The organism is Hydrogenophaga intermedia, from assembly GCF_000723405.1.
In the GTDB taxonomy this organism is placed as follows: Bacteria; Pseudomonadota; Gammaproteobacteria; order Burkholderiales; family Burkholderiaceae_C; genus Hydrogenophaga; species Hydrogenophaga intermedia.
On the sequence record NZ_CCAE010000005.1, the window covers coordinates 57,672 to 112,714 of the forward strand.

Here is a 55,043-nt window from a genome sequence, read left to right on the forward strand (position 1 = left end):
CGCCGTCGACGTAGCGACGGATCTGCGTGGGCGTGAGCGCGTCGAACACCACGCTGGAGGCCGACAAGGCCTGCCAGCGGCGCGCGCCCTTGCCCACCGCCACGGCCGTGAGCACCCGGTGCGCACGCCCCGACAGGTCGGCCAACATCCGCCGCGCATCGGCCGCGTCGGCTGGCTTGCCCAGGATGCGGCGGCCCAGCGCGACGGTGGTGTCGGCGCACAGCACGGGCGCGGCCGGCAGACCACGTCGCTTCAGGCGCGCCATGGCGGCCTCGAGCTTGAGCGCGGTGACGCGCTGCACGTAGCGCGCGGGCGCCTCGTTCAGGTGGGCGGCCTCCAGCGACTCGGCGTCTTCGTCGGCGTCCGGCAGCAGCAACTCGAGGCGCACGCCCCACTGGGTGAGCAGTTCGCGGCGGCGCGGGCTTTGCGACGCGAGATAGACGAAGGGGCCCTGATGCTTCATTCGCGGTGATAGGGGTGATTCGCGTTGATGGACCACGCGCGATAGAGCTGCTCGATCAGCAGCACGCGCACCATGGCGTGCGGCAGCGTCAGGTCGGACAGGCGGATGCGCTGATGCGCACCCTCGCGAAAGGCCGGGTCCAGGCCGTCCGGTCCGCCGATGACCAGGGCCACATCGTCACCGCCGAGTTGCCATTGCCGAAGCTGCTGCGCGAGCGCCTGCGTCGTCAGCGTGGTGCCGCGCTCGTCCAGCGCCACCACACGCGCGCCGCGCGGAATGGCCGCCTCGATGCGCTGGCGCTCCGCGGCCCAGAGGGTTTCGGTGGTCTTGGAACCGCGCGGCTCGGTCTTGACGGCCTTGAGCTCGACGCGCAGTTCCGGGGGAAAGCGTTTGGCGTAATCGTCGTAGGCGGTCTGGGCCCAGTCGGGCACCTTCTGCCCGACCGCGACGATCACGAGCTTCATGCCTTCTTCTTGGTGGCGGGCCTGGCCGGCTTGCGGGTGGCGGCGGGTGCGGCCTTGGGAGAGGCCTTCTTCTTCGCGCTGGCCTGCCCGACCACCACCTTGGCCATGCCGGCGCGGGGTTTGGCGGGTGCCGCCTTCTTGGTGGCCGGTTTGCCGCCGGGCGCGGCCTTCTTGGCGGGGGCGCCCTTCTTCGCGGGCGCGGGCGCTTTGGCGGCTTTCGCGGCGGCCTTGCGCACCACCGCCTTGGCCGACACCGGCTTGGCCTCGGCCACCTTGTCGGCAGCGGACTTGGCCTTCTCCTTCTTCTTCGCGGCCTCGGCCTTCTTGGCCGTGGCCGTGGTCAGGCGCACGGGCTTGGCGCCCCAGATTTCCTCGAGGCGGTAGTACTGGCGGATGGCGGGCTGCATCACGTGTGCCACGGCCGGGCCGCAGTCCACGATGATCCACTCGCCGTTCTCCTCGCCTTCGATGCGCGGCTTGTCGAAGCCGGCCTCGCGCACCGCGTCGCGCACGCTGGCCGCCAGCGCCTTCGTCTGGCGGTTGGAGGTGCCGCTGGCGACGATCACGCGCTCGAACAGCGGTGACAGCTCCTCGGTGTTGAAGACCACGATGTCCTGGCCCTTGACGTCCTCCAGGCCATCGACGATGGCCCGTTGCAGTTTCTGGATGTCTTTTTTCGCGGCGGATTCGCTGGTCATGTAGGGGTCTGGTAGAGGTGGTTCTGTGAAATATAGCTTGCGACCGCATCCGGGACCAGCAGGTCCAGTGACGGGTCGTCGGCCGGCTCGGTGGCCAGTTTGGCGCGCAGGGCGGTTGCGCTGATGTGTTGCAAGGGCATGCACAGCGGTACGAAGGGCAGGTCCACACCGCTGAGATCGGTGAGCGGCGCGTCCCCGCGCAGGGCCTGCGCGCCGATGTTGGTGGGCCGGTTGGCCACCGCCAGTGTGGCCAGCGAGAGCACCTCTTCCCAGCGCACCCAGGACTTGAACGCGAGCAACTGGTCCGCGCCCAGCACCAGGTACAAAGTGGCCTGCGGGTACTCGGCGCGCAGTTCGGCCAGGGTGTCGGCGGTGTAGCTGGGTCCGTGGCGCCCGGTTTCGCGGCGGTCGATGCGCACGCGCGGCAGGTCACCGAAGGCAGCCTCGCACATGGCGATGCGGTGGCGCGCGGCCGAGAGCGTGCGCGCCTTGTGCCAGGCCTGCCCGGTGGGCATCACGTGCAGCACGTCCAGCCCGAGCTGCTCCAGCGCCGCCTGCGCGAGCGCGCGGTGCGCGGTGTGCGGCGGATCGAACGCGCCGCCGAACATGCCGACGCGCTGGATGGGCCGGGTGGCGCTGGCCATCAGACCCAGTCCCGGCGCACCAGGAAGTTGCGGTAGAGCTGGTCCTCGGGCGTGCCTTTTTTCGTCTGGCGGTTGTAGGCCCAGCTCACGAGCGGCGGCATGGACAGCAGGATGGATTCGCTGCGCCCACCCGACTGCAGGCCGAAGTGCGTCCCCCGGTCCCACACGAGGTTGAACTCGACGTAGCGGCCGCGGCGGTAGAGCTGGAAGCTGCGCTCGCGCTCGCCGTAGGCGGTGTTCTTGCGGCGGTCGACGATGGGCAGGTAGGCGTCCAGGAAGGCGTCGCCCACGGAGCTCATCATGGCGAAACTGCCGTTGAAACCCAGCTCGGAGAAGTCATCGAAGAACACGCCACCCACGCCGCGCTGCTCGTCGCGGTGCTTGAGGTAGAAGTACTCGTCGCACCACCGCTTGAAGCGGGGGTACTTGTCGACGCCGAAGGGGTCGAGTGCGGCCTTGCAGGCGCGATGAAAGTGCTTCGCGTCGTCCTCGAAGCCGTAGTACGGCGTGAGGTCCATGCCGCCGCCGAACCAGCACACCGGCGCCTTGCCCTTGGGCGTGGCGGCGATCATGCGCACGTTCATGTGCACCGTGGGCACGTACGGGTTGCGCGGGTGGAACACCAGCGACACGCCCATGGCCTCGAACGGGGCGCCGGCCAGTTCGGGCCGGTGCTGCGTGGCCGAGGGCGGCAATTGCGGTCCGCGCACGTGAGAGAAGCCGCAGCCCGCGCGCTCGAACACGGGGCCGTCTTCCAGGATCTGCGTGATGCCGCTGCCCTGCAGCTTCTCGCCGGGGCGCTTCTTCCAGCGGTCGACCACGAACTGGCCGCCGTCGACCATCGCCACGGTGGACGTGATCCGCTCCTGCAGATCGACCAGGTACTCGCGGACGTTCGCGATCGGGTTGTCAAGGGCCATGCTCAGACCCTAGCAGGCTTCAGGCCCGCCGGCATCGGGCGCAACGATCACAGCGCGCGAAAGCCGATGTCGCGGCGGCACTGCATGCCATCGAAAGCGATGCCGTCGACCACCTCGTAGGCGCGGCGCTGCGCCTGCGCCACCGAGTCGGCCAGCGCGGTCACACACAGCACGCGCCCGCCCGAGACGCGCACGGCCTCGCCGTCCGCCGCCGTACCCGCGTGGAACACCATGCGATCGGCCTCGTCGGCGGGCAGGCCGGTGATGGTGTCGCCCTTGCGCGGATCGAACGGGTAGCCGGCGGCGGCCATCACCACGCCCAGCGCCACGCGCGGGTCCCAGTCGAGCTGCACGCGGTCGAGCTCGCCGCGCGTGGCGGCCAGCAGCACCTGCGCCAGGTTGCTGCGCAGCCGCATCATGATGGGCTGGGTCTCGGGGTCGCCCATGCGGCAATTGAACTCGAGCGTCTTGACCGCGCCGTCGGGCGTGATCATGAGGCCCGCGTAGAGGAAGCCGGTGTAGGGAATGCCGTCGGCCTTCATGCCGCGCAGCGTGGGCAGGATCACCTCGTCCATGGCGCGCTGGTGCACGGCGGGCGTCACCACCGGCGCGGGCGAGTAGGCGCCCATGCCACCCGTGTTGGGGCCCTGGTCGGCGTCTTTCAGGCGCTTGTGGTCCTGGCTGGTGGCCAGGGCCAGGGCGTGCTCGCCGTCGCACAGCACGATGAAGCTGGCCTCTTCGCCCTGCAGGAACTCCTCGATGACGACGCGCGCGCCGCCTTCGTTGTGCGCCACGCCGAGCTTGTTGTCCAGCAGCATGAAGTCGATGGCCTCGTGCGCCTCGGCCGCCGTCATGGCCACCACCACGCCCTTGCCGGCCGCCAGGCCATCGGCCTTGACGACGATGGGCGCGCCCTTGGCGTCCACGTAGGCGTGGGCTTGGGCCGGGTCGGTGAAAGCCTGGTACTCAGCCGTGGGAATGCCGTGGCGTTGCATGAAGGCCTTGCTGAAGGCCTTGGAGCTTTCCAGCTGCGCGGCCTTCTGCGTGGGCCCGAAGATGGCCAGGCCGTGGGCGCGGAACTCGTCCACCACGCCGGCCGCCAGCGGCGCCTCGGGGCCCACCACGGTGAGCGCGACGCCATTGGCCTGCACCCATTCGCGCAACGCCAGCTTGTCGGTGATGGGCAGGTTGGTGAGTTGCGGATCGCGCGCCGTGCCGGCGTTGCCCGGGGCCACGAAGACCTCGCTCACACCCTCGGATTGTTTCAGGCGCCAGGCCAGCGCGTGTTCGCGGCCACCGCCGCCAATGACGAGAACCTTCATTCCGAGATTTCAGCGTTGTGGAAAACGTTCTGCACGTCGTCCAGGTCTTCCAGGATGTCGAGCAGCTTCTGCATGCGGGCGCCGTCTTCGCCGCTCAGGGCGATGGTGTTCTCCGCGCGCATGGTCACTTCGGCGAACTCGGCCTTCAGGCCCTTGGCCTCCAGCGCGTCCTTCACCGCCTCGAAGTCGGCGGGCGGGGTCAGCACCTCGATGGCGCCCTCGTCGTCGGTGATCACGTCCTCGGCGCCGGCTTCCAGCGCCGCCTCCATCACCGCGTCTTCCGACGTGCCCGGCGCGAAGATGAGCTGGCCGCAGTGCTTGAACTGGAAGGCCACCGAGCCTTCGGTGCCCAGGTTGCCACCGTACTTGCTGAAGGCGTGGCGCACCTCGGCCACGGTGCGCACGCGGTTGTCGGTCATGGTGTCCAGGATGACCGCCGCCCCGCCGATGCCATAACCCTCGTAGCGGATTTCTTCCAGCGACAGGCCTTCCAGCGTGCCCGAGGCCTTGTCCACGTTGTACTTGATGCGGTCGGCCGGCATGTTGGCCGCCTTGGCCTTCTCGATCGCCAGGCGAAGGCGCGGGTTCATGGCCGGGTCGCCGCCGCCGCTGCGCGCGGCCACCGTGATTTCACGGATCACACGGGTCCAGATCTTCCCCCGCTTCTCGTCCTGGCGCCCCTTGCGGTGCTGGATGTTCGCCCACTTGCTGTGTCCGGCCATGGGAAGTCCTCGAAATGCCTGCTGGCTTTGATCTAATGAGCCCGCGATTTTACGATCGTGCCCAACCTGCCCCGCCCCCCCCCACCAGGACCCGACCATGGCCGAACCCCTGCTGATCGCCAAGAACGCCCAGACCACCTGCCAGGTGCTGCCCGGCCTGGCCAACCGCCACGGCCTCATCACCGGCGCCACCGGCACCGGCAAGACCGTGACCCTGCAGGCCATGGCCGAGGGTTTCTCGCGCATCGGTGTGCCGGTGTTCATGGCCGACGTGAAAGGCGATCTTTGCGGCATCAGCCAGACCGGCAGGATCGGCGAGAAGATGGCCGCAGTGCTGGCCGAGCGCGGCATCGAGTTGCCGCAGCCCACCGAATGCCCCACCACCCTGTGGGACGTGTTCGGCGAACAGGGCCACCCCGTGCGTGCCACCGTCAGCGACATGGGCCCGCTGCTGCTGGCGCGCATGCTCAACCTGAACGACACGCAGACCGGCGTGCTCAACCTGATCTTCAAGATCGCGGATGACAACGGCCTGCTGCTGCTCGACATGAAGGACCTGAGGGCCATGCTGCAGCACGTGGGCGACAACGCCAAGCAGTTCACCACCGAGTACGGCAACATCAGCGCGGCCTCCATCGGCGCCATCCAGCGCGGGCTGATGCAGGTCGAATCGCAGGGCGGCGACAAGTTCTTCGGCGAACCCATGCTGGACATCGCCGATTTCATGCAGACGGTGGACGGCAAGGGCGTCATCAACATCCTGGCGGCCGACAAGCTGCTCAACGCGCCGCGCCTGTACGCCACCTTCCTGCTGTGGATGCTGTCGGAGCTGTTCGAGACCCTGCCCGAGATCGGCGACCCCGACAAGCCGAAGCTGGTGTTCTTCTTCGACGAGGCCCACCTGCTGTTCGACGAGGCGCCCAAGGTGCTGGTCGAGCGCATCGAGCTTGTGGTGCGCCTGGTGCGCTCCAAGGGCGTGGGCGTGTACTTCGTGACGCAGAACCCGCTGGACATCCCCGACAGCGTGCTCGGCCAGCTCGGCAACCGCGTGCAGCACGCGCTGCGCGCCTTCACCCCGCGCGACCAGAAGGCGGTGAAGTCCACCGCGCAGACCATGCGGCCCAAGGCGGGGCTGGACATCGAGGCCGCCATCACCGAACTCGCCGTGGGCGAGGCCCTGGTGAGCTTCCTGGACGCCAAGGGTCGCCCCTGCGAGACCGAGCGCGCCTACGTGGTGCCGCCGGGCAGCCAGATCGGCCCCATCACGCCCGAGCAGCGACAGGCCTTGATCAAGGGCTCGCTGGTGGCCGGCACCTACGAAAAGCTGGTGGACCGCGAGAGCGCCTACGAGATGTTCCGTGCCCACGCCGGAGCGCGCGTGGAGGAAGCCGCCGAGGCCGCTGAAGGCAAGCCCGCCGCCAAGGCCCCGCGCATCCCCGGCGCGGCCAAGGGCGCCCCGGCTGCGGAGGAAAAGAGCGTCATCAACGAGGTGCTGTTCGGCCGCACCGGCCCGCGCGGCGGCCAGTACGACGGCCTGGTGCAGACCATGGCCAAGACAGCCGCGCGCACCGTGGCCAGCGGCCTGGGCCGGCAGATCCTGCGTGGGGTGCTGGGCGGCTTGCTGGGCGGCAAGCGCTGAGCCACCCCGCGCCACGGGAGCGGCGGGCGGCGCTCAGTCGAGCCCGAGCGCCTTGGCCGTCCGGATCACCGTGGCCTCGAAGGCCGCCACCACCGGCGACGGTTCGATGTCGCCGCGCACCATCAGGCTGATGGGCGCGACGTTGGCCGCCTGTTTCGGCCGCAGGATGGCCAGATCACCGTTCGCCTGCGCGGTCTGCGCAATCGAGTGCGGCAGCACGCCCAGCAGCGACCCCGCGCCGATCACGTAGCGCATCTGGTGAAAGCTGCTGGACGCGACGGCCACCTCCGGGCGGAGGGTCCCCCGCACCGTGAACATGCTTTCGGCGATCTCCCGCAGAGGCGTGCCGACGGCCGGCAACACCCACCGCGCTTTGGCGAGGTCCTTCCACTTCACGTCCACCTGCTTGGCCAGGGGGTGATGCGGGCCGCAGACGATGTCGAACGCTTCCGTGTAGACCTTCGTCACACGCAGATGGCGCGGCTGATCGGCGTGCAGCACGCGCCCGAAGATGATGTCCAGTTCGTTGCGGGCCATTTGCTGCATGAGCCCGTCGGTGGCCCCCTCCTGCAAGGCGAAGCGCGTCCCCGGGTGCGCCTGCAGCAGCCCGTTGATGCATTGCGCCAGCAAGGTCGACGACAGCGAGGGAATGATGCCGAGGCGGATCGTGCCGCCCCCCCCCAGCGTGAAGCGGTCCAGATCTTCCGCGATGTGGCCGATGTCCGTCATCACGACACCGATGTGCCGCCGCAGGATCTCGCCATGCGGCGTCATCTGCATGCCGCGCCGTGTGCGCTGGAACAGCATCACCTGGAACATGTCCTCCAGCTCGTGGATGAGCTTGGTCGCGGCAGGCTGGGTCATGTTCGACGCCACCGCGGCCTTGCGGATCGTGTGGAGTTCGCAGACGTGCCGGAACACCTCGAAGTGCTTGAGCCTCAGTCGCGACCGGATGACGGAGCGGACGGGATCTGCCGGTGCGTTCGCAAGCATGGTGCGGCCTCTTTCTGTGATAACCAGATCGCTGCATTAACTACGAAATTGTGATTATCCAAGAATGTAAAAACGGCGCACAGTGCGTTGCGCCGACCAACAAGGAGACATTCATGCACGGCAGACGCACCATCCTCACGGCCCTCGCCGCCGCTTGCCTGGCGGCGGGCGCCCCCTCCGCTTTCGCCGCCTTTCCCGACAAACCCATCCGACTGATCGTGCCCTTTCCCGCGGGCGGCGCGACCGATGTCGTGGCGCGCCTGCTCAGCGCACACCTGAGCCAGACTCTGCAGCAGCCGGTGGTGGTCGAGAACAGGACGGGAGCCGGGGGCAACATCGGCGCGGGCATCGTGGCGAAATCGGCGCCGGACGGCTACACGGTGCTGGTCGCCTCGCCCGCCGAGGTCGCCATCAACGAGTTCCTCTACGCGAAGATGAGCTACGAGCCGGCCAAGGACCTCGTGCCCGTCGCCAAGCTGGCGTCCGCGCCGCTGGTCCTGGTCGTGAACAGCCAGTCGCCCGCCGACTCCGTCCAGGGGCTCGTGCGCCGCGTCAAGTCGCAGCCCGACGGCATGAACTTCGCGTCCTCCGGCACCGGCGGGCCACAACACCTCGCGGGCGAGCTGTTTCGCCTGCTGTCCGGCACGCGGTTGACGCACGTGCCCTACAAGGGCGGCGCGCCCGCCATGACCGACCTGCTGGGCGGGCGGGTCGATCTGTTCTTCTCCGGCCTGCCGCCCGCGCTGCCGCACATCCAGGCGGGCAAGCTGCGCGTCCTGGGCGTCAGCACGGCGCAGCGCTCCCCACTGCTCCACGAGGCGCCCACCGTGGCCGAACAAGGCCTGGCCGGCTTCGACATCGAGAACTGGCAGGGTGTTTTCGTCCCCGCCGGCACGCCCGCCCCCGTCGTGGAATTGCTGGCGCGCAGCATCGGTGAGATCGCGGCGAACAAGTCGTTCGCGGACCAGCTTCAGGCGCAAGGCGCGGCCCCCGCGTTCATGGAGCCGAAAGCGTTTGCCGCCTTCGTCGCCGCGGAGCGGACGAAGTACGCCAAGCTGGTGAAGGATTCCGGCGCCAAGGCCGATTGACGAGCAAAGGACAGTCATCATGAACGACACCATCGAGGTGGTGGACCTGCACACGGGCACCCTGCAACTGACACCCGAGGAACACGCCATGCTCCGGGGAGACAAGGGGCCGGCCGTGCAGGAAGCCATCCGGTTCCAGATCGAAGTGGGCAGCTTCTTCGGCGCACGGCGCTTTGTTCCGATCACCCACGCGCACGTCATGGGCGACATCGAGGTGATGGGCGACGGCGGTTTGCAGCACCTGCGGTCCATGGGCGATCAGCACGCGCGCTGCGTCGTGCCGACGTCCAGCAACGCGCAGTGCATGCACTTCCACGACGACGCGCGCTTGCGCCAGGATGTGGACGAAGGCGCCAAGGAGCGCGAGATCCTCGCCCGGTACAAGACGATGCGCATCGCGCCAACGGACTCCTGCATTCCCTACCAGCAGGTGTACCAGCCCAAGCTGGGTGAACACGTGGCCTGGGGCGACACCGGCACGGTGATCTACGCCAACTCCGTGCTGGGCGCGCGCACCAACTTCGAGGCAGGCAAGGCCAGCTTTGCCGCCGCGCTCACCGGCCGCACGCCCGCGTACGGCTTTCACCTCGACGAGGCGCGCGCCGGCTCGCTGCTGGTCGACCTTCGGGCGCCGATGCGCGACCCGGCCGACTGGGGCGCCCTGGGCAAGCTCGTCGGCCACCCCCACCAGGACTACTTCGCCGTGCCGGTCTTCGACGGCCTGGGCCGCATGCCCTCATCGGACGAGTTGAAGCACCTCGGCGCGTCGCTGGCGAGCTACGGGTCGATGGCCATGTTCCACATGGTCGGCGTGACCCCCGAGGCGAAGACGCGAGAGGCCGCCTTCCAGGGGCGTGCGCCCCGCGAGACCATGGTCATCACCGGGGCCGACATCCAGGCCGTCTACGACAGCTACCGCTACGTCGAGGGCGGCGCCAACATCGTGGTCTTCTCCGGGCCGCAGCTCTCCCTGTTCGAGATGCAGGACCTCGCCGAGCGGTTCGAAGGCCGCCGGGTGGCACCCGGCATGGCCGCGGTGGTGACGACCAACCACATGGTCCACAGCGACGCCAAGCGCCTCGGCTACGTCGACACCCTGGAAAAGGCCGGCGTCACCATCCTGCAAGGGGTGTGCTTCTACATCCTCCAGCGCCTGTCGCAGATCCGCGAGGAGAACGGCTGGACCAACCTGATCTCCAACTCTGGCAAGCTCGTCAACACCATCACGGCCCATCGCTTCAACACGGTGCTGCGCCGCACGGACGACTGCGTGGATATCGCCTGCACGGGGACACTGGCATGACAACCATTCATGTGAAGCGCGCCTGGGGCAAGCCCGTGCGAGCCCAGGCGCTCGTCATGCGCGAGGGCTTCAGCCCGCGCTACGACCTCGACCGCTGGAACGGGGTGATCTCCCGGATCGGCCACAGCGCCGAAGGCGAATCGATTCGCGACCGCGTGCTCATCATCCCCACCAGCAAGGGTGGCGTGGCCGGCGGCTGGGCCTTCTTCGACCTGCTCAACAAGGGCATCGCACCGAAAGCGCTGGTCTTCGGCAAGCTCAATCCGGTCATGGTCCAGGGCGCGGTGCTGGCCGGCCTGCCCATCATGGAGGGCTGGGACCAGGACCTTCTGGCGCTGGTCCGTACAGGCGACGAGGTCCACCTCGACCCCTCGGCCAGGACCCTCAGGTTCACACCTAATCCACCTTGATGTTCGCGGCGCGCGCCACCGGCTCCCAACGCGCGCGTTCCGACAGCACGAGCTGGCGGAACTCCTGCGGCGAGCCCCCGGTCGGCTCGGCCCCCATCTCCAGCAGCCGCGCGCGCACGTCCGGCGTGCGCAGCACGCCGGTGATCTCGCTGGAGAGTTGCTGAACCAGCGGTGCCGGCGTGCCCCCGCGCACGAAGAAGCCGATGGACGACACACCGTACAGGTCCGGATAACCGGATTCGACCAGGGTGGGAATGTCGGGCGCCAGGGCCGAGCGCCTGGCGCCGCCGGTGGCCAGGATGCGGACGCGCTCGGCCTTGTGTTGCGCGAGGTAGTCGGAGATGACGGAAACACCGGCGGGAATCTGGTTGCCCATCAGGTCCGCCAGCAGCGGCTGCCCGCCCTTGTACGCCACCAGTTGAAGCGACTCCACCCCCGACAGTTGCCTCAGGCGAAGCATGAGGAGTGCCCCGACGCTGCTCATGCTGGACGTGCCGATGCTGCCTTTGAGGGGGTCGGCCTTCACGGCATCGAGGTATTGCGCCAAGGTGCGCGCGTTCTGCCCCGGACTCACGGTGAGCGCGTGCGGGATGTGCACGCCATCGCAGACCGGCACCAGGTCGGTGTCGGGCTCGAAGGGGAGTTTGCTGTAGAGGAAGGGGAAGAAGGCGGCGACCGCCAGCGGCGCGAACATGATGAGGCCGCCATCCGCGGCGGAGTTCTTGAGGAACCCCGACGCCACCAGGCCGGTGCCGCCCACCTTGTAGTCGACGATCACGTTGCGCTTGAGCGTGTCCTTCAACCGGTCGGCCGTGAGGCGCGCGATGTTGTCCATCGTGGCGCCCGGCGGCACCACCACGATGATGCGAAGGGTGCCTGGCAGCGACTGAGCCCAGGCCGTTCGGCCGAAGGATGCGATGGCGCTGGCTGCGCCGGTGCCCACGATCAGGTGGCGTCGTTTCAACATGCGGTTCTCCTCAGAACAGGGGTTCGGTCCATGGCAACTGCTTGGGCGTGATGCCAGCCTGCACGGACCGCGCCGCCGCCAGGCCCGCGATCTCGCCGGTCTGCGTGCACCAGGGGAAGTTGCGCATCACCATGAAGATGGTCTCGAAGGTGAACGACAGCGAGGCCCCGGTGAGCAGCAGGTTGTTCACCTCCTTCGGCAGGAAGCACCGGTACGGCACCTCGAACGTGTACTTGCGGTACGCGTCCCAGAAGAAGGTCTTGGTCATGGGCCGGGTCACCGCGTCCGGGAAGCGGCGTTCCTGTCGGGCGTCGTCGATCGAGAACACGTACTCACCGATCGGGTGGCGGCCATCGCGCACGCCGACATAGCGGCCCACGTGGGCGATCACGGCGTTCTGGAAGCCCGGCACGTACTTCGTCAGGAACCGCGCCTCGGCGTGGATGAGTCGACGCAGCTCCACCTTGGCGCGCGACGCGTGCGCGGCGTCCTCGTCCATGTGCAGCGCCCATTCGTAGGGCACGTTCTGCCAGAGGATGAAACTGCCCGGCCCGTGGATGGGGCTCATGTCCACGGTGGGGTGGCCGATGTAGTGCTCGCCGTAGACGTTCTTGCCGCCGTCCATGCGCGGGCGGTACAGCTCGGGCGGAATGTCGCCGGCGGCGCGGGCTTTGTTGATCAGCCGGGAGAGCGTCGGATCGTTCTCTTGCCGCTGATAGGCCGCGGTCTGCGCGAAGTCGACGCCGTTCATGATCCAGAGCAGTCCCCCGGGAATCGGCCGCTGCTCGGGATCGGCGGTGACGGTCTCGGGCTGGCGGCCGCCACCGCTCACGAAGGGCGCGCCGCATCGGGCCACCACCTCCGCCGTGCCAGTGCCTTCGACGAAGACCCGGCCGCGCAGCGCCTGGCGGCCGGCCACGGTCTCGATGATGGCGTGCGTGATGCGGCGCCCTTCCCCGTCCCTGTCCATTTCCACGTCCACGAACGACGCGCCATAGATGGCCTGCACACCGGCTTCTTCGAGCATCCGCACCATCACGTTGCCCGCGCCGTCCGGGTTGAACGAGGTGCGCTTGAACGGGCTGCCGGGCGCCAGGTAGTGGTCGTAGTGCGCCAACGGGTTGCCGGCCCAATCCGGCAGGCTGATTTCGTCCGCCGTGTAGAGGCAGCCCTCGCGGTCGAAGCGGTCCATCAACTCGGTGTGGATGCCGCCAACGCCGGTGTTCGCCGCACCCTGCAGCCCGGAGGTGTGGACGCCCCCGGGCATGTCGAAGCGCTCCACCATCACCACGGTGCAGCCCTCCCGCCGGGCGCGCAAGGCCGCGGCGAAACCACCCGGCCCGCCGCCGATCACCACCACGTCCACATCGGCCACGACGGGGACGCCGCCCGGGCTGATGCCCAGCGGCTGTTCTCTCTCGATCATCTTGTTTCCTGTGTCAGTCTTGGGGTGTGAAGCCGGATGCCTTCACGATGCCGCCCCAGCGCCCATGCAGCGCCTTGAGGCTGGCCTTGAATTGCGCGGGTTGCTGGGGCGCGACCTCCAGCCCCATCTGCGCGAACCGGGCCTGTATGTCCGCTTGCGCGAGCATCTGGTGCGTGAGTTCCGCGAGCTGCCGGGCGCTGTCCGCTGAAAGCGAGGCCGGCCCGTACAGCGAGAAGGATTCCTCGATCACGATGTCGGGATAGCCCAGTTCGGCGTAGGTCGGCACCTCGGGCGCGAAGCGGGAGCGCCCGGTGCCGGTGGCCGCGATGAGCCGCAGCTTGCCCGTCGACAGGATCGGCAACGCCTCGACCGGCGTCAGCACGCCGGAGGGAATCTGTCCGCCGAGCAGGTCCTGCACCACCGGCGCCATGCCGCGGTACGCCACGTGCGTGTACTCCATGTCGGCCCGGCGCCCGAGCATGATCCCGGAAAAATGCGCGCTGGTGCCCGCACCGGGCGAACCGAACGACGCCTGCTTGGGGTTCGCCTTGCACCAGGCGATGAAGTCCGCCAGCGTACGCACCTCCGCCGGCACCATCGGCCCGATGGCCAGGAAGAACGGGAACTTGGCCAGCGGCGTGATGGGCGTGATGTCCACCAGCGGGTCGTAGCGCAGGCTTCGGTAGATGTGGGGGAACAGCACCATCATGCCGCTGGGGCTGATGAGCAGGCTGCTGCCGTCACCGGGGCTGTTCTTCACGTGCTCCACCGCCAGCCGGCCGCCGGCGCCCGCCTTGGCCTCCACGATCACCGCGTCGGCGTGCTTGCCACGCAGGTGCTCCGCGAGGATGCGGGCCAGCACGTCCGACGAACCGCCCGGGGGGAATCCCGTGGTGATCGTGGCGAGCTTGAGCCGCTGTTGCGCCTGCGATGGCAGCGCGCCGAGGGCGAGCAGCGCGCCGGTGGCGCACAACAGCGCGCGGCGCGTCAATTGGAATGCTGACGGGTCTGTCACGGTGCTTGTCTCCTGTTGATCTGCGACCACGAAGGTACGTTTGCGCGCGCCGGGCACCAAGCACAATCGAGCGAAATTACACTGGGTGAAATATGGACAGCGTGAAGACGATTCGATCGGTGGAGCGGGCGTTCGCCGTCCTGCAGGCGTTGGGCGAGGCGCCGCAGGGCGCCACGCTCGTGCAGCTCACTGCGTCAACGGGTTTGTCCGGCCCGACCTTGCTGCGCCTGCTCAAGACCCTGATCGGCGTGGAAGCCGTGCGCCGCAGCACCACCGACCAGCGCTACCGCACCAGCGTGCGCCTCCACGCGCTCGGTCAGGCGGTGATCGCGGCGGAACAGCTCGCGGACCTGGCCGCGCCCTGGCTCGACAGCCTGTGCCAGCAGGTCGAATGGCCGTCCGATCTGGCGATCCACACGGGCGATGACGACTTCATGCGCGTGCTGGAGTCCAGCCTGCGCCAGTCCAGGTTCTACGTGCGCCGCACCAAGGGGCGCGTGCGCGTGACCCTGCTGGGCTCGGCGGCCGGCACGGCCTTTCTGTCCGCCCTGGACGCCACCCGGCGCCAGGAACTGGTGCGGGCCGCCCGGCAGGGTCGGGACGTTCACAACACCCGCATCGGCGCCGTGGAGGACATGGCCGCGAGGGTCCGCGCGGTCCGCGCGCGCGGCTACGCCTTGCGCCACCCGCTCTATCGGGGGGGCAGTTTCGACGGCAGGGCCCGCGACGACGCGCTGGAAGCCATCGCGGTGCCACTGGTGCACGCGGGCCAGGTGTTCGGCACCCTGAACATCAACTGGAACCGTGGCGCGATGACGGAGCAAGAGATGGTGCGCCGGCACCTGACGGTGCTGCGGGCCGCTGCTGCCGGTATTGCCAAGGCCGCGGGCCAGCAGGGGTTGCACCTGGAGCTGGCGAGCCAGCTCCAGGCCGAGCAGTCGGTGTGGCGCGGTCCATGATCAAGGCACAACCGGTGCACAGATCGCTGTCGGGCGCCAGGGTGCGGCGCGTCAGGCAGATAGGTTCCCCGCAGCGCAGGCAGCAGGCGATGCCCGGGGCATCGAGTCGCGCCAGTGAGCTGTCCAGGTAGACCAACTCCTCGGCGATCTCGTCATGCTGCTCGGCCGGCAGCGCGTCGCGGCGCAAGCGGTTCGCCAGTTGCTCGCGGCGCTGGTTCAGCAAGGCGCGCAGGTGGTCCTGCGCGCCCGGTGGCGTGGAATCGCGGTCAGACATGTACGCCTCCTCGTGTTCATCGACGATGAGCAGCAGTTGCCAGGGAATGTCGGCGTACGAAATGCCGTCCACGATGACGCACGCGAGTGACAGCGTCAAGACATTCCATCGGCCTGCGCCTCGGCAGACAGCGTCACTGGAGATGGTCCGAACAGCCGGCCCGACACTGGCAAGGGCCAGGCACTGCGGCAACACCGGCTTCCTAGCCTTGGTGTGCATTCCATCCGGGTGCGACATCCACAACCAAGGAAGACAAGATGCCTCTGAAATCCCTTCGCGCGGCCCTCCTCGCCGCATTGGCCGGGGCCGCGCTCGCACCCAGCCTGTCCCACGCCCAGGCGCTGGACCTTTCGCGCTACAGCCTCAGCGCCACCTACCACGCCATGGTCGGTGAGGCCTCCGGCATCACCTACAACTGGGACAACGACTCCCTCTTCATCGTGGGCGACTCCCTGCAGTTCTCCGAGCTGACCAAGACGGGCGAGATCTACTCCTACCCCTTGCCTGGCTCCAACGGCAGCGGCATCGAAGCTTTCAAGGACTCGGAAGGCATTGCCTACATCGGCAACGGCCAGTACCTGCTGGCCGACGAGCGCGCCATGACCGTGTCCCTGATGGTTCCGGAAGCCACCTGGGACATGGGTGGCGGCAAGACGCGCACCGCGTACAGCAGCAAGCCCGGCGCGCCCACGTACACCTTCGGCCCCGAGTCGCCGAACCAGGGCATCGAGGGCGTTACCTGGGAGCGCTCCACCGGCACGGTCTTCGCCATCAAGGAGCGGCGCGAGCAGGGCGTGTTCGAGGCCGACATCGACTTCGCCAACGGCGCCAGCGGCTCGCACGTGTCCCTTTTCGACCCGGCCTTGCTGGGGGTGCAAAGCCTGTCGGACATTTCCGTGCTCTCCAACTCGACGGCCTTCGCCGGCCGCTCCTTCGCCGACAACCTGCTGATCCTGAGCGCCACCTCGCAGGTGCTGCTGGAAGTGACGCGCACGGGTGAGATCGTCAGCCGCCTCGATCTCACGGGAATGGCGACGAAGATCGAGGGCGTGACCGTCGACAACGACGGCGTGATCTACCTGGTGGGCGAGAGCGGCGGCCCGTCGGGCGCCTCGGCGCTGCTGGTGCTCACGGCTCCTGTGCCGGAGCCCGAGGCCTACGCCATGATGCTGGCCGGCTTGGCCGCGGTGGGGGCGTTCGCCCGCCGGCGCAGCGCGGCCCTGCGCAAGGCCTGAGCGCGCACCCGGCGAACGCCAGAAAGAAAGAGGCCCCGCGTGAGCGGGGCCTCTTGTGTCTCACCAGGGAGCGACCGGATCACACCTCCGTCGCTTCCTCCGGCTTGGCCTTGCCTTCCTTCTTCGGCAATGGCTGGATGTCGAGTTCGACTTCCTGCGTTTCCTTGCCGTCCTCGCCGGTCTTGGTCACCAGGTCCACCGTCAGGCGCCCGCCCTCGGTCAGGCGACCGAAGAGCAGTTCGTCTGCCAGGGCACGGCGGATGGTGTCCTGGATAAGCCTCTGCATCGGGCGTGCGCCCATGAGTGGGTCGAAGCCCTTCTTGGCCAGGTGCTGGCGCAGCGTGTCGGTGAAGGCGACCTCCACCTTCTTCTCGGCGAGCTGCGTCTCCAGCTGGAGCAGGAACTTGTCGACCACGCGCAGGATGATCTGCTCGTCCAGCGCCTTGAAATTGACGATCGCGTCCAGGCGGTTGCGGAACTCGGGCGTGAACAGGCGCTTGATGTCGGCCATCTCGTCGCCCGCGGCTCGTGGGTTGGTGAAGCCGATGGTCGCCTTGTTCATGGTCTCGGCACCCGCGTTCGTGGTCATGATGACGATCACGTTGCGGAAGTCGGCCTTGCGCCCGTTGTTGTCGGTCAGCGTCCCGTGGTCCATCACCTGCAGCAGCACGTTGAAGATGTCCGGGTGCGCCTTCTCGATCTCGTCGAGCAGCAGCACGCAGTGCGGCTTCTTGGTGATGGCCTCGGTCAGCAGGCCGCCCTGGTCGAAGCCGACGTAGCCCGGAGGCGCGCCGATCAGGCGGCTCACCGCGTGGCGCTCCATGTACTCCGACATGTCGAAGCGGATCAGCTCGATGCCCATGATGTAGGCGAGCTGCTTGGCCGCTTCGGTCTTGCCGACGCCGGTGGGGCCGCTGAACAGGAAGGCGCCGATGGGCTTGTCGGCCTTGCCCAGGCCGGAACGCGCCATCTTCACGCTGGCGGCCAGCACCTCCAGCGCCTTGTCCTGGCCGAACACCACGCTCTTGAGGTCGCGCTCCAGCGTCGACAGCTTGCCGCGGTCGTCGTTGGACACGTTGGCGGGCGGGATGCGGGCAATCTTGGCCACGATCTCCTCGACCTCGGTCTTGGAGATGGTTTTCTTGCGCTTGGACGCCGGCAGGATGCGCTGCGCCGCACCGGCCTCGTCGATCACGTCGATGGCCTTGTCGGGCAGGTGGCGGTCATTGATGTACTTGGCCGACAGCTCGGCAGCGGCCTGCAGGGCAGCCACGGCGTACTTCACGTTGTGGTGTTCCTCGAAGCGAGACTTCAGGCCCTTGAGGATGTCCACCGTCTGTTCCACCGTGGGCTCGACCACGTCGACCTTCTGGAAGCGCCGCGACAGGGCCGCGTCCTTCTCGAAGATGCCACGGTACTCGGTGAAGGTGGTCGCGCCGATGCACTTGAGCTGGCCACTGGAGAGCGCCGGCTTGAGCAGGTTGGAGGCGTCCAGCGTGCCGCCCGAGGCCGCACCGGCCCCGATCAGGGTGTGGATCTCGTCGATGAACAGAATCGCGTTGGGCTTGTCCTTGAGCGACTTGAGCACGCCCTTGAGGCGCTGCTCGAAATCACCGCGGTACTTCGTGCCCGCCAGCAACGCGCCCATGTCGAGCGAATAGACGCTGGACTCGGCGAGGATCTCCGGGACGTCGCCCTGGGTGATGCGCCAGGCCAGGCCCTCGGCGATGGCGGTCTTGCCCACGCCGGCCTCACCCACCAGCAGCGGGTTGTTCTTGCGACGGCGGCACAGGATCTGGATGACGCGCTCGACCTCGTACTCGCGGCCGATGAGCGGGTCGATCTTGCCATCCTTGGCCATCTGGTTCAGGTTCTGCGTGAACTGCTCCAGCGGCGAGGCCTTCTCGTTGCCCTTGGCCTCGGCGGCTTCCTCGTTCTCGGCCGCGCCCTCGTTGGACTTGGTCGGCTCCGGGGGATCGCTCTTGCGGATGCCGTGGGCGATGAAGTTCACCACGTCCAGGCGCGTCACGCCCTGCTGGTGCAGGTAGTACACGGCGTGCGAGTCCTTCTCGCCAAAGATGGCCACGAGCACGTTGGCGCCGGTGACTTCCTTCTTGCCGTTGCCGGTGGACTGCACGTGCATGATGGCGCGCTGGATGACGCGCTGGAAACCCAGCGTGGGCTGGGTGTCCACCTCGTCGGTGCCGGCCACCTGCGGGGTGTTGTCCTTGATGAAGTTCGTCAGGGACTTGCGAAGGTCGTCAATGTTGGCCGAGCAGGCACGCAAGACCTCGGCGGCGCTGGGGTTGTCAAGCAATGCCAGCAGCAGGTGTTCCACCGTAATGAATTCGTGCCGCTGCTGCCGGGCCTCGACGAAGGCCATGTGCAAGCTGACTTCAAGTTCCTGGGCAATCATGTGGCACGTCCTTTGGCTGGGAGTATCGGGATAAGCACGTTCTGGAGACGAATGTAGGGTCTAGATGGGGAGCTTGAACGCCTATTCAACAGGTTCGCTCACGCATTGCAAGGGGTGTCCCGCCGAGCGGGCGGCCTGCAGCACCTGGTCAACCTTGGTGCTGGCGACGTCGCGCGAATAGACGCCGCAAACCCCTTTGCCCTCCAGGTGAATCTTCAACATGATCTGGGTGGCCGTCTCGCGGTCCTTGCTGAAGTACTCCTGGATGACCTGCACGACGAATTCCATCGGGGTGAAATCGTCGTTGAGCAGCACCACCTGGTACATCTGGGGGGGTTGAACGCGCTGCGTGCGCCGTTCCAGAACGACCGCGTCGTCGCTGCCCGTGGCGGGCGGAGCCACGGGGGTTTCCGGTTTCTTGGGAATCTGCGAAGCCATGAAATTCATTCTAGCGAGCGCGCCCCACCCCCGATGCCGTCCGGGACACCGCCGGTTGGCCGGGCGGTGGATACCGCCAGGGACTATTGTGAGGCCCGGCAGAACCGGCCATGCGTCAAGCAGCGCACGCAAAGCCGGTCAAATTCCGTCGATCGGCCGGCGGCAACGCCATGCTTGCCGTTGCGCCGGCCACACCAGTCGGCGGTGTCCGAGCAGCGGGCACGCCGATTGCCCGGCAGTTCCCGTATGCCCCGCCAACCCCTGCCGTGGACGCCCCATGCCCCGCACCGCCGCCGCCAACCAACCGCCCCATCACCGGGCGCGCGCCTATCAGCGGGTGGTGCGCCTGGGCTGGCTGGAATGGATCGGCATTCCCGCGCTGGCGCTTCTGCCGCTGCTGGCGCTCGCTGGTTGGCTTGGGCCCGCCAGCCAGCGGCTGGAAGCCACCGTGCCGCACGGGGCGGGCGCTCTGAAGCTGGAGGTCAGCTACCCCTCGCGCACGCGGCACAAGGCGGGCAGCGAACTGGCCATACAGGTGACCAACAGCGGCCCGGACGAGGCGCGGGATCTGGCGATCGGCATCGAGGACGCCTACCTGGCGCACTTCTCGCGCGCCGACGCACTGCCGACGGCCGACGCCGTGGCGGCGGGGCGCGTGCGGGTGCCGCTGCCACCGCTGCGCGCCGGCGACAGCACTGCGGTTCGCGTTCGCCTGGAGGCCGACGGGTGGGGCCGCCTGCCGGGCTGGATCGAGCTCGGTCCGCGCGAACGGCCCGCGCTGACGCGGCAGCACTTCAGCACGCTGGTGCTGCCCTGACCCACCGCCCCGCGCGCCACCGTGGACATCGTCCTGCGCATCACCGTCGTCTACCTGTTCGTGCTGGTGGGCCTGCGCATTCTGGGCAAGCGCGAATTCGGCCAACTGTCTCCGCTGGAGCTGGTGTCGTTGCTGATGATTCCGGAAGTCGTCTCTCAGGCGATGGTGGGCAGCGACTACTCGCTGACCACGGGGCTTGCCGGCCTGGCCACCCTGCTGGTGCTGGTGTTCCTCACCTCGTTGCTGGTGCAGCGCTTCGAGTCGGTGGAGCACCTCATCGCGGGGCAACCCACCGTGCTGGTGCGGGACGGCGAATTCATCGCCCGGGCCATGAACCGCATGCGCGTAACCCCCGAAGAGGTGTTCACCGAAATGCGCAAGGCCGGCATGGAGCAGCTGGCCGAAGTGAAGTGGGCCATCCTGGAGCCCGACGGCAGCATCGCGATCGTGGCGCGGGGAGAACCCCAGAGCGCCCCGGGCGCCCCACCCCACCCGCGCGACGAGCGCAAGAAAGGCATCTGATGACCATGAGCGCCACCCCTCCCACGCCGCAGCCGCCCACGCCGCAGCCGCCCGCGCCGCCGCCATTTACCGACCCTGTGCCACCCCCCGTGGGCGATCCACCGCCCGCGCCCCCGGTGCCCGGGCCGAACGCGCCGCCGCCCAGCGAACCGGAAGGGCTCAGTGCGGTGGTGCCGCATCCCCCTTGATCGAAGGATTGGTCGGAGGTCGCGGGTCGACCAGCGCCTCCACGCTGGCGCCGGGGTCTTCCTCGCCCACCGCCGAACGGGCCAGCCAGTCGGCGTCGTCGCGCAGCGCCACGGTGGCATTCACGTACGCGCGGCCCCGCAGCCGCGCCAGCAGGCCGCCCAGCCAGCGCAAGCCCCGTGGCCAGCGGGTTGATGTGGTGTCCTTCATTCCTTGCACAAGATGAACCCGAAGCAGTACCGTCAGGAGATGTCGAATGTCCAACGATACGCCATCGCCTTGTTGATCGCGATGGTGGCCGGCGGCCTGCATTGGCTGCTGTGGCCCGCCGTGGGAGCGCTGCGCGCCTTCGTGTTCTACCTGCCGGCGGTGGCCGCGGCGGCGGCGGCCCTGGGGCCGGGGCCCGGCACGCTGCTGCTGTTCGTGGGCGCCATCGGCACAGGCTGGCCGCTGGGCGGGCTGGACGAATGGCCTCAGGCCCACCTGGCCGACCCCACGCGTCTGGTGCTCTACCTCGTGCTCGGCGGACTGCTGGTGGGCATGGGTGCTTCGCTGCGGCGCAATCGGGCTCGGGCGGTGTCGGCCGAGGACCGACTGATGATGGCCATCGAGGGCACGGGCATCGGCGTGTTCGACATCGACCTTGCCGCTCGCACCATCAGCGCCTCCCCCGCGCTGGCCCGTCTGGCCGGCGCACCGGTGTCACCGGACCCCGTGCCGCTGGACGCCTGGACGGCCCGCCTGCCGCCCCAACTGCTGCTCGACAGCCGGGAGCACCTGCGGCAGAAGCTCAAACAGGGTGCCACCTTTTACGAGCGCGAAGTTCCCCTGCCGTCGCCGGAGGGCGGCGACCACCGCGTGCTGCTGCGCGTGCACGTGGTCTGGCGTGGCACGCGGGCCGTGCGCCTGCGCGGCGCCTGCGTGGACATCACCGAGCGCAAACAGGTGCATGCGCAGCTCGCGGCCACGCGCGGCCAGCTCAACCAGCAATTCGACGACCTCAACCAGCTGCACGAGCTGAGCTCGCAACTGCCCGAGACGACCGACATCGCCCGGCAATTGCACATGATCCTGGCCACGCTGGCGCACTTTCACGGCGCGCACCAGGGCATGGTGTCGCTGCTCGACCCCCTCACCGACGAATTGCGCATCGCGGCCAGCCTGGGATTCGATGCCACGGCACTGGCCACGGCGCAGCGCCTGAGCGACGGGCCCTGCGCCCAAACCTGCCGCCAGCGCACGCGCACGACGCTGGAGGACACGCAGACGGCCCCGATGGACGATGAGTGCCGCGGGTTCCTGGCGGCCCACGCCATCCGGGCCGTGCACAGCACGCCGCTCATCAGTTCACAGGGGGAGGTGCTGGGCGCGATCACCGTGCACCTGGGCGAGCCGCGCCACCCCACCGAACGCGAATGCCGCCTGGCCGATATCTGCGCCCGCAAGGCGACCGTGTTCATCGAACGCACCCGCGCCCGAGACGAACTGCTCGTCTCGCAAGGGCGATTCGAAGCCGTGCTCGAAACCTCGGGCGCACCCTTCGTGATCCTCAAGCCCCTGCACCAGGGCGAGCGCATCGTCGACTTCCTGTGGATGTACGTCAACCGCGCCGCTGCCGAGGCGCTGGAGTGCACCCCGGAGCAACTGGTGGGCCACCGAGTGCTGCACTCCTCGCCCTGCCGCTGGATGGGCAACCCCGCCTTCAGCTACTGCGTGCAGGCCGTCGAGTCCCACACCATCTGCGAGTTCGACACCACCGACACCCAGGGCGCGGACACGCGCTGGTTCCACTGCATCGCCTCGCCCATTCCCGAAGGCGTGGGCGTGTGGTTCACCGACATCTCCGAGCGCATGCGCAACGAACAGTTGCTGCGCGACAGCGACCGCCGCAAGGACGAGTTTCTCGCCACGCTGGCGCACGAACTGCGCAACCCGCTTGCACCGATCCGCCAAGCGACGCTGCTGGCCATGTCGCCGCACGCCACGGACGCGCAGAAGCAGTGGAGCTGCGAAGTGATCGACCGCCAGGTCTCGCACATGGCCCTGCTGCTGGACGACCTGCTCGACGTCTCGCGCATCACGCGCGGCGCGCTGCCGCTGCGCCGCGCGCCCACCGACCTGGCCAATGTGCTCGCCTCGGCCGTCGAGACCGTTCGACCGCTGATCGACGCCAAGGGCCACCAGTTGCTGATCGACGTCGACGAAACACCCGTCGTCTTTGACGCCGACCCGCTGCGCCTGGCGCAGGTGGTGGCCAACCTGCTGACCAATGCGGCCAAGTACACCGACCCAGGCGGCACCCTCGGACTGCGGGCCGGTCGGCGCGACGGTGTCATCACCATCGAGGTGCGCGACAACGGCATCGGCATTCCGCCCGAGGCGATTCCCGACGCGTTCCGCATGTTTGCGCAGTTGCACCACGCGGGCGATCGCACGAGCGGCGGCCTGGGCATCGGTCTGGCCCTGTCCAAGGGCCTGGTAGAGCTGCACGGAGGCACCCTCACCGCCAGCAGCGAGGGCCCCGGCCGCGGCAGCGTGTTCACCGTGCAACTGCCTGCGGGCGAGGACGCCTCGGCCAGCCCGACACCCACCGGCCCCACCGCCGCACCCCGGCGTCGGCGCCTGCGCGTGCTCATCGCCGACGACAACCGCGACGCGTCCGACACGCTGGCCGCGCTGTTGCAGGTGCAGGGCCACGACGTGCGCATGGCCTACGACGGCGACCAGGCCCTGGCGCTGTGGCGCGAGGAGCGTCCCGACGTCTGCCTGCTCGACATCGGCATGCCCGGGCGCACCGGGCATCAGGTGGCACGCGAGATCCGCCGCTCGCGCGGTGGCGAACTGGCGCTGCTGGTGGCCGTGACGGGCTGGAGCCAGTTGCACGACCGCGAACTCGCGCTGGAGGCCGGCTTCGACATGCACTTGACCAAGCCCGTGAGTCCGGCGCAGCTCAGCCACTTGCTCGACAACATGGTGAAGCCGCTCACCCACCCGGCCGACGCAGCCTCCGCGAGCGGCGTCGCCCGCCCGTGACGCCGGGCCCGCACGAGCTGCAGGTCACGACGCGGGCGGGTCGCGCAGCGGCTGGCCGCCCTCGCCTTCCCAGCGCTCCAGTGCCGGCGGCTTGGCCGCCGGCCGCGCGGCGTTCGCGCGGCGTCGGCCAAGCTCGCGATAACCCGTCCAGGCCTGCCACAGCACCAGGCCCACGGCCGCCAGCATCAGCCTGTTGCCGCCGCGCGAGCCTCGGCGCACCGGGCTTGCAGCCTTCGCATGTTTCATGGCACGTCACCTCCGCAAATGCCATGCAGTGGCAACCGGCGTGCCCGTGCACACATTTCGATACAGACATGCTCCTACACCGGCGCCCATCATGGCCCGTGACAATCGCCACACGAATCGCTCCTCACACGCAGACCAACACACACACCGACACGCAGACCTCAAAGGGCCCGTTCCGATGAACCACGTGCTGATCGTCGACGACGACACCGACTCCGCGACCACCCTGCGCGAACTCGTGCGCGCCGATGAGTTTTCGGTGGCCATCGCCCACACGCTGCGCGACGCGCGGCGCCAGATCGCCCTGCAAACGCCGGACCTGGTCCTGCTGGACCTGCAACTGCCCGACGGCAACGGCCTGGACCTGTTCTCCGATCCGCAGTTGGTCAGCGACACGGACATCGTGCTCGTCACCGGCCATGCGAGCCTGGACACGTCAATCGAGGCCATGCGCCGAGGCGCGGCCGACTACCTTGTCAAACCCATCGCCATGAAGCAGTTGCAGCGCGTGCTGTCGCGCTGTGGCGAACGCACCGCGCCAACCGCGGCGGCCAATGCCGCGCGGGCCGCGCCGCGCGACCCGGGCGCCGAAAGCGGGCGCTTCGGCCTGATGTGGGGGCAGACCGCGCCCATGCGCCGGGTGTACCAGCAGATCCACCGGGTCGCGCCCACATCGGTGCCCGTGTTCGTCATGGGTGAAAGCGGCACCGGCAAGGAACTGGTGGCGCAGACGGTGCATGCGCTCAGCCGCCGTCGCGCCGGGCCCTGCCTGGCGGTGAACTGCGGTGCGATCTCACCCCACCTGATGGAAAGCGAGATCTTCGGCCATGAAAAGGGCAGCTTCACTGGCGCCGACCGCCAGCACCTGGGCTTCTTCGAACGTGCCAGCGGCGGCACCCTCTTCCTCGACGAGATCACCGAGATGCCGCTGGACCTGCAGGTCAAGCTGCTGCGCGTGCTGGAAACCGGGCGTTTCATGCGCGTGGGTTCCACACAGAGCATCCAGACCGACGTGCGCATCATCGCCGCCACCAACCGCTTGCCCCTGGAGGCGGTGGCCGCGGGCAAGCTGCGCGAGGACCTGCTGTATCGGCTGAACGTGTTTCCGATCGAGCTGCCGCCGCTGCGGGAGCGGCTGGACGACGTGCCCCTGCTTGCGCAGCACTTTCTAGACGAGATCGCGAACCGCGAAGGACAGGTGAGGCGCTTTGAGCCCGCGGCGCTGCATCAGTTGGCACAGTACCCCTGGCCCGGCAACGTGCGCGAACTGCGCAACGCAGTGCAACGCGCCTACGTCATGGCCGACGGCGAAACCATCGACGCCTTGTGGCTGCCCAAGCCGCCCGCCACAGTGGCCGGCGACGCCGCGCCATCCACCCGCCGGGCCCTGCCCGAGCCCACCGCGCAGAACGGTGTGGGCGAACCCGTCATCACCCTGCCTGTGGGCGTGTCGATGGCGCAGGCCGAACGCCTGCTGATCCAGGCCACCCTGCGCCAGTGCGAGCAACAGAAGGAGCGCACCGCCGCCGTGCTGGGCATCAGCCTGAAGACGCTCTACAACCGGCTCAAGGAATACGCGGGTGACTCGCCGTCGCGGCACTGAGCGCGGACATCCGCACCGACCCGCACGCCTGGCGCGCGGCGGGGCGTGCCTGATGCTGGCCACCGCCCTGACGGTCGGGGCCGCCGCAGCGCAAGCGGCGCCCGGTCTCAGCGAATCCGCGCAGCAGTTGCTGCAATGGATCGAGCGTGAGTCCGACAACCAGAACCGGCCCTTCGTGCTCATCGACAAACCGCAGGCGCGGCTGTGGGTCTTCGACGGGCAGCGCCGTGCCCTCGCCGATGCACCCGTGCTGCTGGGCAGCGCTTTGGGCGACACCTCCGCGCCCGACATCGGCACGCGGCCCCTCTCGCGCATTGCACCCCATGAGCGCACCACGCCTGCCGGCCGCTTCGTGCTGGAACCCGGTGAGAACCACAAGGGTGAAGACATTTTCTGGATCGACTACGACGCCGCGGTATCGCTGCACCGGGTGCGCAGCGCGCACGCGGGCGAGCGCCGGCTCGAGCGCCTGGCCACACCGACGGAGGCCGACAACCGCATTTCCTACGGCTGCGTGAACGTGCCCACGGCCTTCTACGACCGCGAACTGCACCCACGCTTCAGCCGGACGCCGGGCCTCGTCTATGTGCTGCCCGACCGGCAAGCCCTGCACGAGGCCTTCCCCCGCTTCACGCCGGGGAAGGGGGCGGCGTCCCCGCCACCCCCACGCTGAGCGCCTGGCTCAGCCTCGATCGGCCCGCGCCGCTCGTGGCGTCGTACCCTGGTTCATGTCGGTGCTGCTGCCGGGGCTTGTGCCCGTGGTGCCCTGATTGGTGCCGGCCGGCGGTGTCGTGCCCATGCCAGGCTGGGCGGGCGCTGCCGGCGGGCTGGTGTTCGGCATGGGCGCCTGCTGCGGGGATGCTGGCGGGGTCGGAGCCGGCGGCGGCGGGCTGGTCTGTGCCAGTGCGAAGCCCGATGCGATGAGGGCGGTGGCCGCCATCGCCAGGCGGATTCGGGTGAGCTTGCTGTCCATGTACAACTCCTGTGTTTGGGTGAAAGACCGACTCAATCTGCCATGGCACGGGCCTGATCGCGCAGCGCCCTCACCTGCATGTGATTGCGCTTGGCGCCTTCGTACTGGCGCTCCACGACCACACGCACATCGGGTGGCAGGTCCTTGGCAAGCGCCTCGCGGTAGCGCTCGATCGCCACGTCCTCGCCACGCTCGGCCTCTTCGAGCATGTTGACGTCGCTGTAGCCCGCCAGCGTGCCCTTGACGGCCACCCAGCCCCGGTGCGCGGCACCGGCGACGGAGCCGTGGTCCTGCGCATTGCCCCCCAGTTGCACCACGAGGGCTTGCAACTCGGAAGCCGCCTGCTTGCACTCTTCGGCGCGGGCGGCGAAGACGCTTTGCAGATCCGCGGTGTGCAGGTGCTCGGCGGTGCGGCGAAAGCCGTACTCACCGTCCTTGCAGGTTTCGATGAGATCGTTCAGACAATTGATCAGGGATTTCTGGTCCATGGCGGTGTGTCCTCGGTGTGGTTGAACGGAAGTCGCGCACGCAACACGTTTTGCACGCGGACAGCCCTGTGGGGCACATGGCGTGCCCGCCGCTCGCCACCGGTCCCTTGCCGGCTCACGCCGCAGCGCGGCGATCAGCACGGCGGGGGGGCAAGGTTTCCTCAGCACCGGAAAGTCGTCCCCCGGGCCGAGCGACGGCCCCTGCGCGCTGATCAACACCACATGCACCGCAGGCCAGCGCTGGCGCACCGTGCGAGCCAGGCCCAAGCCATCGAGCGCGCCGGGCATGTTCACGTCGCTCAGCAGCACGTCGACCGCGGGGCCGCGTTCAAGCCGATCCAGCGCCTGCCCGGCGTGCGCGGCGCGTTCCACCCGCGCACCCATGGTCTCCAGCATCGCCGCCGTGACGTCGCCCAGGGCCTCGTTGTCTTCGGTCAGCAGCACGCGCGCACGCAACGGCGGGCCACCCGCCGGAACGGGCTCGCTCTCGCGCGCCTGAGGCGGCGCCACCGGCACCAGCGGCAACACCAGCGGCGCTGGATCTGTCTCCCGCGGCAGGCTCAGCGCCGCCGCCACGCCGGGGCCGTTGCCGCGCAGCGTGATGCTCAGGTAGCGCCCGGCGGGCAAGCCCGCCACCAGGGCTGGCGCGGCGCGCTCGGTGCCCAGGTGCACCCGACCACCGTCGGGCAGGGCCTCGCGTGCGTCGAGGGCCAGATCGACGATGGCCAGTTCGAGTGCGTCGGGGTCGGCGCGCACGCACAGCCCCTCGTCGGGCACGTCAATGCTCAGTTCGATGCGCCGGCCCAGCACCACGCCCAGCATTTCGCGCAGGTTCGGGAGCCAGTCATGCAGCGCCAGCGTGCGGGGCTGCGCGGGGCGTTGGCCGCCGAAACGCAGCAGTTGCCCCGTGAGCCGACTGGCCGCCTCCACGGCGCGCAGCGTGGCAGCTATCGGCATGGCCAGGGTGGGCTGCGTGGACTGGCGCTCCATCAAGTAAGCGCTGTTGCTGATCACCCCGAGCAGGTTGTTGAACTCGTGCGCCACTCGCGCGGTCAGGCGGCCCAGGGCCTGCACGCGCTCGCGGCCAGCGGCCAGCCGCTCCTCGCGGCGCGTGCGCGCCACCGTCGCGGCCAACTGGCGCCGCAGTTCGGCACGCGCCATCCACAGCAGCGCGCCCGCCGCCAGCGCCAACAGCACGAAGGCGGCCAGCAGCCGCTGCGCGGGCGCCGATGCAAAGGCGGCGTCAAGCTGCGCGCGCGGCACGGTGGTGAGGGCGGTCCAGCCTTGCGGCGCACGGCTGAAGTACACGCGCAACGGCTCGCCGCCGACGCTGCGCAGCGCGAAGCGCCCCTCGGCGCGGCCCGCCAGGCTCTCGCGGACCCAGGCGTCGAGCGGACCGTCGCGGCTGCCCTGCGCTGCCGCTGGGTGGCGCAGTACCACCTGGCCGCGCGGATCCAGTAGCCAGGTGCTCCAGCCGGCATTCGGGGCGCGCTGTTCCATCAGCCGTCGCAGATCGGCCGGCGTCAACACCACCTTCAGGTTCATGAGGGGCCCGGTGCCCGAACGGAACACCGGCTCCACCACCACCACGCCGGCGCCCTCGGGGCCGGATGCCGCCAGCGCGTGCACGCCCGCCGAGCGCCAAAGCGCGGCGCCGCCCGCGCCCAAGGAACGAGGTGGCGAGCCGGGCTGCCACCGGGTGTCGATCCAACGCACCGATTCGCTGACCAGCTCCACCGACACGGGCGAGCCCTGGATCGCACGCCTCACGGCCTGATCGAACGCCTCGCGCTCATGTTCGGTCAGGCGCGGCGCCTGGTCCAGCAAGGGCGATGCCGCCAGCGCGCGCGCAATGGCCCCGTAGCGCGTGAATTCACGATCGAGAGACAACGCCATCGTGCGTGCGCTGTCACCGCCCTGGCGGTCAAGCGCGACGTGACCGGTGCGCCAGGTGGCCCACACGCCCCAGGCGAGCGCACCTAACGCCGGCAGCATCAACACGAGCGCGATGAGGATCAGACGGAAGCGAATGGACATCGGGAAACCATTCCAGAGGGGTCGCATCGGCCAGGGCAAATGGCGCGCCCCGCCCGCCGGGATTCGCGGGCAGCCTCATGCCGGCCGGCATCTTTTGCGGCAATTCGCATTCCCGCACGGGCAGATTCGTCCTCGCCCGCGCTCGCGGGCGACCGCGAGCGCGGGCGCCGATCGTCCGCCAGGCCAGTACCGGTGCGGCTTGCAGCCCGTTTGCGCCGGCCGCCACCGATTCCGGCACGGTGCTTGCAAACCCACGGGTTTCGGCGTCGATGGCGATGCCGTGCATACGCTCAAAGGAGGCTCCATGGGACCGCAAATGCGCGCCGAGATCCGGCCATCCCAAACCCTGTCGCCGCGCCTGCAACGGGCCGTGCAACTGCTGCAGATGCCGTCGTTGGACTTCGCGGCGCTGGTGCGCCAGAAGCTGGGCGAGAACCCCTTCCTCGAAGGCGAGGATGAGAGCGATGCGGCCGTCGACCCCCACGAAACGGGCCCGCTCGATGCGCGCGAGGACGAAGGCGAAGGCCCGGGCTCGGCCGCGCCCGAGGCGGCCAACACGGTCTGGGACGAGGGCGTGCGACGCGACGGCGCCGACGACCGCGACCTGTGGATGCAGGACGCGGTCAACGGGTCGCGCGCGGCCAGCGACGGCGAGTTGTCGGCCATGGAGATGACCGCCAGCGAGACCACGCTGGCCATGCACCTGCACGGGCAACTCAACGTGATGGCGCTGACCGAGCGCGACCTGTGCCTGGCGCGGGGCGTCGTCGAATCGCTCGACGACGATGGCTACCTGCGCACGCCGCTGGAAGACATCGCGGACGTGATCCCCTGCGAGCCCCCCGCCAGCGCACAGGACATGCTGGTGGCCCTGCGCCTGGTGCAGTCGCTGGAGCCCGCTGGCGTGGCCGCGCGCGGCGTGGGCGAATGCCTGGCACTGCAGGTGCGGCAAATGGAGGACGGGCCATGCCGCGAACTGGCCGAGCGCATCGTGAACGAGCACCTGGACGCGCTCGCCGCGCGCGACATTCCGGGCCTGGCCAGCGTGCTGCGCGTGCCGGCGGCGCGCGTGGAGGCGGTCGTCGATCGCATCCGCCACCTCGACCCCCGCCCCGGCTGGCGCGTGGGCAACTCGCGCATCGACTACGTGGTGCCCGACGTGATCGTGCGCCGCCAGCGTGGCCAGTGGTCGGTGCAGCTCAACCCCGCCGTGGTGCCCCGGGTGCGGCTGAACCAGGTCTATGCGGACCTGTTCCAACGCCACCGCTCGCGCCAGAACGGCGAGCTGGGCGAGCAACTGCAGGACGCGCGCTGGACCCTGCGCAACGTGGAGCAGCGCTTCGCCACCATCCTCGACGTGGCACAGGCCATCGTGCAGCGCCAGCGCCACTTCCTGGAGTTCGGCCCGATGGCGATGAAGCCGCTGGTGCTGCGCGAGATCGCCGAGGAGGTGGGCGTGCATGAGTCCACCGTCTCGCGCGTGACGAGCAACAAGCACATGGCCACACCGCTGGGTGTGTTCGAGCTGAAGTACTTCTTCTCGCGGCCCATGGTGAGCGCGGCGGGCAACGCCTGCTCGGGCACCGCCATCCGCGGCCTCATCGGCGACATCATCCAGGCCGAGGATTCAACGCGCCCGCTGTCGGACGCCGAGATCACGCGCCAACTCTCCACGCAGGGGCTGGTGGTGGCGCGCCGCACGGTCACCAAGTACCGGCAGTTGCTGCGCATCGAGCCCGTGGACAAGCGGCGGCGCCACGCCTGAGGCGCGGCCGTCAACGGCGCGTGCGCCGCAGCAGTTGCTCGCGGCGCTGCGCGTCCAGGCCAGGGGTGTTGCGCAGGTCGGTGTCCACCTGGCCCGAGGCAAGGTCGCGGCCCGCCTGTTCGATCACCGGATCGGGCTCTGCCCTGGTGGCCTGAAGGCCTTCGTCGCGCTCGTGCGGCAACTCCAGCGGCTCGTGTCCTTTCTTGCCGCGCGCGCCCGGCGCGTGCGGCGGCTTGCCGGTGTTGATCGACTCGCGCGGCGCGGTGTCGGGGGCAACCGGAGGATGCTTCGGGGAACGGGGCGATGGCATGTCGGACCTCCTTCGGATTCCAGTTCGGGCCAGCGGTGCGCCGCCCTTCAGATCGCGCCCACGCTGCCCGTGATGGGCAGCACGATGCCCGTGATGTAACCCGACATCACCGGCGAGGCCAGGAACACGTAGGCCGGCGAAATCTCCTCGGGTTGGGCGGCGCGCTTCATGTCGGTGTTCTTGCCGAACTCGGCCACCTTCGCGGCCGGTGAATCGGCCGGGTTGAGCGGTGTCCACACCGGCCCGGGCGCCACCGCGTTCACGCGGATGCCCTTGTCGATGAGGTTCTGCGCGAGCGATTTGGTGAAGGCGTGGATGGCGCCCTTGCTCGCCGCATAGTCCAGCAGGTGCGCGCTGCCGCGCAGGCCCACCACGGACCCGGTGTTGATGATGGCCGCGCCCTTCCCCAGGTACGGCAGGGCCGCGCGCGTCATGAGGAAGTAGCCGTTGACGTTGGTGTCCAGGGTTTCGTGCAGGCGCTCGTCGGAGATGTCCTCGATCGATTCCGCGTGCTCCTGGAAGGCCGCGTTGTTCACCAGCACGTCGAGGTGGCCGAGTTCGTCCACCGTGCGCTGGACGGCCTGCCGGCAAAAGGCACCGTCCTTCACGTCGCCCGCGATCAGCAGGCAGCGCCGACCCTCGGCCTGCACGCGGCGCTGCGTCTCGGCCGCGTCCTCGTGCTCGGCGAGGTAGACGATGGCGATGTCGGCACCCTCGCGCGCGAACAGCACGGCCACCGCCCGGCCAATGCCCGAGTCACCACCGGTGATGAGCGCAACGCGCTCGCGCAGCTTGGCGCTGCCTTCGTACTGCGGCGCCAGGAAGCGCGGCGCGAGTTCGAGCTCGGCCTCCAGGCCGGGCTTGTCGATGTGTTGCGCGGGCATGTCCGCGGGTTGGCGGCGCGCGCTGGCCTGAACGGCGGTCTCGGGTGGGCTCATGGGTGGCTCCGGTGGGGGTGTTGCCGCCCGGCGGCAAACCCCGCGCCCGCTGGCACCGGGCATGGTGATTGCCACACCAGGGTGTCGGCGATGTTGCCGGCTCAGCCCTTCAGGAGCTCAAGATGCCCAACCAGCAGAACCCTCAGCAAGACCAGAAGAAGCAACAGGAACAGCAGAACCAGAACCGCCAGCAGCAGGACAGCAACAACAACGCCAGCAACACGCCGCAGGAGCAGGAGCGCCAGCGCCGTGAACAACAACAGGCGCAGGAAAACCAGCGCTCGCAGCAAGGCGGACAGCAGGACAAGCAGCGCCAGCAGCCCGGCGCCGATCGCGACGACAACTCGCGCCAGAACCAGCCCGGCGGCCAGCAGCGTTGAGGCCCCCCGCGAGGGGACCCTGCATGACGAAACCCCTGGGGGCCTCGCGGCCTCCAGGGGTCTTTTCGTGTGTGCGGGCGGCGCGCGCGCAGCGCCTCACATGTGTTCGATCATCACCTCGCCGAAGCCCGAGCAGCTCACCTGCATGGCGCCGTCCATGAGGCGCGCGAAATCGTAGGTGACTTTCTTGGACTGGATGGCCAGCTCCATCGACGCGATGATCAGGTCCGCGGCTTCCTTCCAGCCCATGTGGCGCAGCATCATCTCGGCCGACAGGATGCTAGAGCCAGGGTTCACGTAATCCTTGCCGGCGTATTTGGGTGCCGTGCCGTGCGTGGCTTCGAAGCAGGCGACGGAATCGCTCATGTTCGCGCCCGGGGCGATGCCGATGCCGCCTACCTGCGCCGCCACCGCGTCGGAGATGTAATCGCCGTTCAGGTTGAGCGTGGCGACCACCGCGTACTCGGCCGGACGCAGCAAGATCTGCTGCAGGAAAGCGTCGGCGATCACGTCCTTGATCACGATGTCGCGGCCGGTCTTCGGGTTCGGCAACCGGCACCACGGGCCACCATCGATCGGCTGCGCGCCGAACTCGCGCTGGGCCAGCGCGTAGCCCCACTCGCGAAAGCCCCCTTCGGTGAATTTCATGATGTTGCCCTTGTGCACGAGCGTCACGCTGGGCTTGTCGTGGTCGATGGCGTACTGGATCGCCTGGCGCACCAGGCGCTCGGTGCCTTCGATGGACACGGGCTTGACGCCGATGGCCGAGGTCTCGGGGAAACGGATCGTGGTCACGCCCATTTCCTCCTGCAGGAAGCGGATGAGCTTGCGCGCCTTGTCCGAGCGCGCCTCGTACTCGATGCCGGCGTAGATGTCTTCCGAGTTCTCGCGGAAGATCGCCATGTTGGTCTTGTGCGGCTCCTTCAAGGGCGAGGGCACGCCCTTGAAGTAGCGCACTGGGCGCAGGCACACGTACAGGTCCAGCGCCTGGCGCAGGGTCACATTGAGGGAACGGAAGCCACCGCCCACCGGCGTGGTCAGGGGGCCCTTGATGGACACCGCGTAATCGCGGAGCGCGGCGACGGTCTCGTCGGGCAGCCAGACGCCGGGGCCGTACAACTTGACCGCCTTCTCGCCCGCGTACACCTCCATCCAGTGGATCTTGCGGCGCCCGCCGTAGGCCTTGGCCACCGCGGCATCCACCACCTTGAGCATCACCGGCGTCACGTCCACGCCCACGCCGTCGCCTTCGATGTACGGCACGATCGGCTCGTCGGGCACCTGCAGGGACAAGTCGTCGCGGACGGTGATCTTCTGGCCTTGCGGGGGCACCTGGATGTGCTGTGGCATGTCGGGGATGTGACGAAGGGCTGATGAAAAAAGGGAACGGAAATTCTAGACGGTGGTCTCTTGCCAGGCGCCCTGGCCCGCCCTGCCCCGTTGACAGACAATGCCAGCCCACACCCATCGACACCCACACGCCGAATGAAAGCCCTCTTCACCCCGCTGCTGTGCCTGGGCCTGCTGGCCTCGGGCCCGGCCTGGTCCCAGGACGGCCCGCAATTGAACCTGCCGCGCACCACGCTGTCGGCCGGCATGCGCCTCATCCACGCGCAGGTGGCCGACACGCCGCAGTCTCGCACCGTGGGCCTGATGTTCCGCCGGGAGATGCCCGACAACGAAGGCATGCTCTTCGTGTTCGAACAGCCCGCCACCCAGTGCTTCTGGATGAAGAACACCCTGCTGCCGCTGACCGCCGCCTTCGTGGCCGACGACGGCACCATCGTGAACCTGGCCGACATGCAGCCGCAGAGCCTGGACTCGCACTGCTCCGCCAAGCCGGTGCGCTACGTGCTGGAGATGCACCAGGGCTGGTTCGCCAAACGCGGCATCAAGGCCGGGGCACGGCTGAGCGGGCCGCCCTTCGGCAAATGAAAAAAGCCACCGTCACCGGTGGCTTTTTTCCTGAAGGGCCCGATCAGGCCTTCAGCGAATCCAGCACCTTGTTGAAAGTGGCGCTGGGCCGCATCACGGTTTCCAGCTTCTTGAAGTCGGGCTTGTAGTAGCCGCCGATGTCCACCGGCTTGCCCTGGATGTCGGTCAGCTCCTTGACGATGGCCTGCTCGTTGTCCGCCAGCGCCTTGGCCAGGGGAGCGAACTTGTCGGCCAGCTCCTTGTCCTCGGTCTGCGCGGCCAGCTCCTTGGCCCAGTACATGGCCAGGTAGAACTGGCTGCCCCGGTTGTCGAGCTGGCCGGTCTTGGGGTTGGGGTTCTTGTTGTTGTCCAGCAGTTGGCCGGTGGCCGCGTCGAGCGTCTTGGCCAGCAGCTTGGCGCGCGCGTTGTTGTTCTTGATGCCGAGGTCTTCGAAGCTCACGGCCAGGGCCAGGAACTCACCCAGCGAATCCCAGCGCAGGTGGTTCTCTTCCACCAGCTGCTGCACGTGCTTGGGCGCCGAGCCGCCGGCACCGGTTTCATACATACCGCCGCCGGCCATCAGGGGAACGATGGACAGCATCTTGGCGCTGGTGCCCAGCTCCATGATGGGGAACAGGTCGGTGAGGTAGTCGCGCAGGATGTTGCCGGTGGCGCTGATGGTGTCCAGGCCGCGGATGACGCGCTCCAGCGTGTAACGCATGGCGCGCACCTGGCTCATGATCTGGATGTCCAGCCCGGCGGTGTTGTGCTCGTGCAGGTACATCTTCACCTTGGTGATGAGCTGCGCCTCGTGCGGGCGGTACTGGTCGAGCCAGAACACCACGGGCATGCCGGAGTTGCGGGCGCGGTTGACGGCCAGCTTCACCCAGTCGCGGATGGCGGCGTCCTTCACCTGGCACATGCGCCAGATGTCGCCCTGCTCCACGTCCTGGCTCATCAGCACCTCGCCGGTGTCCAGGTCCGTGATGTTGGCCACGCCGTCCTCGGGGATCTCGAAGGTCTTGTCGTGCGAGCCGTATTCCTCGGCCTGCTGGGCCATCAGGCCCACGTTGGGCACGGTGCCCATGGTCGTGGGGTCGAAGGCGCCGTGCCATTTGCAGAAGTTGATGATCTCCTGGTAGATGCGGGCGAAGGTGCTCTCCGGCATCACGGCCTTGACTTCCTTCAGGCGGCCATCGGCACCGTACATCTTGCCGCCGGCGCGGATCATCGCGGGCATGGACGCGTCCACGATCACGTCGTTGGGCGAGTGGAAGTTGGTGATGCCCTTGGCCGAGTCGACCATGGCCAGTTCGGGGCGGTGTTCCTGGCAGGCGTGCAGGTCGCGCTTGATCTCTTCCTGCTTGCTCTGCGGCAGCGTGGCGATCTTGGTGTACAGATCGACCATGCCGTTGTTGACGTTCACGCCCAGCTCGTCGAACAGCTTGCCGTGCTTCTCGAAGGCTTCCTTGTAGAAGATCTTCACGCAGTGGCCGAACACGATGGGGTGCGAGACCTTCATCATCGTGGCCTTCACGTGCAACGAGAACATCACGCCGGTCTTGTGCGCGTCCTCGATCTCTTTTTCATAAAAGGCCAGCAGGGCCTTCTTGCTCATGAACATCGAGTCGATCACCTCACGGTCGAGCAGCGCGACCTTGGGCTTGAGCACGATGGTCTTGCCGCTCTTGGTGATCAGCTCCATCTTCACGGTGCGCGCGCGGTCCAGCGTCATGGACTTTTCACCGTGGTAGAAGTCGCCGTGGTGCATGTGGGACACGTGCGAGCGCGAGGCCTGGCTCCACTCGGCCATGCTGTGCGGGTTCTTGCGGGCGTATTCCTTCACGGCCTTGGGCGCACGGCGGTCGGAATTGCCCTCGCGCAGCACCGGGTTCACGGCGCTGCCGGTGCACTTGTTGTAGCGCGCGCGGATGTCCTTCTCTTCGTCCGTCTTCGGGTTCTCGGGGAAGTCGGGAATCTTGTAGCCCTTGTCCTGCAGTTCCTTGATGGCCGCCTTGAGCTGGGCCACCGAGGCGCTGATGTTGGGCAGCTTGATGATGTTGGCCTCGGGCTTGAGCGTGAGCTTGCCCAGCGCGCTCAGGGTGTCGGGCACGCGCTGCTCTTCGCTCAGGTATTCCGGGAACTGGCCCAGGATGCGCCCCGCCACCGAGATGTCGGCGGTCTCGATGTTGATGCCCGCCGGCGCGGCGAAGCTGCGGATGATCGGCAGGAACGACGCGGTGGCCAGCAGGGGCGCCTCGTCCGTCAGGGTGTAGATGATGGTGGGTTGCTGGCTGCTGCTCATGGCTTATCTCCAGGGTTGTTGGCTTCCGCGCGGATACGGGTCATCGGTATCCCCACGATTGTGCTGTTACCGCGATGCCCGATCCGCCGATTCTGGGACCGTACTCCCACAATACAAAAACGACGCGAAGAAATTTGCGCTTGATCCGGCGCCCGCCAAACAAAAAGGGCCCGAAGGTCGCCCTTCGAGCCCTTGTTCATCCGCACGGGAATCAGGCGAAGTTCTTCTCGGCGAAGGACCAGTTCACCAGCTTGTCGAGGAAGGTCTCGACGAACTTGGGGCGCGCGTTGCGGTAGTCGATGTAGTAGGCGTGCTCCCACACGTCCACGGTCAGCAGGGCCTTGTCGGCGGTGGTCAGCGGCGTGCCGGCGGCGCCGGTGTTGACGATGTCCACCGAGCCGTCGGCCTTCTTCACCAGCCAGGTCCAGCCCGAGCCGAAGTTGCCCACGGCGCTTTTGGTGAAGGCTTCCTTGAAGGCGGCGTAGCTGCCCCACTTGGCCTTGATGGCCTCGGCCAGCGCGCCCGAAGGCTCGCCGCCGCCAGCGGGTTTCATGCAGTTCCAGAAGAAGGTGTGGTTCCAGATCTGCGCGGCGTTGTTGTAGATGCCGCCGCTGGAGTTCTTGACGATGGACTCGAGGTCCATGCTTTCGAACTCGGTGCCCTTTTGCAGGTTGTTGAGGTTCACCACATAGGCGTTGTGGTGCTTGCCGTGGTGGTACTCCAGCGTCTCGCGGCTGTAGTGGGGGGCCAGGTCGTCCAGGCCGTAGGGCAGCGGGGGCAGGGTGTGTTCCATGTGCGTCCTCTTTTTTGGTGGGTTGTGGGTGGGGTCGGGGCGGATTGTAGGCAGCGAAGGTGACGGCACCGGGCGCGGGGTTTTATGTGCGGCCGTAAGGTGCCCTCAGGTGCCAGGCTCGCGCACGCGCAGGGGCAGCACACCATCGGCGAGCATGGCCTGCACCGCAGCCCCCGGCAAAGCCTGTGCCACGCTCGTCACAGCCTGGCCTTTCGCATCGGTGAGGTAGGCGTAACCACGCTGCAACACCAGACGCGGATCGAGCAGGGCCAGCGAATTCTCGGCGCGCTGCAGGCGCAGCGTGCTGGTGTGCAGGCCGCGGTGCACGGCGGGCGGCAGGCGCGATTGCAGCTCCTCAAGCCGCCAGGTCTGGCGCCGCAGCGCGAGTTCCAGCGATTTGTGCAGACGGCCTTGCGAGCGCGTGAGCTGCTCGGCCGCGCGCGCCAGGCGGCCCGAAGGCCGGCCCAGGTGCGCCGCGAGCCGGTCGAGGCGCTGCGCGCGCTGGTCGAGGGCGCTTTCGACGCCGCGCCGCATCAGGCTCTGCACGCGCTCGAGTTCGAGTTCACGTTGGCGCCGTTCGGGCGCGCACAGCTCGGCCGCCGCCGTGGGCGTGGGCGCGCGCAGGTCGGCGGCGAAGTCGGCCAGGGTGAAGTCGGTCTCGTGCCCGACGCCCACCACCACCGGCAGGGGCGAGGCGGCGACCGCGCGCACGACGGCGGCGTCGTTGAACGCCCAGAGGTCTTCCAGCGAGCCGCCGCCGCGCACCAGCAGCAGCACGTCGCAGGCGCCGCGCGGCCCGCGGTGCACCGCCGCCGTGGCCAGTGCGGCCACCAGCTCGGCCGGCGCCTGCGCGCCCTGCACCGAGGCGGGAAACACCGTCACCGCGATGTGCGGCGCGCGTCGGCGCAGTGCGGTGACCACGTCGCGCAGCGCGGCGGCACCCAGCGAGGTGACCACGCCGATGTGCCGGGGCTGCACCGGCAGCGGCCGCTTGCGCTCGGCGTCGAACAGGCCTTCGGCCTGCAGCGCGGCCTTCAGGCGCAGGAACTGCTCGTACAGGCTGCCCTGCCCCGCCAGGCGCAGGCTCTCGACAATGAGCTGCAGATCGCCGCGCGGGCCGTACACGTCCAGCCGGCCCTGCACCTGCACGCGCTGGCCGTCGCGCACCGCGAAGCCCACCTGCTCGGCGGCGCGACGGAACATGGCGCAACGCAACTGGCCGGCGTCGTCCTTGAGCGAGAAGTAGCAATGCCCGCTGGCCGCGCGCGAGAAGCCGGAAATCTCGCCCTGGACCGCCACGGGATTGAAGCGCGAAGCCAAAGCGTCCGCCACGGCTCGCACCAGCGCGCCAACCGCCCAGAAACGCGCGCCAGATGGGCCATCGCTCGCGCCGGATGGCGTCGCTGCTGGTTCGAAAGGGTCAAATGTGTCCACAAGCCGCGCCCATGCTGGGGTTTCCATCCGAAAGGCCTACTGCCACGGGGCCTGCGGCGCAGTGCCTTGATTCCAAAGCACTTTGTGCTGCCCAAATTTTCATCAATCTGTCGAAAAGCGCGGAAACGCTGGGCCCGTGGGGCTTGTTCGCGGGGTTCTTCACAAAGATGTCCACAGGAGATGTGGATGTCGCGGGCCGGCTCCGGTTGTCCCGGGGGGAGCACGCGCATCGCCTGAAACGAGGGGGTGGCACAGAGGGCTGGGACATAATCCGGCGCTGTTGTCCTAGCCCGGAGCCCTGAGTTGTTGTCCATCATACAAGCGGCCGGTTGGCCGATCTGGCCCCTGATCGTGTGTTCCGTGCTCGGTCTGGCCCTCGTCATCGAGCGTTTCGTCAGCCTCAAGGCCAGCAAGATCGTGCCGGCCAAGCTGCTCGATGAAGCCATCATGGTGTCGCGCAACGGCATCCCCGGCCCGGACGTGGTGACCCAGCTCGAGCAGAACTCGGTGCTCGGCGCGGTGCTGGCCACGGGCTTTCGCACCTTCAATGCCAACCCCAAGGCCACGCCGGAGGATCTGCGCGCCAACCTGGAAGGCGCGGGCCGCCAGGCCGCGGCCAAGCTGCAGCGCTACCTGGGCGCCCTGGCCACCATCGCCTCGGCGGCGCCGCTGCTGGGGCTGCTGGGCACGGTCATCGGCATGATCGAGATCTTCGGCTCGCAGGCGGGTGATGGCATGGGCGTTTCGGCCGGCGGCGGCAACCCCGCGCAGCTCGCCCATGGCATCTCCATCGCGCTCTACAACACCGCGTTCGGCCTGATCATCGCCATCCCGGCGCTCATCTTCTGGCGTTACTTCCGCGCCCGCGTGGACGAGTACCTGCTGGCCATGGAGGTGTCCACCGAGCGCTTCGCGCGCCACCTGCTGAGCGTGCGCAAGCCATGAACTTCCGCTCCACGGGCCACCGCGATGAGCCCGAGATCAACCTGATCCCGTTCATCGACATCCTGCTGGTCGTGCTCATCTTCCTGGTGCTCACGACGACGTACAGCAAGTTCACCGAGCTCCAGGTGAACCTGCCCACGGCCGACGCCGAGGCGCCGAAGCAGAACCCCAAGGAGATCGTGGTGACGGTGGGCGCCGACGGCCGCTACGCCGTCAACCGCACCGTGCTCGAAGGCACCAGCGTCGAGCTCGTCGCCAGCGCCCTGCAGGCCAGCGCGCCCGAGGGCCAGGACACCGTGGTGGTGATCAGCGCCGACGCCGCCGCGACCCACCAGGCGGTGATCAACGTGATGGACGCCGCGCGCCGCGCCGGCCTGGTGCAAATCACATTCGCCACGCAGCAAAGCGGCAACGCCGCCCCGGCGCGCAAGCGCTGACCCCACCATGGCCCGGGCCCGTCTCGAGGCCTGCTGGCGCGCGCTGAGCCTGCGCCGCGGGCCGGCCGCGCGCCTGCTGCTGCCGCTGGCCTGGCTGTATGGCGCGCTGCTGGCCGCGCGCCGCTCCGCTTACCAATCTGGCCGCCGACAGCCCACGCGTCTGCCGGTGCCCGTGGTCGTCGTGGGCAACGTCGTCGTGGGTGGCGCGGGCAAGACACCGACCACGATCGCGCTCGTCGAGCACCTGAAGGCACGCGGCTGGCGGCCCGGCGTGGTCTCGCGCGGGCATGGGCGCGCGGACGGATCGCCCCAGGCCGTGCACACCGACACCGATCCGGCGCTGGCCGGCGACGAACCGCTGCTGATCCACCGCGCCACTGGCGTGCCGGTGTGGGTGGGCCGGGCCCGCGCCCACGCGGCGGCGGCCTTGCTGCAAGCCCACCCCGAGGTGAACCTCATCGTCTGCGACGACGGCCTGCAGCACTGGGCCTTGGCCAGCGACCTGCGCGTGGCCGTGTTCGACGACCGCGGCCTGGGCAATGGCTGGCTGCTGCCGGCCGGCCTGCTGCGTGAGCCCTGGCCGTCCAGCGATGCGCCGCGCGCACCGCAGCTCGTGCTGCGACAGGCGCCGCAGGGCGCGCCGCCGCCAGCCGCCTTGCCCGGCGGCCTGCCGTTGTTCCAGGCGCGGCGCGCGTTGGGTGCGCACGCGGTGAACGCTCAGGGCGAGCGCATGGCGCTGAACGCGTTCGCGGACCAGGCCGTCACGGCCGTGGCCGGCATCGCGCGGCCAGAGGCCTTCTTCGGCATGCTGCGCGGGCGCGGCCTGCGGCTGGCGGCCACGGTCGCCTTGGGCGACCACGCCGAAGCCAGCGCCCTCGCCCAGGCGGTTGACCACGCGACGGGGCCGGTGCTGTGCACCGAGAAGGACCTCGTGAAGCTCGCCGGCACCCCGCGCCAAGACCTTTGGGCCGTGCCGCTGGTGCTCGACATCGACCCGGCGTTCTTCGCCGCCATCGATGAGCGGCTGGGCCCGCCGCGCGCCTGAGCCCGGCCGCTCGCGCCTATCATCGCCGCATGGATTCCAAACTCCTCGAACTGCTGGTGTGCCCCGTCACCAAGGGCCCGCTCCTGCTCGACCGCGAGCGCCAGGAACTGCTCTCGCGCAGCGCGCGCCTGGCTTACCCCATCCGAGACGGCATCCCCGTGCTGCTGGAGCACGAGGCGCGGCCCCTGAGCGAAGAAGAAGCCGCCCGCCCGCCCAAGCCCGCGCCACTGGACTGACGGTGGCCGGCTTCACGGTGCTCATCCCGGCGCGCCTGGCCTCCAGCCGCCTGCCGGACAAACCTCTGGCCGACATCGCCGGCCTGCCGATGGTGGTGCGCGTGGCGCAGCGCGCCGCGCTGAGCGGCGCCACGCGTTGCGTGGTGGCGGCCGACGACGAACGCATCCTGCAGGCCTGCGCGCAGCACGGCGTGGCGGCGTTGGCCACACGCGCCGACCACCCCAGTGGCAGCGACCGCCTGGCCGAGGCCTGCACCGCCCTGGGCCTGGCCGACGATCAGATCGTGGTCAACGTGCAGGGCGACGAGCCCCTGATCGAACCCGCGTTGATCGACGCCGTGGCCGCCGAACTGCAAGCCCGCCCCGACTGCGCCATGAGCACCGCCGCACACGCCATCCACCGGCGCGAGGACTGGCTGGACCCCAACGTGGTGAAGGTGGTGACCGATGCACGCGGCACCGCGTCGTACTTCAGTCGCGCGCCCATACCCTGGTGGCGCGACGGCATGGCGCGCGACGAACTGCCCTCGCCCGCGCCGCTGCGCCACATCGGCATCTACGCCTACCGCGCGGGCTTTTTGCGGCGCTTCCCCACCCTGCCCCCCGCCCCCACCGAGCGGCTGGAGTCGCTCGAACAGCTTCGCGTGCTGTGGCACGGCGAGCGCATCGCGGTGCACCTCACCGCGCTCGCGCCCGGCCCGGGGGTCGACACCCCGCAGGACCTGGAGCGCGTGCGCGCCTTGATCCGCGCGGCCTGAAGCGCTGCCCCACGCTGCGCCGCTGCGCGGGTCGCGGCCCCCGCACCGCCCTGGTGCGGCGTAAGGCTCTGTCAGGGGGACGCATGCTATCCTCCCGCGGTTACCCCGGCGGGCACGCCCTGGGGCCGCCGCGCGAGGAGACAGCGGCGACGCCATTGAAACTCTGAAAAGGAAAGCGATGAGATTGATTCTGTTGGGCCCACCGGGGGCCGGCAAGGGAACGCAGGCCGCGTTCATCTGCCAGAAGTTCGGCATTCCCCAGATCTCCACCGGAGACATGCTGCGCGCTGCCGTCAAGGCCGGCACCCCGCTGGGCCTGCAGGCCAAGGCCGTCATGGAAGCCGGCGCCCTGGTGAGCGACGAGCTCATCATCAACCTCGTGAAAGAGCGCATCGCCCAGCCCGACTGCGCCAACGGTTTCCTCTTCGACGGCTTCCCGCGCACCATTCCGCAGGCCGACGCCATGAAGGCCGCCAACGTGAAGCTCGACTACGTGCTCGAGATCGACGTGCCCTTCGACGCCATCATCGAGCGCATGAGCGGTCGCCGCTCGCACCCCGCCTCGGGTCGCACCTACCACGTCAAGTTCAACCCGCCCAAGGTGGACGGCAAGGACGACCAGACCGGCGAACCGCTGATCCAGCGCGACGACGACAAGGAAGACACGGTGAAGAAGCGCCTGGAGGTCTACAGCGCGCAAACGCGCCCGCTGGTGGACTACTACAGCCAGTGGGCCAAGGCCGAGCCGAACGCCGCGCCCAAGTACCGCGCGATCAGCGGCCTGGGTGGCGTGGAAGAGATCACCGCGCGGGCGCTGCAGGCACTGGCGTCCTGACGACATCTGCGCCCGGCTTCCCGTCGAGGCCTTCCAAGAAAAATGCCCCGCTCGACGGGGCATTTTTTCGGGCGGGCCGCCCCTGCGACAGTGCGATCGGACGGATCAGGAGTTCTCGGATTTTTGCTGTTGCTGTTTGGCAGCGTCATCCGCTTCACCGGATGTCATCGAGAGCAAGTCGTTATACACATGGTCCACCTGCGCCAGTTCTTCCTCAAGCATTTTCAAGTTGAGCATGTTGGCGTGGCCTGCGATCACCGCGTTCGCTTCCTTCCGAAGGGCGATGCGCTGCTTCTTGACCGAATCCAGTGGCACGGCGCCTCGCTTGATCAATTCCCTCGGCGCAGCTGCCCGCCTGGTGCGTGTCGAAGTGGTCTTCGGCTGCTCCGCCGGCAGCTCGGTCCGCCGTTGGGTGAGGGCTGGTGCGCTCACGTCCTCGATGTGCCGGGGAGGCAGGTAAACGGACAGTGGACGCCCTCCTTTTGGAGCAAGCATTCGAGCGCGATTTTCGTTCCCGCTCGTCTGCTTCCTGGGCGATACAGGCACGAAGGCGGACGTTGGTAATGCCGCAGACTGGGTCGACGTCTTCGCCTCGCTTTCTGGCGACTGCACTGGAGACGAATTCAGCATCGACACACGCTTCTTCTTGTCATGCTGTTGAATGCCAAGTTTCAACCGCCAATTTTTCGGGCTAGAAGTGCTCGTGGTTGAGCGCTGAATCCCGGAATCAGGCGGCTGCAACGCATCAGTGAAAATTTGAGCCCTTGTCAACTCAAACAGGAAGTCGGGCAAGGCCAACTCGTCATTTTCCGATGGGGTGTTCGAAAAGCCCGTGCCCGGTTTTTCGACGTTCGTGACGGTGGTCGCCATCTCCACCGAGCACAGCTCAATGCGAATCTTGGGCTTGGATGAAACCTTGTCGTCCTCGCCACCGCTCTCGTCAGACGCGTAGCTGAGGTTGGACGAATCGGCCTGCAGCTCAGGAGCGTTGTGTTCTCCGTCAGGACGGGCGTCAGCCGACATGGTGTCGAACCCATCGCCAACGCGCGGAGGAACCGCAGGCAGTGGTCTTGTCGTGTTGAAGCCTGGTCGGCGATCGATTGGGGTGATCCCCTTGGACTTGTTCATGGTGGAAGGCTCGCTCAGTGATTCAAGGAGTCATGGGCCCCGCGCTTCGGGCGGGATGGATGCAACGATCCACCCCGCTCAGTGCCTCACCAATACGCGCAGTCCCTCACCTTTTCCTCACGTCAGGCAAGCTCCAAGCGCTGACCACCCCACTCACGCCGGGCTCGACCTCAACCCGTAGGTCTTGTCCCCGATGAACAGGTACTCCACGCGAAGGACCGGCTCGCCGCGCTCGCCCTCGAAGGTGAAGCCGACCATGGCCACGCTGTCGCCCACCTTCACCTCCGGCACCTGCCACTGGTTCATGCGGAAGATGGGCGCGAGTTCGATTTCCCAGCGCCGGTCCTTGCGCTTTGGCACCGTGGCGCGCGCCAACAGCGCGGCGCCATCCACCGTGGCCGACTGCGCCGGCACCGGCCGCTGCGCCAGGCCCGCGGGCACGGCCAGGTTCTCCGGCACCTCCAGCACCAGCTCGGCGTGCGGGTTGCGCCAGGCCACCTGCACGGCCTTGCCTTCCAGGTAAAGGGGGCGGTTCTGGTCGAAGCTGCTCCAGCCATGGTGCGCGCGCGCCGCGCCGGCCACACCGCCCAGCGCCAGGGCGCCGGCCTGCAACAGGGTTCGTCTGTCCATCGGGGTACCTCCTTCAGACGTAGCCGATCCAGCGGCCACAGGTGATCACCAACAACCACAGCAGCGTCGACAGCGCCATCAGCGCGCGCGCCGTGCCATCCAGGCGCTGCAACGAATGCCGTCCGTGGAACCAGCCCGCGTTGCACGCCGCCAGCGCGATCAGCGCCATCTTGGCTGTGAATACGCGGTTGGCCAACAGTTCCGATGGCATGGTGGCGAACATCGTCAGGCCGCTGGCCGCCGCCAGGCCGAAGCCCAGGCCCGCCAGGCACAGGCTCAAGCGCGCCAGCGGCTGCACCGGCAGGGCCGCGCCCAGGCCGAACACCCGCGCCTCCAGCAGCAGCAGGTTGCCCAGCAGCAAGGCGATGCCCACGATGTGCACCACCTCCAGCATGGGGTAGGCCCAGGGGTGCGCGCCCAGCGCAGCGAACACGCTCAAGCCTCCAGCAGGTCCAGCGTCAGCGCCCAGCGCGCCTTGGGCGGCGACAGGCCGTCGATGTCGGCAAACGGCTGCTGAGGGTACGGCACCGGCGGCGCGCCGTTGCGGTTGGCGATGACCACGCGCACCCCCGCGGCCTCGGCCTCGCGCAGCGCAGCATCCAGCTCGGTGTGCAGAGACGCATTGCCCGTGCCCGACACCACGATGCCTTGCACGCGCTGCTCCGGCGACGCGGCGAGCAATGCGCGCACCGGCCAGGCTTGCGCGTCGGCGTGGCTGCTGAGCCAGACCACGCGCGGCATGGCGCTCGCGCGCAGGAAGGCCTCGACGCGGCCGGTGCGGCGCGCCGCCACCGGCCAGTCGCGAAAGCGCCGCACGCGGCCCTCTTCCACCTGCGCGATCACGCCGGCGTCGCCGGAGTCGAAAGGGTCCGTGCGGTACGGGTGCTGCTTGGCCACCTCGTGAGGCCCGTGCACGCGACCCGCGCACACCACCACCACGCCGCGCGCGCCGGGCTCGGTGGCCACCGCCACCGCGTCGCTCAGGTTCTGCGGTCCGTCGGGCGACACGGCCGTGGCCGGGCGCATCGCGCAGGTCAGCACGAGGGGCTTGGCCGGCGCCAGCAGCGTCTGCAGGAGGTAGGCGGTTTCCTCGATGGTGTCGGTGCCGTGCGTGACGACGATGCCCTGCACCGAGGGGTCGGCCAGGTGCACACGGGCGCGGTCCACGAGGCGCTGCAAATCCGCCAGGCGCATGTCCTTGCTGTTGATCTGCGCCACCTGCTCGAAGCTCACGTTCCGGCCTTGCAGCACCGGCAGGCCGGCGGCCAGGTCCTCCACCGGCACGGCGCCGGCGTCATACCCCACGTTGTCGCCCGCGCGCTCGGCCCGGCCGGCGATGGTCCCGCCCATGCCCAGCACCACGACGCGCGCGGCCTTGGTTGGCTCACCCACTTGCATTCTCCGATCAACTGGTTAAAAATACAGATACTGGATACCCAAACAGTATCCATAGCCCGCCCCACCGGCCCTTGATGCGAGGTTCCATGCTCGACTCATCCGCTCCCAAGCTCACCGCCCGCCAGCAGCAGATCCTGGTGCTGATCCAGACCGCCATCGCGCGCACCGGGGCGCCCCCCACGCGCGCCGAAATCGCGGCCGAACTGGGCTTCAAATCGGCCAACGCGGCCGAAGAGCACCTGCAGGCCCTGGCGCGCAAGGGCGTCATCGAACTGGTCAGCGGCACCTCGCGCGGCATCCGCCTGCGCCGGGCCGATCTGCAGAGTATCCACCGCGACAACCAGCTCACCCTGCCCCTGCCGGGCCTGGCGCAACTGGTGCTGCCCCTCATCGGCCGGGTCGCGGCGGGCTCGCCCATCCTCGCTCAGGAACACGTGGACCAGACCTACAGCGTCGAACCCGGCCTGTTCCAGCGCACGCCCGACTACCTCCTGCGCGTGCGCGGCATGTCCATGCGCGACGCCGGCATCCTCGACGGCGACCTGCTCGCCGTGGCCTCCACACGCGAGGCCCGCAACGGCCAGATCGTGGTGGCCCGCCTGGGCGACGACGTCACCGTCAAGCGCTACCAGCGCCAGCGCGACCACATCGAGCTGCACGCCGAAAACCCCGACTACCCCACCATCGTGGTCGAACCCGGCGAGCCCTTCGAAATCGAAGGGCTCGCCGTCGGCCTGATCCGCAACAACTTCCAGAACTGACCTCCGGGTCGGCGCCGCCCCTGCGGGTGGCGGGCGTTGCGTGCCACCGGCCCCGGGCCCGGCGCGAAACCCCGCAGCGACGGCATTCCAGATCAATCCTGCCTGTGTTCAACCCCTTCATGAGGTGTTTCGCATGGGACTGCTCTTTCACTCCTTCGCATCGAACAGCTGGCGCAAACCGCTGCAATTGATCGACTGCTGGCTGCCCGAACCCCGCACCGGCGCCGCCACGCCCCGCGCGGCATCCACCCCGTCTGCCAGCCCCACCGTGCGCCGCTTCGCCCGCGCCGGCTGGCTGGGGCGTTCGGCCGCCAACGGCCCACGCGAGCACGACGGCCGCGTGGCCCTGGCCGGTCGCATCGACGAGGTCTGCCGCGAACTTGACCGACTCGCCGCGCAAGACGAAGCAGCACCCGCCAGGCTGCGACGGCAAGCGGCCTGAGCCGCGCGCCGCGCCCCGGCCGCCACTGAACGCCACCGACGCCCACAAGGCGTTACAGGGGCGCCGGGCACAATAGGCGGCATGAACATCGTGATCCTCGACGACTACCAGGACGCCGTGCGCAAACTGCATTGCGCCGAGAAGCTCGAGCCCTACCCCGCCAAGGTCTTCACCAACACCGTCAAGGGTGTCGGCCAACTCTCCATCCGCCTTCGCGACGCCGACGTGCTCGTGCTCATCCGCGAGCGCACGCCCATCACCCGTCAGCTCATCGAGAAGCTGCCGCGGCTCAAGCTCATCGCGCAGACCGGGCGCATCGGCAGCCACGTGGACGTGGCCGCCTGCACGGAGCGCGGCATCGCCGTGGCCGAGGGCGTGGGTTCGCCCGTGTCCACGGCAGAACTCACCTGGGCGCTGGTGCTCGCGGCCATGCGACGCATCCCGCAATACGTCTCCAACCTCAAGCACGGCGCCTGGCAGCAGTCGGGGCTCAAATCCCTGGCCATGCCGCCCAACTTCGGCCTGGGCATGGTGCTGCGCGACAAGACGCTGGGCGTGTGGAGCTATGGCCGCATCGGTCAGCTCGTCGCCGGCTACGGCCGTGCCTTCGGCATGCGGGTGGTGGTGTGGGGCTCGTCGGAGGCGCGCGCGCGCGCCGCCGACGACGGGTACGACGTCGCCACCTCCAAGGAAGGCTTCTTCGAATGCTGCGACGTGCTGAGCCTGCACCTGCGGCTGGGCGAGCGCAGCCTGGGCTGCGTCAAGCTCGACGACCTGCTGCGCATGAAGCCCACCTCGCTGCTGGTGAACACCTCGCGCGCCGAACTCATCGAAACCGATGCCCTGATCACCGCGCTCAACCGGGGCCGCCCGGGCATGGCGGCGGTGGACGTGTTCGAGTCCGAGCCCATCCTGCAGGGCCATGCGTTGCTGCGGTTGGAGAACTGCATCTGCACGCCGCACATCGGCTACGTGGAGCAGGACAGCTACGAGATGTACTTCAGCGCGGCCTTCGACAACGTGGTGAATTTCATCAAGGGCACGCCGACGAACATCGTCAACCCCGGCGCCTTGCAGGTGCGCCGCTGAGCGGCAGCGCACCGGCCTTCATCCACGTTCAGCGGCGACGCTCGCCCTCGTCGTCGTCCTCGTTGCCCTTGTCCTGTGGGCGCGGGTCGTTGTCCACGATCTCGAAATCGATCAGGCTGCTCTCGCCGCTGCGCAGGATGCCGCTGCGTCCGGCGGTGGGCTCCACCGGCACGTCCACCTCGGGCAGCGAGGCCTCGAACTGCGACTCGGCCTCCAGATCCTCCAGGTTCACGTCGAGCGATTGGCGGGCCGACGCGGGCGGGATCACGTGCAGGTCCATGGGCACGGTGCGACGCTGAGGGTCCTCGCCGGTCACGGTGAGTGGTGCGTTGCGCGACACCGCCTTGAGCGGCTGCATGGACGTGTTGCGGAATTCCTGCGGCGGCAGCGTGGCGGACTCGCGCTGAACGATGTCTTTGGCGATCGCGTGCAGCATCAGCAGTTCGCGGTAGGCCTCCAGGTCGAACACCTCCGTGTCGCCTTCCGCGGCGTCGCGGAACAGGCTGCGTTCGATGAGGTCGAGCACACGCGGCTGCGGCCACAGCGCCTGGATGCGACCGAAGGCCGACTCGTACGCGTCCAGGCCCCGGCCGCTGTCGGCGTAGCGATCGAACGCTGGCGCGCCGGCGTTGAACACCGTGTTGAACTCCTCGCGCAAGGCTTCGTACTCGGCACGGCGGCCCAGGCGGTGGTAGAGGCGGAACAGGTCGAGGTAGGCCAGCGGGCTGGGTTCGTGGCTTTCGGCCAAGTGGTTGCGCAGCACGTTGATGGCCTGGTCGTCCTCGCCAAGGGAGACGAAGAAGTCGGCCTGCTGCTGGATGTCAAAAAGCTCTTCGGCGGCCACGGAACGCGACCCGCCCAGCGCGCTGGGGGCGAAATCGCGGCGCTCTTGCGGCGGCAGCGTGCTGCCGAAGGTGGGTGCACGTCGGCTGGCCGGCGCCAGCGGCGCGGGCGTGGAGTCCACGTCCAGGTCCACATCGACCGAATCCAGCGGCACCGGCGCGCTGGGCTCCAGCGGCGCACGGCGTGAAGCGCGGGGCGGGGCTTCGCCTTCCCCGTCGGGCCCGTTCCACCAGGCGCGCGAGGCGTCCGACGCGATGGCGGCGTCGCGGCGCTGGCGGCGCATCAACGCGACCAGGGCCGCCAGGGACACCAGCAGCAGGCCGCCCAACAGGAAGACCAGCCAGTTCGAGTAGCGCTGATCTTGCGCCAGCGCCAGCTGCGCGCTGAGTTCGGCCACGCGCGCCTGATCACGCTGCTGCGCTTCGCGAAAGCGCGCCATTTCCGATTCCAGCGCGGCCAGGCGCTCGGCGTTGCGGCGCGACTCTTCGTTGGCCAGCGACAGCGCGGCCTCCAGCGGGCTAGGTTCGGCGGAGGCCGCAGCGGGCGCCGCGGCGTCCGGGGCCGCGTTGGGCGAAGTGCCGGCGCTCAGGTCGGGCGGGTCGAGCCTCAGGCGCGGTGCGCCGGCCGGCGCAGAAGGGGCTGCGCCGGTGGCACCAGTGGCCGGCACAGGGGCCGGTGCCGCCGTGGTGGGTGCGGCCGGCGCGGATGCAGCCGCCGGTTTGGGTCTCGGCGCCACCGGCACCTTGGACGGCCGGATCGGCGCGCGCGGGCGTTCGCGCACCACCGGGGCCGGCGGGCGCGCCGGGGTGGCGGCCGGCGCGGGGCTGGCCGCCGCAACGGGCGCGGGCGCGGGTGCGGGCGCAGGCGCCGGCACAGGCGCGGCGGGCGCCGGCCGTGGCATGGCGGCCTGGGGAGCCGGCGTCGCTACCACGGCCGGCTCACTCACCAAATCGGCCAGAAGAACGTAGCGGCGCGTGAACGGCAGGCCGCAGCCGGCGCGCACCGACAGCGTGACGATGGGTTCGTTGACCGGCAGGCTGGAGACGACGCGGGCAATGCCCGTGAGCTCACCCGGCGCGACGCGCGGCGTGACCTGGACGAAATTCGGGGTGACCTGGATATCGCCGTAGAAGACGTCGGCCTGGATGCACTGGGTGGCGATGTCTTCGCCGGGTGAGAGCATGACCTGCACCTGCAGGTCCAGCGGCTGGCCGATCAGCGCGGCGCCGCTGTGTCGCCCGAGCGTGACCGCCGGAGCGCTCACGGCGGTTGATAGCAAAATGCAGGCTGTCCAGATCTGGCGCACGTCGGGTTTCCCTCCAGAAGGTTGAAACATTTTGTCATAGGCAATCTGGCTATCAACCGAAATACAACACACATATGCAAACCTTTTTTAAACGTGCGGCGGTCGTGGGCACCGGCGCGATGGGCCGTGGCATCGCCCAGATGGCAGCCCAGGCCGGCGCCGAGGTGTGGCTGTTCGACGCCCAGGCCGGGGCCGCCGCCGGCGCCCGCGACGCCCTCACCAAGACTTGGGACACCCTGCAATCCAAGGGCAAGCTCGACGCCGCCGCGCGCGACGCCAACGTGCAGCGCCTGAGAGTGGCCGAGTCCCTGCAAGACCTGGCTGGCTGCGACCTCGTGGTCGAGGCCATCGTGGAGCGCCTGGACGTCAAGCAAACGGTCTTCAAACAGCTCGAAGAGGTGATCGCCGCCGACGCGGTGCTGGTCAGCAACACCTCCTCGCTGTCGGTCACCGCCATCGCCGCCGCGCTCAAGCACCCGCAGCGCTTCGCGGGTTACCACTTTTTCAATCCGGTACCGTTGATGAAGGTGGTGGAGGTCATCGCCGGCCTCAAGACCGACCCGGCCGTGTGCGAGCGCCTGGCCGGCTTCACGCGCGCCTATGGCCACACCCCGGTCAGCGCGCAGGACACGCCCGGCTTCATCGTCAACCACGCCGGCCGCGGCTACGGCACCGAGGCCCTGCGCGTGGCGGGCGAGCGCGTGGCCGACTTCGCCACCATGGACCGCATCCTGAAGGACCAGATGGGCTTTCGCCTCGGCCCCTTCGAGCTGATGGACCTGACCGCCCTGGACGTGTCGCACCCGGTGATGGAGTCCATCTACCACCAGTACTACGAGGAGCCGCGCTACCGCCCCAGCGTGATCACCGCGCAGCGCCTGGCCGGCGGCGTGGTGGGCAAGAAGGTGGGCGACGGCTTCTACAAGTACGTGGACGGGGCCGCCCAGGTACCGCCCGAGCCGCCCGTGCCCGCCGTGGGCACGCTGCCGCCGGTGTGGGTGTCGCCCAAGGCCGCGCGCCGCCAGGAGCTGTACCAATTGCTCAAGAACCTGGACGCGCGCATCGAAACCGGCGCCGCGCCGAGCGAGCAGGCGCTGATCATCGTGGCACCGCTGGGCATGGACGTGACCACGCTGGCCGCCGTGGAGCGCCTGGATGCCACGCGCACCCTGGGCATCGACATGATGCTGGAGGACAGCGCCACCAAACGCCGCGTGCTGGCCACCAACCCCGCCACCCGGCCCGACATGCGCGATGCCGCGCACGCCCTCTTCGCTCGCGACGGCAAGGCCGTGAGTGTGGTGCGCGACAGCGGCGGCTTCGTCACGCAGCGCGTGGTGGCCACCATCGTCAACATCGCGGCCGACATGTGCCAGCAGGGCATCTGCTCGCCGGCCGATCTCGACGTCGCCGTGACCCTGGGCCTGGGGTACCCCATGGGTCCGCTGGCCATGGGCGACCGCATCGGGCCCACCAACGTGCTCGAGATCCTGTTCAACCTGCAGACGGTGTACGGCGATCCGCGCTACCGCCCCTCGCCCTGGCTGCGCCGCCGCGGCGCCCTGGGTCTGAGCCTCACGCACGAAGAAATCTGATGACCGCCAGCCTCAAAAGCCACAGCGTGGGCGCCACCATGGTGCTCACCATCAGCAACCCCGAGCACCGCAACGCGCTCGGGCCCGAGCTCTACGCCGCCGGTGTGGAAGCCCTCAATGTGGCCGAGAGCAGTGCCGACGTGCGCAGCGTGGTCATCGTGGGCGAAGGCCGCCACTTCTGCGCGGGCGGCAACCTGCAGCGCCTGCAGGCCAACCGCCAGCAGCCGATCGAGGTGCAGGCACAGAGCGTCGGCGGCCTGCACAACTGGATCGAGACCATCCACACCTTCCCCAAGCCGGTGATCGCCGCCGTCGAGGGCGCCTGCGCAGGCGCAGGCTTCTCGCTCGCGCTGGCCTGCGACTTCATCGTCGCCGCGCGCGACGCCGTCTTCGTCATGGCCTACAGCAACATCGGCATCTCGCCCGACGGTGGCGGCAGTTGGGCGCTGGCGCGCTCCCTGCCGCGCGCCACGGTGATGCAGTTGCTCATGGCCGGCGAACGCATCACGCCCGAGCGGCTGCAACAGCTCGGTGTGGTCGGCACCCTCACCGAGGGCGGCGCCGCCATGGGTGAGGCCCTGGCCCTGGCCGAGAAGCTGAACGCGCGCGCGCCGAATGCGTTGGCCAGCATCAAGGAACTCGTCAACGACGCGGCCACGAACCCGCTGCACACGCACCTGGCGGCCGAGCTCGACCACTTCGTGCGCAACGTGCACCACGCCAACGGTGGCGAGGGCATCGCGGCCTTCCTGGAGAAGCGGACGCCGCAGTACCGCTGACCCGCCCGGCCGCATCGGACCCACCGGCCCTGGAAGGCAGGTCCCCGGCGCGACAGGCCAGCCCCCTTCAGTCACTCAAACGACAGACCATGGACGAGCCGATTCTGACAATGGAAGAACGCGAGGCGATCAACGGTGGTCGCTGGTTCAACACCCTCTCACCTTCCCTGCGTCACGACATCCTTCGATGCGCCTACGTCAAGCGATTCAAAGACGGCGACCTGATCGTCGCGCGCGGCGAACCGCCCAACGAGTGGAGCGCGGTGGCCAAGGGAGCGGTGCGCGTGAGCTCTACCTCGCTGTCGGGCAAGCAGATCACGCTGACCTACGTGGAGCCGGGCGTGTGGTTCGGCGACGTGGCGATGTTCGACGGCGACCAGCGCACGCACGACGCCTACGCGCATGGTCCCACCACACTGCTGTGCGTGTCCCGAACCGATTTCCAGAAGATCCTGGCCTCGCACGTGGAGCTGTACGAGGCGCTGATGCGCCTGCAGGCGCGGCGCATCCGCACCCTGTTCGGCCTGGTGGAAGACCTCAACACCCTGCCCCTGCGCGCGCGCCTGGCCAAGCAGCTGCTGCACCTGGTGCGCAGCTACGGCGTGCCCTGCCTGAACGACGGCAACGAGACGCGCATCGGCCTGCAACTGGCGCAGGAAGAACTGGCGCAGTTGCTGGGTGCCTCGCGTCAGCGCGTGAACCAGGAACTCAAGTCGATGGAGCGCGAGGACGCGATCCGCATCGAACAGGGTGGCCTCGTCATCCGCAACCGGGCGGCACTCATGCGCATCGCCGAAGCCGAAACCTGAACCCCATCGCGACACCCCGCACCGCAGCAGCCGAATGAACGACGCACAGAACTTCACCGGCACGCGGCCGGTGTCCGACCAACACGCCTTCGACGTCGCCGCGCTGGAGCGTTGGCTTGCGCCCCGCCTGGACGGCTTCGCCGGTCCGCTGACGGTGGAGATGTTCAAGGGCGGCCAGTCCAACCCCACCTACAAGCTCATCACGCCGCAGCGCGCCTACGTGATGCGCGCCAAGCCCGGGCCGGTGGCCAAGCTGCTGCCGTCCGCGCACGCCATCGAGCGCGAGTTCCGCGTGATGAGCGCACTGGCCGGCACCGGCGTGCCGGTGGCGCAGATGCACGTGCTGTGCGAGGACGAGTCGGTGATAGGCCGCGCCTTCTACGTGATGGAGTGTGTGCAGGGCCGTGTGTTGTGGGAGCAGTCGCTGCCCGGCCTCAGCAACCCGCAGCGTGCCGCCATCTACGACGAGATGAACCGCGTGCTGGCCGCGCTGCATTCCGTGAAGCCGGATGCCGTGGGCCTGGCCGATTACGGCAAGCCCGGCAACTACTTCGAGCGCCAGATCGGCCGCTGGAGCAAGCAGTACCAGGCATCCATCACCCAGCCCATCCCCGAGATGGACAAACTCATCGAGTGGCTGCCGAAGAACATTCCGGCCATGGCGCGCGACGAGTCGCTGGTGTCGGTGGTACACGGCGACTACCGGCTCGACAACCTCATGTTCCACCCGAGCGAGCCGCGCATCCTCGCGGTGCTCGACTGGGAGCTGTCCACGCTGGGCCACCCGCTGGCCGACTTCAGCTACCACTGCATGTCCTGGCACATCCCGCCGGGCACGTTCCGCGGCATCCAGGGCCTGGACCTGCC

The 55,043-nt window shown here is 68.8% G+C and carries 56 protein-coding genes (2 of these 56 cut by a window edge); 28 read left to right on the plus strand and 28 right to left on the minus strand.

What is annotated here, in order from left to right:
• The 7 genes in view from BN948_RS05110 to BN948_RS05140 are tightly spaced (at most 47 nt apart) and all read right to left on the minus strand, a layout consistent with a single transcriptional unit that may run on beyond the window.
• A protein-coding gene (locus tag BN948_RS05110) for a Maf family protein (RefSeq protein WP_009515829.1) crosses the window boundary here: on the minus strand, positions 1-463 show its 5' portion. 152 nt of this gene lie to the left of the window's left edge; 463 of the gene's 615 nt are visible here — the first part of the coding sequence; the start codon lies at positions 461-463; its stop codon lies off the left edge, out of view.
• Entirely contained in the window at positions 460-927 is a 468-nt protein-coding gene (rlmH, locus tag BN948_RS05115; RefSeq protein ID WP_009515828.1) for a 23S rRNA (pseudouridine(1915)-N(3))-methyltransferase RlmH, read from the minus strand. The genes BN948_RS05110 and rlmH overlap by 4 nt, the downstream gene beginning before the upstream one ends.
• The gene (rsfS, locus tag BN948_RS05120) at positions 924-1,625 is read right to left on the minus strand and encodes a ribosome silencing factor (protein ID WP_009515827.1); all 702 of its coding nucleotides are present in this window, start codon (positions 1,623-1,625) and stop codon (positions 924-926) included. The genes rlmH and rsfS overlap by 4 nt, the downstream gene beginning before the upstream one ends.
• Positions 1,622-2,269 (minus strand): nicotinate (nicotinamide) nucleotide adenylyltransferase, encoded by a 648-nt coding sequence (gene nadD / locus BN948_RS05125; RefSeq protein ID WP_009515826.1) that lies wholly within the window; start codon positions 2,267-2,269, stop codon positions 1,622-1,624. The genes rsfS and nadD overlap by 4 nt, the downstream gene beginning before the upstream one ends.
• A complete protein-coding gene (gene hemF, locus BN948_RS05130) occupies positions 2,269-3,189 on the minus strand; it encodes an oxygen-dependent coproporphyrinogen oxidase (RefSeq protein WP_009515825.1) in 921 nt (306 codons plus the stop codon). Before hemF ends, nadD begins: the two co-directional genes overlap by 1 nt.
• 47 nt (positions 3,190-3,236) lie before the next feature.
• On the minus strand, positions 3,237-4,511 hold the full coding sequence (gene purD, locus BN948_RS05135; protein ID WP_009515824.1) for a phosphoribosylamine--glycine ligase: 1,275 nt from the start codon (positions 4,509-4,511) through the stop codon (positions 3,237-3,239).
• Positions 4,508-5,233, minus strand: a complete 726-nt coding sequence (locus BN948_RS05140) for a YebC/PmpR family DNA-binding transcriptional regulator (protein ID WP_009515823.1) — start codon at positions 5,231-5,233, stop codon at positions 4,508-4,510. The genes purD and BN948_RS05140 overlap by 4 nt, the downstream gene beginning before the upstream one ends.
• A gap of 97 nt (positions 5,234-5,330) precedes the next feature.
• On the opposite strand from BN948_RS05140, the gene BN948_RS05145 reads away from it, so the two are divergent.
• Positions 5,331-6,872, plus strand: a complete 1,542-nt coding sequence (locus BN948_RS05145; protein ID WP_009515822.1) for a helicase HerA-like domain-containing protein — start codon at positions 5,331-5,333, stop codon at positions 6,870-6,872.
• Between the two features lie 33 nt (positions 6,873-6,905).
• On the opposite strand, the gene BN948_RS05150 is transcribed toward BN948_RS05145, so the two are convergent.
• Positions 6,906-7,865 (minus strand): LysR family transcriptional regulator, encoded by a 960-nt coding sequence (locus BN948_RS05150; RefSeq protein WP_009515821.1) that lies wholly within the window; start codon positions 7,863-7,865, stop codon positions 6,906-6,908.
• Positions 7,866-7,978: 113 nt separating this feature from the next.
• Here BN948_RS05150 and BN948_RS05155 point away from each other — a divergent pair, with 113 nt between their 5' ends.
• The 3 genes from BN948_RS05155 (at position 7,979) to BN948_RS05165 (ending at position 10,666) form a co-directional block, all read left to right on the plus strand.
• Positions 7,979-8,953: a Bug family tripartite tricarboxylate transporter substrate binding protein gene (locus tag BN948_RS05155; RefSeq protein ID WP_009515820.1), complete on the plus strand. Its 975-nt coding sequence runs from the start codon at positions 7,979-7,981 to the stop codon at positions 8,951-8,953.
• 61 nt (positions 8,954-9,014) lie between these two features.
• Complete coding sequence (locus BN948_RS05160) at positions 9,015-10,256, plus strand: aconitase X (RefSeq protein ID WP_280516393.1); 1,242 nt, start codon at positions 9,015-9,017, stop codon at positions 10,254-10,256.
• Complete coding sequence (locus BN948_RS05165) at positions 10,253-10,666, plus strand: aconitase X swivel domain-containing protein (RefSeq protein WP_009515818.1); 414 nt, start codon at positions 10,253-10,255, stop codon at positions 10,664-10,666. The genes BN948_RS05160 and BN948_RS05165 overlap by 4 nt, the downstream gene beginning before the upstream one ends.
• Here the strand turns inward: BN948_RS05165 and BN948_RS05170 are convergent.
• Genes BN948_RS05170 through BN948_RS05180 form a run of 3 tightly spaced genes read right to left on the minus strand, consistent with a single transcriptional unit; the run spans position 10,653 to position 14,074 of the window.
• Positions 10,653-11,633, minus strand: coding sequence for a Bug family tripartite tricarboxylate transporter substrate binding protein (locus tag BN948_RS05170; RefSeq protein ID WP_009515817.1), 981 nt, complete (start codon positions 11,631-11,633; stop codon positions 10,653-10,655). The genes BN948_RS05165 and BN948_RS05170 overlap by 14 nt on opposite strands.
• A gap of 10 nt (positions 11,634-11,643) precedes the next feature.
• Complete coding sequence (locus BN948_RS05175) at positions 11,644-13,059, minus strand: FAD-dependent oxidoreductase (RefSeq protein WP_009515816.1); 1,416 nt, start codon at positions 13,057-13,059, stop codon at positions 11,644-11,646.
• A gap of 13 nt (positions 13,060-13,072) precedes the next feature.
• Positions 13,073-14,074, minus strand: coding sequence for a tripartite tricarboxylate transporter substrate-binding protein (locus tag BN948_RS05180; RefSeq protein WP_009515815.1), 1,002 nt, complete (start codon positions 14,072-14,074; stop codon positions 13,073-13,075).
• A gap of 101 nt (positions 14,075-14,175) precedes the next feature.
• Here BN948_RS05180 and BN948_RS25480 point away from each other — a divergent pair, with 101 nt between their 5' ends.
• The 3 genes from BN948_RS25480 (at position 14,176) to BN948_RS27170 (ending at position 16,542) form a co-directional block, all read left to right on the plus strand.
• Entirely contained in the window at positions 14,176-15,033 is an 858-nt protein-coding gene (locus BN948_RS25480) for a helix-turn-helix domain-containing protein (RefSeq protein WP_158515836.1), read from the plus strand.
• A 154-nt stretch (positions 15,034-15,187) separates the two neighbouring features.
• A complete protein-coding gene (locus BN948_RS05190) occupies positions 15,188-15,397 on the plus strand; it encodes a hypothetical protein (protein ID WP_035620709.1) in 210 nt (69 codons plus the stop codon).
• Positions 15,398-15,564: 167 nt separating this feature from the next.
• A complete protein-coding gene (locus BN948_RS27170) occupies positions 15,565-16,542 on the plus strand; it encodes an SdiA-regulated domain-containing protein (RefSeq protein WP_009515813.1) in 978 nt (325 codons plus the stop codon).
• 79 nt (positions 16,543-16,621) lie between these two features.
• Here BN948_RS27170 and clpA read toward each other — a convergent pair whose 3' ends face one another.
• Together clpA and clpS are read right to left on the minus strand one after the other, a co-directional pair.
• Positions 16,622-18,958, minus strand: a complete 2,337-nt coding sequence (gene clpA, locus BN948_RS05200; RefSeq protein WP_009515812.1) for an ATP-dependent Clp protease ATP-binding subunit ClpA — start codon at positions 18,956-18,958, stop codon at positions 16,622-16,624.
• Positions 18,959-19,039: 81 nt separating this feature from the next.
• Positions 19,040-19,396, minus strand: coding sequence for an ATP-dependent Clp protease adapter ClpS (gene clpS / locus BN948_RS05205; RefSeq protein WP_035620711.1), 357 nt, complete (start codon positions 19,394-19,396; stop codon positions 19,040-19,042).
• A gap of 277 nt (positions 19,397-19,673) precedes the next feature.
• On the opposite strand from clpS, the gene BN948_RS05210 reads away from it, so the two are divergent.
• A complete protein-coding gene (locus tag BN948_RS05210) occupies positions 19,674-20,213 on the plus strand; it encodes a hypothetical protein (protein ID WP_009515810.1) in 540 nt (179 codons plus the stop codon).
• 21 nt (positions 20,214-20,234) lie between these two features.
• Positions 20,235-20,735 (plus strand): DUF421 domain-containing protein, encoded by a 501-nt coding sequence (locus BN948_RS05215; protein ID WP_009515808.1) that lies wholly within the window; start codon positions 20,235-20,237, stop codon positions 20,733-20,735.
• A gap of 159 nt (positions 20,736-20,894) precedes the next feature.
• On the opposite strand, the gene BN948_RS05220 is transcribed toward BN948_RS05215, so the two are convergent.
• Complete coding sequence (locus tag BN948_RS05220) at positions 20,895-21,131, minus strand: hypothetical protein (protein ID WP_009515804.1); 237 nt, start codon at positions 21,129-21,131, stop codon at positions 20,895-20,897.
• A gap of 39 nt (positions 21,132-21,170) precedes the next feature.
• Between BN948_RS05220 and BN948_RS25485 the strand changes: the two genes are divergently transcribed.
• Positions 21,171-23,954: an ATP-binding protein gene (locus BN948_RS25485; protein ID WP_051755932.1), complete on the plus strand. Its 2,784-nt coding sequence runs from the start codon at positions 21,171-21,173 to the stop codon at positions 23,952-23,954.
• Positions 23,955-23,978: 24 nt separating this feature from the next.
• Here the strand turns inward: BN948_RS25485 and BN948_RS05230 are convergent, their stop codons facing one another.
• Positions 23,979-24,200 (minus strand): hypothetical protein, encoded by a 222-nt coding sequence (locus BN948_RS05230; protein WP_009515801.1) that lies wholly within the window; start codon positions 24,198-24,200, stop codon positions 23,979-23,981.
• A 178-nt stretch (positions 24,201-24,378) separates the two neighbouring features.
• On the opposite strand from BN948_RS05230, the gene BN948_RS05235 reads away from it, so the two are divergent.
• Together BN948_RS05235 and BN948_RS05240 are read left to right on the plus strand one after the other, a co-directional pair.
• Positions 24,379-25,803 carry a sigma-54-dependent transcriptional regulator gene (locus BN948_RS05235; protein WP_009515799.1) on the plus strand — a complete coding sequence of 475 codons (1,425 nt, stop codon included), beginning with the start codon at positions 24,379-24,381 and terminating at the stop codon, positions 25,801-25,803.
• Positions 25,804-25,855: 52 nt separating this feature from the next.
• Positions 25,856-26,476 (plus strand): hypothetical protein, encoded by a 621-nt coding sequence (locus BN948_RS05240; protein ID WP_009515797.1) that lies wholly within the window; start codon positions 25,856-25,858, stop codon positions 26,474-26,476.
• A gap of 9 nt (positions 26,477-26,485) precedes the next feature.
• Here BN948_RS05240 and BN948_RS05245 read toward each other — a convergent pair whose 3' ends face one another.
• Together BN948_RS05245 and BN948_RS26040 are read right to left on the minus strand one after the other, a co-directional pair.
• Positions 26,486-26,776 (minus strand): hypothetical protein, encoded by a 291-nt coding sequence (locus tag BN948_RS05245; RefSeq protein ID WP_009515795.1) that lies wholly within the window; start codon positions 26,774-26,776, stop codon positions 26,486-26,488.
• 32 nt (positions 26,777-26,808) lie between these two features.
• On the minus strand, positions 26,809-29,301 hold the full coding sequence (locus BN948_RS26040; protein WP_009515793.1) for a PA2169 family four-helix-bundle protein: 2,493 nt from the start codon (positions 29,299-29,301) through the stop codon (positions 26,809-26,811).
• 304 nt (positions 29,302-29,605) lie between these two features.
• On the opposite strand from BN948_RS26040, the gene rpoN reads away from it, so the two are divergent.
• Entirely contained in the window at positions 29,606-31,066 is a 1,461-nt protein-coding gene (rpoN, locus tag BN948_RS05260; protein ID WP_009515791.1) for an RNA polymerase factor sigma-54, read from the plus strand.
• A 10-nt stretch (positions 31,067-31,076) separates the two neighbouring features.
• Here the strand turns inward: rpoN and BN948_RS05265 are convergent, their stop codons facing one another.
• Positions 31,077-31,376: a hypothetical protein gene (locus tag BN948_RS05265; protein WP_009515789.1), complete on the minus strand. Its 300-nt coding sequence runs from the start codon at positions 31,374-31,376 to the stop codon at positions 31,077-31,079.
• 47 nt (positions 31,377-31,423) lie between these two features.
• Positions 31,424-32,314, minus strand: a complete 891-nt coding sequence (locus tag BN948_RS05270) for an SDR family oxidoreductase (RefSeq protein ID WP_009515787.1) — start codon at positions 32,312-32,314, stop codon at positions 31,424-31,426.
• Between the two features lie 122 nt (positions 32,315-32,436).
• Between BN948_RS05270 and BN948_RS05275 the strand changes: the two genes are divergently transcribed.
• Positions 32,437-32,694 carry a hypothetical protein gene (locus BN948_RS05275; protein ID WP_009515785.1) on the plus strand — a complete coding sequence of 86 codons (258 nt, stop codon included), beginning with the start codon at positions 32,437-32,439 and terminating at the stop codon, positions 32,692-32,694.
• A gap of 96 nt (positions 32,695-32,790) precedes the next feature.
• Here the strand turns inward: BN948_RS05275 and icd are convergent, their stop codons facing one another.
• Positions 32,791-34,044 (minus strand): NADP-dependent isocitrate dehydrogenase, encoded by a 1,254-nt coding sequence (icd, locus tag BN948_RS05280; RefSeq protein ID WP_009515784.1) that lies wholly within the window; start codon positions 34,042-34,044, stop codon positions 32,791-32,793.
• A gap of 135 nt (positions 34,045-34,179) precedes the next feature.
• On the opposite strand from icd, the gene BN948_RS05285 reads away from it, so the two are divergent.
• A complete protein-coding gene (locus BN948_RS05285; RefSeq protein ID WP_009515782.1) occupies positions 34,180-34,629 on the plus strand; it encodes a DUF192 domain-containing protein in 450 nt (149 codons plus the stop codon).
• A 43-nt stretch (positions 34,630-34,672) separates the two neighbouring features.
• Here the strand turns inward: BN948_RS05285 and BN948_RS05290 are convergent, their stop codons facing one another.
• From BN948_RS05290 to xseA, 3 genes are all read right to left on the minus strand, one after another.
• Entirely contained in the window at positions 34,673-36,913 is a 2,241-nt protein-coding gene (locus BN948_RS05290; protein WP_009515780.1) for an NADP-dependent isocitrate dehydrogenase, read from the minus strand.
• Positions 36,914-37,124: 211 nt separating this feature from the next.
• Positions 37,125-37,706 (minus strand): superoxide dismutase, encoded by a 582-nt coding sequence (locus tag BN948_RS27175; protein ID WP_009515779.1) that lies wholly within the window; start codon positions 37,704-37,706, stop codon positions 37,125-37,127.
• Between the two features lie 105 nt (positions 37,707-37,811).
• Entirely contained in the window at positions 37,812-39,038 is a 1,227-nt protein-coding gene (gene xseA, locus BN948_RS27180; RefSeq protein WP_009515777.1) for an exodeoxyribonuclease VII large subunit, read from the minus strand.
• Positions 39,039-39,443: 405 nt separating this feature from the next.
• Here xseA and BN948_RS05305 point away from each other — a divergent pair, with 405 nt between their 5' ends.
• The 6 genes from BN948_RS05305 to adk all read left to right on the plus strand — a co-directional run bounded on the left by BN948_RS05305 (position 39,444) and on the right by adk (position 43,396).
• Positions 39,444-40,085 carry a MotA/TolQ/ExbB proton channel family protein gene (locus BN948_RS05305; protein WP_035620720.1) on the plus strand — a complete coding sequence of 214 codons (642 nt, stop codon included), beginning with the start codon at positions 39,444-39,446 and terminating at the stop codon, positions 40,083-40,085.
• Complete coding sequence (locus BN948_RS05310; RefSeq protein ID WP_009515775.1) at positions 40,082-40,522, plus strand: ExbD/TolR family protein; 441 nt, start codon at positions 40,082-40,084, stop codon at positions 40,520-40,522. The genes BN948_RS05305 and BN948_RS05310 overlap by 4 nt, the downstream gene beginning before the upstream one ends.
• Before the next feature lie 7 nt (positions 40,523-40,529).
• The gene (gene lpxK / locus BN948_RS05315) at positions 40,530-41,567 is read left to right on the plus strand and encodes a tetraacyldisaccharide 4'-kinase (RefSeq protein ID WP_009515774.1); all 1,038 of its coding nucleotides are present in this window, start codon (positions 40,530-40,532) and stop codon (positions 41,565-41,567) included.
• Positions 41,568-41,596: 29 nt separating this feature from the next.
• Complete coding sequence (locus BN948_RS26540; RefSeq protein WP_035620722.1) at positions 41,597-41,803, plus strand: Trm112 family protein; 207 nt, start codon at positions 41,597-41,599, stop codon at positions 41,801-41,803.
• Positions 41,800-42,561, plus strand: a complete 762-nt coding sequence (kdsB, locus tag BN948_RS05325; protein ID WP_035620769.1) for a 3-deoxy-manno-octulosonate cytidylyltransferase — start codon at positions 41,800-41,802, stop codon at positions 42,559-42,561. Before BN948_RS26540 ends, kdsB begins: the two co-directional genes overlap by 4 nt.
• A gap of 178 nt (positions 42,562-42,739) precedes the next feature.
• Entirely contained in the window at positions 42,740-43,396 is a 657-nt protein-coding gene (gene adk / locus BN948_RS05330; RefSeq protein WP_009516410.1) for an adenylate kinase, read from the plus strand.
• Positions 43,397-43,501: 105 nt separating this feature from the next.
• Here adk and BN948_RS26545 read toward each other — a convergent pair whose 3' ends face one another.
• The 4 genes from BN948_RS26545 to BN948_RS05350 all read right to left on the minus strand — a co-directional run bounded on the left by BN948_RS26545 (position 43,502) and on the right by BN948_RS05350 (position 46,552).
• Positions 43,502-44,524 (minus strand): myosin/kinesin family protein, encoded by a 1,023-nt coding sequence (locus BN948_RS26545; protein WP_009516409.1) that lies wholly within the window; start codon positions 44,522-44,524, stop codon positions 43,502-43,504.
• A 153-nt stretch (positions 44,525-44,677) separates the two neighbouring features.
• Complete coding sequence (locus BN948_RS05340; RefSeq protein ID WP_009516407.1) at positions 44,678-45,154, minus strand: DUF6152 family protein; 477 nt, start codon at positions 45,152-45,154, stop codon at positions 44,678-44,680.
• Between the two features lie 13 nt (positions 45,155-45,167).
• The gene (locus tag BN948_RS05345) at positions 45,168-45,587 is read right to left on the minus strand and encodes a hypothetical protein (RefSeq protein ID WP_009516405.1); all 420 of its coding nucleotides are present in this window, start codon (positions 45,585-45,587) and stop codon (positions 45,168-45,170) included.
• Between the two features lie 2 nt (positions 45,588-45,589).
• Complete coding sequence (locus tag BN948_RS05350) at positions 45,590-46,552, minus strand: asparaginase (protein ID WP_035620728.1); 963 nt, start codon at positions 46,550-46,552, stop codon at positions 45,590-45,592.
• Between the two features lie 86 nt (positions 46,553-46,638).
• On the opposite strand from BN948_RS05350, the gene lexA reads away from it, so the two are divergent.
• The 3 genes from lexA to BN948_RS05365 all read left to right on the plus strand — a co-directional run bounded on the left by lexA (position 46,639) and on the right by BN948_RS05365 (position 48,844).
• Complete coding sequence (gene lexA / locus BN948_RS05355; protein ID WP_009519232.1) at positions 46,639-47,313, plus strand: transcriptional repressor LexA; 675 nt, start codon at positions 46,639-46,641, stop codon at positions 47,311-47,313.
• A 133-nt stretch (positions 47,314-47,446) separates the two neighbouring features.
• Positions 47,447-47,755: a hypothetical protein gene (locus BN948_RS26550; protein WP_009519231.1), complete on the plus strand. Its 309-nt coding sequence runs from the start codon at positions 47,447-47,449 to the stop codon at positions 47,753-47,755.
• Positions 47,756-47,836: 81 nt separating this feature from the next.
• Entirely contained in the window at positions 47,837-48,844 is a 1,008-nt protein-coding gene (locus tag BN948_RS05365) for a D-2-hydroxyacid dehydrogenase family protein (RefSeq protein ID WP_009519230.1), read from the plus strand.
• A gap of 28 nt (positions 48,845-48,872) precedes the next feature.
• On the opposite strand, the gene BN948_RS05370 is transcribed toward BN948_RS05365, so the two are convergent.
• Positions 48,873-50,951, minus strand: coding sequence for a type IV pilus assembly protein FimV (locus BN948_RS05370; RefSeq protein ID WP_035620729.1), 2,079 nt, complete (start codon positions 50,949-50,951; stop codon positions 48,873-48,875).
• A gap of 116 nt (positions 50,952-51,067) precedes the next feature.
• On the opposite strand from BN948_RS05370, the gene BN948_RS05375 reads away from it, so the two are divergent.
• The 4 genes from BN948_RS05375 to BN948_RS05390 all read left to right on the plus strand — a co-directional run.
• The gene (locus tag BN948_RS05375; RefSeq protein WP_009519228.1) at positions 51,068-52,588 is read left to right on the plus strand and encodes a 3-hydroxyacyl-CoA dehydrogenase; all 1,521 of its coding nucleotides are present in this window, start codon (positions 51,068-51,070) and stop codon (positions 52,586-52,588) included.
• Positions 52,588-53,367, plus strand: coding sequence for an oxepin-CoA hydrolase, alternative type (locus BN948_RS05380; protein ID WP_009519227.1), 780 nt, complete (start codon positions 52,588-52,590; stop codon positions 53,365-53,367). The genes BN948_RS05375 and BN948_RS05380 overlap by 1 nt, the downstream gene beginning before the upstream one ends.
• A gap of 89 nt (positions 53,368-53,456) precedes the next feature.
• Entirely contained in the window at positions 53,457-54,176 is a 720-nt protein-coding gene (locus tag BN948_RS05385) for a Crp/Fnr family transcriptional regulator (protein ID WP_009519226.1), read from the plus strand.
• 34 nt (positions 54,177-54,210) lie between these two features.
• A protein-coding gene (locus BN948_RS05390; protein ID WP_009519225.1) for a phosphotransferase crosses the window boundary here: on the plus strand, positions 54,211-55,043 show its 5' portion. 253 nt of this gene lie beyond the right edge of the window; only the first 833 of its 1,086 coding nucleotides appear in the window; its start codon is at positions 54,211-54,213; its stop codon lies off the right edge, out of view.

Bases quoted from the DNA above. Each gene is read 5' to 3' on its own strand.
- rlmH (WP_009515828.1), bottom strand. From the start codon at position 927: ATGAAGCTCGTGATCGTCGCGGTCGGGCAGAAGGTGCCCGACTGGGCC.
- rsfS (WP_009515827.1), bottom strand. From the start codon at position 1,625: ATGACCAGCGAATCCGCCGCGAAAAAAGACATCCAGAAACTGCAACGG.
- nadD (WP_009515826.1), bottom strand. From the start codon at position 2,269: ATGGCCAGCGCCACCCGGCCCATCCAGCGCGTCGGCATGTTCGGCGGC.
- hemF (WP_009515825.1), bottom strand. From the start codon at position 3,189: ATGGCCCTTGACAACCCGATCGCGAACGTCCGCGAGTACCTGGTCGAT.
- purD (WP_009515824.1), bottom strand. From the start codon at position 4,511: ATGAAGGTTCTCGTCATTGGCGGCGGTGGCCGCGAACACGCGCTGGCC.
- BN948_RS05140 (WP_009515823.1), bottom strand. From the start codon at position 5,233: ATGGCCGGACACAGCAAGTGGGCGAACATCCAGCACCGCAAGGGGCGC.
- BN948_RS05145 (WP_009515822.1), top strand. From the start codon at position 5,331: ATGGCCGAACCCCTGCTGATCGCCAAGAACGCCCAGACCACCTGCCAG.
- BN948_RS05150 (WP_009515821.1), bottom strand. From the start codon at position 7,865: ATGCTTGCGAACGCACCGGCAGATCCCGTCCGCTCCGTCATCCGGTCG.
- BN948_RS05155 (WP_009515820.1), top strand. From the start codon at position 7,979: ATGCACGGCAGACGCACCATCCTCACGGCCCTCGCCGCCGCTTGCCTG.
- BN948_RS05165 (WP_009515818.1), top strand. From the start codon at position 10,253: ATGACAACCATTCATGTGAAGCGCGCCTGGGGCAAGCCCGTGCGAGCC.
- BN948_RS05170 (WP_009515817.1), bottom strand. From the start codon at position 11,633: ATGTTGAAACGACGCCACCTGATCGTGGGCACCGGCGCAGCCAGCGCC.
- BN948_RS05175 (WP_009515816.1), bottom strand. From the start codon at position 13,059: ATGATCGAGAGAGAACAGCCGCTGGGCATCAGCCCGGGCGGCGTCCCC.
- BN948_RS05190 (WP_035620709.1), top strand. From the start codon at position 15,188: ATGCTGCTCGGCCGGCAGCGCGTCGCGGCGCAAGCGGTTCGCCAGTTG.
- BN948_RS27170 (WP_009515813.1), top strand. From the start codon at position 15,565: ATGCCTCTGAAATCCCTTCGCGCGGCCCTCCTCGCCGCATTGGCCGGG.
- clpA (WP_009515812.1), bottom strand. From the start codon at position 18,958: ATGATTGCCCAGGAACTTGAAGTCAGCTTGCACATGGCCTTCGTCGAG.
- clpS (WP_035620711.1), bottom strand. From the start codon at position 19,396: ATGGCTTCGCAGATTCCCAAGAAACCGGAAACCCCCGTGGCTCCGCCC.
- BN948_RS05210 (WP_009515810.1), top strand. From the start codon at position 19,674: ATGCCCCGCACCGCCGCCGCCAACCAACCGCCCCATCACCGGGCGCGC.
- BN948_RS05220 (WP_009515804.1), bottom strand. From the start codon at position 21,131: ATGAAGGACACCACATCAACCCGCTGGCCACGGGGCTTGCGCTGGCTG.
- BN948_RS25485 (WP_051755932.1), top strand. From the start codon at position 21,171: ATGTCGAATGTCCAACGATACGCCATCGCCTTGTTGATCGCGATGGTG.
- BN948_RS05230 (WP_009515801.1), bottom strand. From the start codon at position 24,200: ATGAAACATGCGAAGGCTGCAAGCCCGGTGCGCCGAGGCTCGCGCGGC.
- BN948_RS05235 (WP_009515799.1), top strand. From the start codon at position 24,379: ATGAACCACGTGCTGATCGTCGACGACGACACCGACTCCGCGACCACC.
- BN948_RS05240 (WP_009515797.1), top strand. From the start codon at position 25,856: ATGCTGGCCACCGCCCTGACGGTCGGGGCCGCCGCAGCGCAAGCGGCG.
- BN948_RS05245 (WP_009515795.1), bottom strand. From the start codon at position 26,776: ATGGACAGCAAGCTCACCCGAATCCGCCTGGCGATGGCGGCCACCGCC.
- BN948_RS26040 (WP_009515793.1), bottom strand. From the start codon at position 29,301: ATGTCCATTCGCTTCCGTCTGATCCTCATCGCGCTCGTGTTGATGCTG.
- rpoN (WP_009515791.1), top strand. From the start codon at position 29,606: ATGGGACCGCAAATGCGCGCCGAGATCCGGCCATCCCAAACCCTGTCG.
- BN948_RS05265 (WP_009515789.1), bottom strand. From the start codon at position 31,376: ATGCCATCGCCCCGTTCCCCGAAGCATCCTCCGGTTGCCCCCGACACC.
- BN948_RS05270 (WP_009515787.1), bottom strand. From the start codon at position 32,314: ATGAGCCCACCCGAGACCGCCGTTCAGGCCAGCGCGCGCCGCCAACCC.
- BN948_RS05275 (WP_009515785.1), top strand. From the start codon at position 32,437: ATGCCCAACCAGCAGAACCCTCAGCAAGACCAGAAGAAGCAACAGGAA.
- icd (WP_009515784.1), bottom strand. From the start codon at position 34,044: ATGCCACAGCACATCCAGGTGCCCCCGCAAGGCCAGAAGATCACCGTC.
- BN948_RS05285 (WP_009515782.1), top strand. From the start codon at position 34,180: ATGAAAGCCCTCTTCACCCCGCTGCTGTGCCTGGGCCTGCTGGCCTCG.
- BN948_RS05290 (WP_009515780.1), bottom strand. From the start codon at position 36,913: ATGAGCAGCAGCCAGCAACCCACCATCATCTACACCCTGACGGACGAG.
- BN948_RS27175 (WP_009515779.1), bottom strand. From the start codon at position 37,706: ATGGAACACACCCTGCCCCCGCTGCCCTACGGCCTGGACGACCTGGCC.
- BN948_RS05310 (WP_009515775.1), top strand. From the start codon at position 40,082: ATGAACTTCCGCTCCACGGGCCACCGCGATGAGCCCGAGATCAACCTG.
- lpxK (WP_009515774.1), top strand. From the start codon at position 40,530: ATGGCCCGGGCCCGTCTCGAGGCCTGCTGGCGCGCGCTGAGCCTGCGC.
- BN948_RS26540 (WP_035620722.1), top strand. From the start codon at position 41,597: ATGGATTCCAAACTCCTCGAACTGCTGGTGTGCCCCGTCACCAAGGGC.
- adk (WP_009516410.1), top strand. From the start codon at position 42,740: ATGAGATTGATTCTGTTGGGCCCACCGGGGGCCGGCAAGGGAACGCAG.
- BN948_RS26545 (WP_009516409.1), bottom strand. From the start codon at position 44,524: ATGAACAAGTCCAAGGGGATCACCCCAATCGATCGCCGACCAGGCTTC.
- BN948_RS05340 (WP_009516407.1), bottom strand. From the start codon at position 45,154: ATGGACAGACGAACCCTGTTGCAGGCCGGCGCCCTGGCGCTGGGCGGT.
- BN948_RS05350 (WP_035620728.1), bottom strand. From the start codon at position 46,552: ATGCAAGTGGGTGAGCCAACCAAGGCCGCGCGCGTCGTGGTGCTGGGC.
- lexA (WP_009519232.1), top strand. From the start codon at position 46,639: ATGCTCGACTCATCCGCTCCCAAGCTCACCGCCCGCCAGCAGCAGATC.
- BN948_RS26550 (WP_009519231.1), top strand. From the start codon at position 47,447: ATGGGACTGCTCTTTCACTCCTTCGCATCGAACAGCTGGCGCAAACCG.
- BN948_RS05365 (WP_009519230.1), top strand. From the start codon at position 47,837: ATGAACATCGTGATCCTCGACGACTACCAGGACGCCGTGCGCAAACTG.
- BN948_RS05375 (WP_009519228.1), top strand. From the start codon at position 51,068: ATGCAAACCTTTTTTAAACGTGCGGCGGTCGTGGGCACCGGCGCGATG.
- BN948_RS05380 (WP_009519227.1), top strand. From the start codon at position 52,588: ATGACCGCCAGCCTCAAAAGCCACAGCGTGGGCGCCACCATGGTGCTC.
- BN948_RS05385 (WP_009519226.1), top strand. From the start codon at position 53,457: ATGGACGAGCCGATTCTGACAATGGAAGAACGCGAGGCGATCAACGGT.